Source organism: Halobacillus yeomjeoni (genome assembly GCF_020171525.1).
Classification (GTDB): Bacteria; Bacillota; Bacilli; order Bacillales; family Halobacillaceae; genus Halobacillus; species Halobacillus yeomjeoni.
This window is the reverse complement of sequence record NZ_JAIVAI010000001.1, coordinates 230,687-288,357: the sequence shown is the minus strand read 5'-3', so window position 1 is coordinate 288,357 and position 57,671 is coordinate 230,687. Positions and strand designations below refer to the sequence as shown.

At 41.7% G+C, this 57,671-nt stretch carries 61 protein-coding genes, 1 other RNA gene and 1 other annotated feature (2 of these 63 running past the window's edge); of the genes, 14 read left to right on the top strand and 48 right to left on the bottom strand.

Annotated features, from left to right (window positions below):
* From LCL89_RS01420 to gpr, 11 genes are all read right to left on the bottom strand, one after another.
* Positions 1-312, bottom strand: partial view of a 16S rRNA (uracil(1498)-N(3))-methyltransferase gene (locus LCL89_RS01420; RefSeq protein ID WP_224807301.1) — the beginning only. 444 nt of this gene lie to the left of the window's left edge; only the first 312 of its 756 coding nucleotides appear in the window; its start codon is at positions 310-312; its stop codon lies off the left edge, out of view.
* 13 nt (positions 313-325) lie between these two features.
* Positions 326-1,264, bottom strand: coding sequence for a 50S ribosomal protein L11 methyltransferase (gene prmA / locus LCL89_RS01415; RefSeq protein WP_224807300.1), 939 nt, complete (start codon positions 1,262-1,264; stop codon positions 326-328).
* A 412-nt stretch (positions 1,265-1,676) separates the two neighbouring features.
* A complete protein-coding gene (dnaJ, locus tag LCL89_RS01410; protein WP_224807299.1) occupies positions 1,677-2,804 on the bottom strand; it encodes a molecular chaperone DnaJ in 1,128 nt (375 codons plus the stop codon).
* Between the two features lie 131 nt (positions 2,805-2,935).
* The gene (gene dnaK, locus LCL89_RS01405) at positions 2,936-4,765 is read right to left on the bottom strand and encodes a molecular chaperone DnaK (protein ID WP_224807298.1); all 1,830 of its coding nucleotides are present in this window, start codon (positions 4,763-4,765) and stop codon (positions 2,936-2,938) included.
* Positions 4,766-4,804: 39 nt separating this feature from the next.
* Positions 4,805-5,335, bottom strand: coding sequence for a nucleotide exchange factor GrpE (gene grpE, locus LCL89_RS01400; RefSeq protein ID WP_224807297.1), 531 nt, complete (start codon positions 5,333-5,335; stop codon positions 4,805-4,807).
* Positions 5,336-5,457: 122 nt separating this feature from the next.
* Entirely contained in the window at positions 5,458-6,480 is a 1,023-nt protein-coding gene (gene hrcA / locus LCL89_RS01395) for a heat-inducible transcriptional repressor HrcA (protein WP_197316508.1), read from the bottom strand.
* A gap of 99 nt (positions 6,481-6,579) precedes the next feature.
* Positions 6,580-7,719, bottom strand: coding sequence for a radical SAM family heme chaperone HemW (hemW, locus tag LCL89_RS01390; RefSeq protein ID WP_224809524.1), 1,140 nt, complete (start codon positions 7,717-7,719; stop codon positions 6,580-6,582).
* Between the two features lie 74 nt (positions 7,720-7,793).
* Complete coding sequence (gene lepA / locus LCL89_RS01385) at positions 7,794-9,608, bottom strand: translation elongation factor 4 (RefSeq protein WP_224807296.1); 1,815 nt, start codon at positions 9,606-9,608, stop codon at positions 7,794-7,796.
* Positions 9,609-9,713: 105 nt separating this feature from the next.
* A complete protein-coding gene (locus tag LCL89_RS01380) occupies positions 9,714-9,983 on the bottom strand; it encodes a hypothetical protein (RefSeq protein ID WP_197316510.1) in 270 nt (89 codons plus the stop codon).
* Between the two features lie 10 nt (positions 9,984-9,993).
* The gene (gene spoIIP / locus LCL89_RS01375; protein WP_224807292.1) at positions 9,994-11,133 is read right to left on the bottom strand and encodes a stage II sporulation protein P; all 1,140 of its coding nucleotides are present in this window, start codon (positions 11,131-11,133) and stop codon (positions 9,994-9,996) included.
* A 260-nt stretch (positions 11,134-11,393) separates the two neighbouring features.
* A complete protein-coding gene (gpr, locus tag LCL89_RS01370) occupies positions 11,394-12,485 on the bottom strand; it encodes a GPR endopeptidase (RefSeq protein WP_197316512.1) in 1,092 nt (363 codons plus the stop codon).
* A 159-nt stretch (positions 12,486-12,644) separates the two neighbouring features.
* Here gpr and rpsT point away from each other — a divergent pair, with 159 nt between their 5' ends.
* Positions 12,645-12,911, top strand: coding sequence for a 30S ribosomal protein S20 (gene rpsT / locus LCL89_RS01365; RefSeq protein ID WP_197316513.1), 267 nt, complete (start codon positions 12,645-12,647; stop codon positions 12,909-12,911).
* Positions 12,912-13,092: 181 nt separating this feature from the next.
* Here rpsT and holA read toward each other — a convergent pair whose 3' ends face one another.
* Entirely contained in the window at positions 13,093-14,112 is a 1,020-nt protein-coding gene (gene holA / locus LCL89_RS01360) for a DNA polymerase III subunit delta (protein WP_224807290.1), read from the bottom strand.
* A gap of 345 nt (positions 14,113-14,457) precedes the next feature.
* On the opposite strand from holA, the gene LCL89_RS01355 reads away from it, so the two are divergent.
* Positions 14,458-14,592: a YqzM family protein gene (locus tag LCL89_RS01355; RefSeq protein WP_079479604.1), complete on the top strand. Its 135-nt coding sequence runs from the start codon at positions 14,458-14,460 to the stop codon at positions 14,590-14,592.
* A gap of 47 nt (positions 14,593-14,639) precedes the next feature.
* Here the strand turns inward: LCL89_RS01355 and LCL89_RS01350 are convergent, their stop codons facing one another.
* From LCL89_RS01350 to LCL89_RS01340, 3 genes are all read right to left on the bottom strand, one after another.
* The gene (locus LCL89_RS01350; RefSeq protein ID WP_224807288.1) at positions 14,640-16,901 is read right to left on the bottom strand and encodes a DNA internalization-related competence protein ComEC/Rec2; all 2,262 of its coding nucleotides are present in this window, start codon (positions 16,899-16,901) and stop codon (positions 14,640-14,642) included.
* Complete coding sequence (locus tag LCL89_RS01345) at positions 16,901-17,461, bottom strand: ComE operon protein 2 (RefSeq protein WP_197316516.1); 561 nt, start codon at positions 17,459-17,461, stop codon at positions 16,901-16,903. Before LCL89_RS01345 ends, LCL89_RS01350 begins: the two co-directional genes overlap by 1 nt.
* A 61-nt stretch (positions 17,462-17,522) precedes the next feature.
* Positions 17,523-18,083 (bottom strand): helix-hairpin-helix domain-containing protein, encoded by a 561-nt coding sequence (locus tag LCL89_RS01340; RefSeq protein ID WP_224807286.1) that lies wholly within the window; start codon positions 18,081-18,083, stop codon positions 17,523-17,525.
* 82 nt (positions 18,084-18,165) lie between these two features.
* Here LCL89_RS01340 and comER point away from each other — a divergent pair, with 82 nt between their 5' ends.
* A complete protein-coding gene (comER, locus tag LCL89_RS01335) occupies positions 18,166-18,975 on the top strand; it encodes a late competence protein ComER (protein ID WP_224807284.1) in 810 nt (269 codons plus the stop codon).
* Positions 18,976-19,056: 81 nt separating this feature from the next.
* Here the strand turns inward: comER and LCL89_RS01330 are convergent, their stop codons facing one another.
* The 8 genes from LCL89_RS01330 to LCL89_RS01295 form a co-directional block, all read right to left on the bottom strand.
* Entirely contained in the window at positions 19,057-19,785 is a 729-nt protein-coding gene (locus LCL89_RS01330) for a class I SAM-dependent DNA methyltransferase (protein WP_224807282.1), read from the bottom strand.
* A complete protein-coding gene (gene rsfS, locus LCL89_RS01325) occupies positions 19,785-20,138 on the bottom strand; it encodes a ribosome silencing factor (protein WP_197316520.1) in 354 nt (117 codons plus the stop codon). The genes LCL89_RS01330 and rsfS overlap by 1 nt, the downstream gene beginning before the upstream one ends.
* Before the next feature lie 127 nt (positions 20,139-20,265).
* A complete protein-coding gene (gene yqeK / locus LCL89_RS01320) occupies positions 20,266-20,820 on the bottom strand; it encodes a bis(5'-nucleosyl)-tetraphosphatase (symmetrical) YqeK (protein ID WP_197316837.1) in 555 nt (184 codons plus the stop codon).
* On the bottom strand, positions 20,810-21,382 hold the full coding sequence (locus LCL89_RS01315; protein WP_224807280.1) for a nicotinate-nucleotide adenylyltransferase: 573 nt from the start codon (positions 21,380-21,382) through the stop codon (positions 20,810-20,812). Before LCL89_RS01315 ends, yqeK begins: the two co-directional genes overlap by 11 nt.
* Positions 21,383-21,394: 12 nt before the next feature.
* Positions 21,395-21,685 (bottom strand): ribosome assembly RNA-binding protein YhbY, encoded by a 291-nt coding sequence (gene yhbY, locus LCL89_RS01310; RefSeq protein ID WP_197316522.1) that lies wholly within the window; start codon positions 21,683-21,685, stop codon positions 21,395-21,397.
* A gap of 1 nt (position 21,686) precedes the next feature.
* Positions 21,687-22,520: a shikimate dehydrogenase gene (gene aroE, locus LCL89_RS01305; protein ID WP_224807278.1), complete on the bottom strand. Its 834-nt coding sequence runs from the start codon at positions 22,518-22,520 to the stop codon at positions 21,687-21,689.
* An 11-nt stretch (positions 22,521-22,531) separates the two neighbouring features.
* Positions 22,532-23,632, bottom strand: a complete 1,101-nt coding sequence (yqeH, locus tag LCL89_RS01300; protein WP_224807276.1) for a ribosome biogenesis GTPase YqeH — start codon at positions 23,630-23,632, stop codon at positions 22,532-22,534.
* On the bottom strand, positions 23,629-24,156 hold the full coding sequence (locus LCL89_RS01295) for a YqeG family HAD IIIA-type phosphatase (protein WP_197316525.1): 528 nt from the start codon (positions 24,154-24,156) through the stop codon (positions 23,629-23,631). The genes yqeH and LCL89_RS01295 overlap by 4 nt, the downstream gene beginning before the upstream one ends.
* Positions 24,157-24,477: 321 nt before the next feature.
* On the opposite strand from LCL89_RS01295, the gene sda reads away from it, so the two are divergent.
* The 8 genes from sda (at position 24,478) to sigK (ending at position 31,166) form a co-directional block, all read left to right on the top strand.
* Positions 24,478-24,645, top strand: coding sequence for a sporulation histidine kinase inhibitor Sda (sda, locus tag LCL89_RS01290; RefSeq protein ID WP_404813381.1), 168 nt, complete (start codon positions 24,478-24,480; stop codon positions 24,643-24,645).
* 270 nt (positions 24,646-24,915) lie between these two features.
* Positions 24,916-27,249 carry a Na+/H+ antiporter subunit A gene (locus LCL89_RS01285; protein ID WP_224807274.1) on the top strand — a complete coding sequence of 778 codons (2,334 nt, stop codon included), beginning with the start codon at positions 24,916-24,918 and terminating at the stop codon, positions 27,247-27,249.
* A gap of 3 nt (positions 27,250-27,252) precedes the next feature.
* Positions 27,253-27,600: a Na(+)/H(+) antiporter subunit C gene (locus tag LCL89_RS01280; protein WP_197316527.1), complete on the top strand. Its 348-nt coding sequence runs from the start codon at positions 27,253-27,255 to the stop codon at positions 27,598-27,600.
* A complete protein-coding gene (locus LCL89_RS01275; protein ID WP_224807273.1) occupies positions 27,593-29,077 on the top strand; it encodes a Na+/H+ antiporter subunit D in 1,485 nt (494 codons plus the stop codon). The genes LCL89_RS01280 and LCL89_RS01275 overlap by 8 nt, the downstream gene beginning before the upstream one ends.
* 6 nt (positions 29,078-29,083) lie before the next feature.
* Entirely contained in the window at positions 29,084-29,560 is a 477-nt protein-coding gene (locus LCL89_RS01270; protein ID WP_197316529.1) for a Na+/H+ antiporter subunit E, read from the top strand.
* 8 nt (positions 29,561-29,568) lie between these two features.
* A complete protein-coding gene (locus LCL89_RS01265; protein WP_404813410.1) occupies positions 29,569-29,871 on the top strand; it encodes a monovalent cation/H+ antiporter complex subunit F in 303 nt (100 codons plus the stop codon).
* Positions 29,852-30,235, top strand: coding sequence for a monovalent cation/H(+) antiporter subunit G (gene mnhG / locus LCL89_RS01260; protein ID WP_197316531.1), 384 nt, complete (start codon positions 29,852-29,854; stop codon positions 30,233-30,235). Before LCL89_RS01265 ends, mnhG begins: the two co-directional genes overlap by 20 nt.
* A gap of 217 nt (positions 30,236-30,452) precedes the next feature.
* Positions 30,453-31,166, top strand: a complete 714-nt coding sequence (sigK, locus tag LCL89_RS01255; RefSeq protein ID WP_197316532.1) for an RNA polymerase sporulation sigma factor SigK — start codon at positions 30,453-30,455, stop codon at positions 31,164-31,166.
* Positions 31,167-31,202: 36 nt separating this feature from the next.
* Here sigK and LCL89_RS01250 read toward each other — a convergent pair whose 3' ends face one another.
* From LCL89_RS01250 to LCL89_RS01155, 20 genes are all read right to left on the bottom strand, one after another.
* Positions 31,203-31,436: a YrhC family protein gene (locus LCL89_RS01250; protein WP_197316533.1), complete on the bottom strand. Its 234-nt coding sequence runs from the start codon at positions 31,434-31,436 to the stop codon at positions 31,203-31,205.
* Positions 31,437-31,501: 65 nt separating this feature from the next.
* The gene (gene mtnN, locus LCL89_RS01245) at positions 31,502-32,194 is read right to left on the bottom strand and encodes a 5'-methylthioadenosine/S-adenosylhomocysteine nucleosidase (RefSeq protein ID WP_224807270.1); all 693 of its coding nucleotides are present in this window, start codon (positions 32,192-32,194) and stop codon (positions 31,502-31,504) included.
* Between the two features lie 15 nt (positions 32,195-32,209).
* On the bottom strand, positions 32,210-32,881 hold the full coding sequence (locus tag LCL89_RS01240) for a YrrS family protein (protein WP_224807268.1): 672 nt from the start codon (positions 32,879-32,881) through the stop codon (positions 32,210-32,212).
* Positions 32,882-33,034: 153 nt separating this feature from the next.
* A complete protein-coding gene (gene greA, locus LCL89_RS01235) occupies positions 33,035-33,511 on the bottom strand; it encodes a transcription elongation factor GreA (protein WP_197316536.1) in 477 nt (158 codons plus the stop codon).
* A 164-nt stretch (positions 33,512-33,675) separates the two neighbouring features.
* Positions 33,676-34,320 carry a uridine kinase gene (gene udk / locus LCL89_RS01230; RefSeq protein ID WP_197316537.1) on the bottom strand — a complete coding sequence of 215 codons (645 nt, stop codon included), beginning with the start codon at positions 34,318-34,320 and terminating at the stop codon, positions 33,676-33,678.
* A 54-nt stretch (positions 34,321-34,374) separates the two neighbouring features.
* The gene (locus tag LCL89_RS01225) at positions 34,375-35,004 is read right to left on the bottom strand and encodes an O-methyltransferase (RefSeq protein WP_224807267.1); all 630 of its coding nucleotides are present in this window, start codon (positions 35,002-35,004) and stop codon (positions 34,375-34,377) included.
* A 111-nt stretch (positions 35,005-35,115) separates the two neighbouring features.
* A complete protein-coding gene (gene mltG, locus LCL89_RS01220) occupies positions 35,116-36,246 on the bottom strand; it encodes an endolytic transglycosylase MltG (RefSeq protein WP_224807264.1) in 1,131 nt (376 codons plus the stop codon).
* 162 nt (positions 36,247-36,408) lie between these two features.
* Complete coding sequence (locus tag LCL89_RS01215; protein ID WP_197316540.1) at positions 36,409-36,693, bottom strand: DUF1292 domain-containing protein; 285 nt, start codon at positions 36,691-36,693, stop codon at positions 36,409-36,411.
* 15 nt (positions 36,694-36,708) lie between these two features.
* The gene (gene ruvX / locus LCL89_RS01210; RefSeq protein WP_224807262.1) at positions 36,709-37,125 is read right to left on the bottom strand and encodes a Holliday junction resolvase RuvX; all 417 of its coding nucleotides are present in this window, start codon (positions 37,123-37,125) and stop codon (positions 36,709-36,711) included.
* On the bottom strand, positions 37,122-37,394 hold the full coding sequence (locus LCL89_RS01205) for an IreB family regulatory phosphoprotein (protein ID WP_197316542.1): 273 nt from the start codon (positions 37,392-37,394) through the stop codon (positions 37,122-37,124). The genes ruvX and LCL89_RS01205 overlap by 4 nt, the downstream gene beginning before the upstream one ends.
* Positions 37,395-37,457: 63 nt before the next feature.
* Positions 37,458-40,094, bottom strand: a complete 2,637-nt coding sequence (gene alaS, locus LCL89_RS01200; protein WP_224807260.1) for an alanine--tRNA ligase — start codon at positions 40,092-40,094, stop codon at positions 37,458-37,460.
* Positions 40,095-40,429: 335 nt separating this feature from the next.
* Positions 40,430-41,497 (bottom strand): AI-2E family transporter, encoded by a 1,068-nt coding sequence (locus tag LCL89_RS01195; RefSeq protein WP_224807258.1) that lies wholly within the window; start codon positions 41,495-41,497, stop codon positions 40,430-40,432.
* A gap of 6 nt (positions 41,498-41,503) precedes the next feature.
* Positions 41,504-41,680 (bottom strand): hypothetical protein, encoded by a 177-nt coding sequence (locus LCL89_RS01190; RefSeq protein WP_197316545.1) that lies wholly within the window; start codon positions 41,678-41,680, stop codon positions 41,504-41,506.
* Positions 41,681-41,737: 57 nt separating this feature from the next.
* Positions 41,738-42,553, bottom strand: a complete 816-nt coding sequence (locus tag LCL89_RS01185; RefSeq protein WP_224807256.1) for a sugar phosphate isomerase/epimerase family protein — start codon at positions 42,551-42,553, stop codon at positions 41,738-41,740.
* Positions 42,554-42,573: 20 nt separating this feature from the next.
* Complete coding sequence (recD2, locus tag LCL89_RS01180) at positions 42,574-44,892, bottom strand: SF1B family DNA helicase RecD2 (RefSeq protein WP_224807254.1); 2,319 nt, start codon at positions 44,890-44,892, stop codon at positions 42,574-42,576.
* Positions 44,893-44,914: 22 nt separating this feature from the next.
* Positions 44,915-45,574, bottom strand: coding sequence for a tetratricopeptide repeat protein (locus LCL89_RS01175; protein WP_224807253.1), 660 nt, complete (start codon positions 45,572-45,574; stop codon positions 44,915-44,917).
* Between the two features lie 94 nt (positions 45,575-45,668).
* Complete coding sequence (mnmA, locus tag LCL89_RS01170; RefSeq protein WP_197316548.1) at positions 45,669-46,781, bottom strand: tRNA 2-thiouridine(34) synthase MnmA; 1,113 nt, start codon at positions 46,779-46,781, stop codon at positions 45,669-45,671.
* A 14-nt stretch (positions 46,782-46,795) separates the two neighbouring features.
* Complete coding sequence (locus tag LCL89_RS01165) at positions 46,796-47,938, bottom strand: cysteine desulfurase family protein (protein WP_224807252.1); 1,143 nt, start codon at positions 47,936-47,938, stop codon at positions 46,796-46,798.
* A 22-nt stretch (positions 47,939-47,960) separates the two neighbouring features.
* The gene (gene cymR / locus LCL89_RS01160; protein ID WP_197316550.1) at positions 47,961-48,380 is read right to left on the bottom strand and encodes a cysteine metabolism transcriptional regulator CymR; all 420 of its coding nucleotides are present in this window, start codon (positions 48,378-48,380) and stop codon (positions 47,961-47,963) included.
* Positions 48,334-49,017, bottom strand: a complete 684-nt coding sequence (locus tag LCL89_RS01155) for a YczE/YyaS/YitT family protein (protein ID WP_224807251.1) — start codon at positions 49,015-49,017, stop codon at positions 48,334-48,336. The genes cymR and LCL89_RS01155 overlap by 47 nt, the downstream gene beginning before the upstream one ends.
* 117 nt (positions 49,018-49,134) lie before the next feature.
* Between LCL89_RS01155 and LCL89_RS01150 the strand changes: the two genes are divergently transcribed.
* Together LCL89_RS01150 and LCL89_RS01145 are read left to right on the top strand one after the other, a co-directional pair.
* Positions 49,135-50,409: a replication-associated recombination protein A gene (locus LCL89_RS01150; protein WP_224807250.1), complete on the top strand. Its 1,275-nt coding sequence runs from the start codon at positions 49,135-49,137 to the stop codon at positions 50,407-50,409.
* Positions 50,410-50,558: 149 nt separating this feature from the next.
* Positions 50,559-51,230 carry an RsfA family transcriptional regulator gene (locus LCL89_RS01145; RefSeq protein ID WP_224807249.1) on the top strand — a complete coding sequence of 224 codons (672 nt, stop codon included), beginning with the start codon at positions 50,559-50,561 and terminating at the stop codon, positions 51,228-51,230.
* A 72-nt stretch (positions 51,231-51,302) separates the two neighbouring features.
* Here the strand turns inward: LCL89_RS01145 and ssrS are convergent.
* The 3 genes from ssrS to hisS form a co-directional block, all read right to left on the bottom strand.
* A non-coding RNA gene (gene ssrS, locus LCL89_RS01140) (6S RNA) lies at positions 51,303-51,495 on the bottom strand.
* A gap of 78 nt (positions 51,496-51,573) precedes the next feature.
* Positions 51,574-53,343 carry an aspartate--tRNA ligase gene (gene aspS, locus LCL89_RS01135; RefSeq protein WP_224807247.1) on the bottom strand — a complete coding sequence of 590 codons (1,770 nt, stop codon included), beginning with the start codon at positions 53,341-53,343 and terminating at the stop codon, positions 51,574-51,576.
* A gap of 1 nt (position 53,344) precedes the next feature.
* Entirely contained in the window at positions 53,345-54,625 is a 1,281-nt protein-coding gene (hisS, locus tag LCL89_RS01130; RefSeq protein ID WP_224807245.1) for a histidine--tRNA ligase, read from the bottom strand.
* A 71-nt stretch (positions 54,626-54,696) separates the two neighbouring features.
* Positions 54,697-54,914: a binding site (T-box leader), on the bottom strand.
* Positions 54,915-55,069: 155 nt separating this feature from the next.
* Between hisS and LCL89_RS01125 the strand changes: the two genes are divergently transcribed.
* Positions 55,070-56,608, top strand: coding sequence for an N-acetylmuramoyl-L-alanine amidase (locus LCL89_RS01125; RefSeq protein ID WP_224807243.1), 1,539 nt, complete (start codon positions 55,070-55,072; stop codon positions 56,606-56,608).
* 373 nt (positions 56,609-56,981) lie between these two features.
* Here LCL89_RS01125 and dtd read toward each other — a convergent pair whose 3' ends face one another.
* Complete coding sequence (dtd, locus tag LCL89_RS01120; protein WP_224807233.1) at positions 56,982-57,428, bottom strand: D-aminoacyl-tRNA deacylase; 447 nt, start codon at positions 57,426-57,428, stop codon at positions 56,982-56,984.
* A 19-nt stretch (positions 57,429-57,447) separates the two neighbouring features.
* A protein-coding gene (locus LCL89_RS01115) for a RelA/SpoT family protein (RefSeq protein ID WP_224807231.1) crosses the window boundary here: on the bottom strand, positions 57,448-57,671 show its 3' end. The gene runs 1,981 nt beyond the window's last position; 224 of the gene's 2,205 nt are visible here — the last part of the coding sequence; its start codon lies beyond the right edge, outside the window — the gene reads right to left on this strand; the stop codon is at positions 57,448-57,450.

The window sequence follows — 57,671 nt, the reverse complement described above, 5'->3', positions numbered from 1 at the left end:
TTGATTTGCGCCCAATTCTGTTCCTTTTTGGACAACTTGTTCCATTTTATCCCCTTTACCAAGACTTTGCACAATGGTTACTTTAACAGGCATTTCCCGGTCTTCATGTTCCCATTCCACTATTTCACAACGGACTTGGTCACCACGAACCTCTTTTATTTCACATACGGCAGCTCCCATTGATGGATGGACACAGACGAGTTCATCACCTTCCGTCATACGCATGACACGAGCTATATGATGAACATCATCACCAGTGATCAAAATACTATTTTCTTTCCAATTATCTAACTCAATAAAATACCTTTGCATTGGTGTTCACCTTTTATTCCGGCTTTCTTGCAATGATGCTTACCCAATCTTCCATCCGATTTGTTTCGACGATTTCAAAGCCGGAGTCTTTCAAGCGGTCACGAACTTCTTCTTTCTTACCGGATATAATTCCAGAAGTAATGAAATAACCGCCTGGCTTTACAACTCGATAAGCATCACCAGTAAATTGAACGATGATTTCTGCAAGAATATTAGATACGATCAAGTCAGCCTCCATATCTACTCCATCCAGCAAATCATTCAACTTCGAAGTTACCTGGTTTTCAACACCATTCAACTCTGCGTTAATTTGAGAACTTTTCACTGCAATATCATCTAAATCGTAAGCATGGGCATGACGGGCGCCGAGTAATACAGCTGCAACACTCAAGATTCCTGACCCTGTACCCACATCCAAGACGAGATCATCTTTTTCTAAGTATTGTTCCAACGCCTGTATACTCAAAACGGTTGTTGGATGCGTACCTGTCCCGAACGCCATTCCCGGGTCCATTTCTATGATGATTTCATCACTTGAAACAGGAGTATATTCTTCCCAGGTCGGAATAATAGTGATTTTTTCAGAAATCTTGACCGGCTTATAATACTTCTTCCATGCTGTCGCCCAGTCTTCTTCATTGATTTCACTTATGGTTACATCATTTCTGCCAATATCGATATCATAAGTTCTCAAATTGTTTATGGATTGTTTGATTTCATCAATTGTTTCAGCTAAAAAACTGTTTACAGGAAGGTATGCTTTTACATAGACTCCTTCTTCCGGATAATCTTCTGGATTTAATTCATAAATCTCACCAAGAGGAGCTGTTTCTCTTTCCAAGTCTTTCGGGTCCTCTATGACTACTCCACTTGCCCCTGATTCATGTAATACGTTGGAAACCGGTTCTACTGCTTCGTTTGTAGTATGGATACAGATTTCAGACCATTTCATTGTGATCAACTCCATTTTTTCTGTTTTTCATATCAAAAGAAGGCTCTGTTATAGTCTGTTGTTGATATTTTAAACGAATACTAAATAGTCCCCGTCTGGAATTAGGTATTCGATCCTTTATTTACTCCGAGCATGGGATGGCAGGGAAAACAGTCCGCTTTCCGCGGGGAACGCTGAGACCCCGGAAGGCATCAACCTGAGGAGGCTCACGGTACCCCTCGGAAAGGGAGTCATTCTAAAAGGCCGCCTCATACAAAACCCAGGACCGAAAGAGCTGATATAAGCTCACATGTGTAATAACAACACCAAGCAATAACAGAGCCAAAAAGAAAAGAGTGCCTGCACGAATCTATAGGTAATTCCAGTCAGAACCTGCAAAACCTTCGTAACAGACACTCTCCTTTAACTTAAATCAGTCGCCTTTGAACGCTCGCTTCATACGCTCAAAAAAGTTGCCGTGTTGTTCATCTGTTGCTTCATTTCCACTGATGTCGTTAAACTCTCGCAACAACTCTTTTTGTCTTTCAGTCAAATTCTTCGGTGTGATGACTTTCGTCTTCACATGTTGATCACCTTGTCCTCTGCCATGGACGTTCGGTACACCTTTTTCCTTAATTCGGAACGTTTTACCTGTTTGGGTACCTGCTGGTATCTTCAGCTTCACTTTACCGCGGACAGTCGGAACTTCAATTTCATCACCAAGAGCAGCTTGAGCAAAGGTCAATGGGATGTCACAGAAAATGTGGTCGCCTTCTCGCTTAAAGAATTCATGTGGCTGAACTCGGATGACGACGAACAAGTCACCAGCCGGACCACCATTCACACCGTCTTCACCTTTTCCTTGGACACGGATTTGTTGTCCTTCATCAATACCTGCAGGAATATCAAGATGGATTTTCTTGCGTGTTTTTACGCGGCCATCTCCTCCGCAAGTGTTACATTTATCTTTGATGAATTTACCGCTCCCATGACAATGGTGACATACACGACGGTTCACCACTCGGCCAAATGGTGTATTTTGTTCTTGGTTGATTTGACCGCTTCCTTGACAGTGAGAACAAGTCTCAGGCGTGGTTCCAGGTTTAGCCCCTGAACCATCACATGTATCACACTCTTCTTCTTTCGGAATTTCAATATCCGTGCTTTTACCGAAGATGGCTTCTTCAAATTGAAGAGTCATCGTATATTGAAGGTCCGCACCTTTACGAGGAGCGTTCGGATCTCTGCGGCGTCCTCCGCCACCGAAGAACATATCAAAGATATCACCAAAGCCACCGAAGTCTTCAGCGCCTCCGCCGAATCCCCCGAATCCACCTTGGTTAGGACCTGCATGACCAAATTGGTCGTACTGCGCACGTTTTTGTTGATCACTTAATGTTTCATAAGCTTCTTTAGCTTCTTTGAATTTTTCTGAAGCATTTTCTTCCTCACTGACGTCTGGGTGATACTTACGAGCCAGTTTTCGGTATGCTTTTTTGATTTCGTCTTTAGAGGCATCTTTGGAAACTCCAAGAACCTCATAATAATCGCGTTTACTCACTAGTCGATCACTCTCCCGGGCGCTATTACATAACGTTTATATTAACACTACCTATGACTTTTAAGCAACTGACGTGAAAAAAGTCAAAGTCAAGAAGAACCTGACTTTGACTTTTTCATTCAGCCTTATAATTACTGCTTTTTCTCGTCGTTGACCTCTTCATAATCAGCGTCAACAACATCTTCATCTGATCCGCCAGCTTCTTCACCTTGCTGTGCTTCTGCTTGTTGTTGTGCTTGCTCATAAAGCTTCACAGACAGCGCTTGAACCTGCTCTTGAAGAGCTTCTTTCTTCTCTTTGATTGCTTCAAGGTCTTCACCTTCTAGAGCAGTTTGAAGTTCTTCTTTCGCAGATTCAGCTTTCTGCTTCTCTTCTTCACTGACTTGCTCACCAAGATCTTTGATCGTCTTGTCAGTTGTGAAGATCAGCTGATCCGCTTCGTTACGAAGTTCGATCGCTTCACGCTTCTTCTTATCTTCTTCAGCGTTTTCTTCCGCTTGACGTACCATCTCTTCAACTTCTTCTTCAGAAAGACCGGACGAAGATTTGATTGTGATGGATTGTTCTTTGTTTGTACCCATGTCTTTCGCACGTACGTTCACGATACCGTTCGCATCAATATCGAAGGATACTTCGATTTGAGGTACGCCACGAGGTGCCGGTGGGATATCCGTCAATTGGAAACGGCCAAGCGTTTTGTTGTCTTGAGCCATTTCACGCTCACCTTGTAGTACGTGGATGTCTACAGCTGTCTGATTGTCAGCAGCAGTAGAGAATACTTGGGAATGGCTTGTCGGAATTGTCGTGTTACGCTCGATCAATTTCGTAGTTACGCCACCCATTGTTTCGATACCAAGAGAAAGTGGAGTTACGTCAAGAAGTACGACGTCTTTTACATCACCTTGTAGTACTCCACCTTGAATGGAAGCACCCAGGGCTACTACTTCATCCGGGTTGACACCTTTAGAAGGATCTTTACCAATCTCTTTCTTGATTGCTTCTTGTACTGCTGGAATACGTGTAGAACCACCTACAAGAAGGACTTTATGAATGTCACTTGCACTCATGCCAGCATCTTTAAGTGCTTGGCGAGTCGGTTTCATAGAACGCTCGATTAGATCTGAAGCAAGCTCTTCAAACTTCGCACGAGTCAAGTTCATTTCCAGGTGAAGTGGTCCAGCTTCTCCAGCTGTGATGAATGGTAGAGAAATCTGCGTTTGAGCTACGCCGGATAAGTCTTTCTTAGCTTTTTCAGCGGCATCTTTAAGACGCTGTTTAGCCATTTTATCTTGAGAAAGATCAATTCCGTTCTCTTTTTTGAATTCAGCAACCATGTGGTCGATAATGACTTGGTCGAAGTCATCTCCGCCAAGACGGTTATCACCAGCAGTAGATACAACTTCAAATGTACCTTCACCGATATCCAGGATGGATACGTCAAACGTACCTCCACCTAGGTCATATACAAGAATTGTTTGATCTTGATCTTCTTTATCGATGCCGTAAGCTAGTGCAGCAGCTGTAGGCTCGTTGATGATACGCTCTACTTCAAGACCTGCGATTTTACCAGCATCTTTTGTAGCTTGACGCTCAGCATCGTTGAAATAAGCTGGGACAGTTACAACTGCCTTATCTACAGTATCACCAAGATAGTCTTCTGCGTAGTTCTTGATGTACTGAAGAATGATCGCAGAAATCTCTTGTGGAGTATACTCTTTACCTTCTACTTCCACTTTGTAATCTGTACCCATATGACGTTTGATGGAAAGGATCGTATTCGGGTTGGTAATAGCTTGACGCTTCGCTACCTCACCTACTTGACGCTCACCATTTTTAAACGCAACAGCTGATGGAGTTGTACGGTTCCCTTCAGGGTTAGGGATGACTTTCGCTTCTCCACCTTCCATTACAGCTACACAAGAGTTTGTTGTACCTAAATCAATACCAATGATCTTACCCATGGTTAAATGTCCTCCTTTACAATCTCTTCATTCATCTATTTATTGGTTTACTTTTACCATAGACGGGCGAATGACCCGGTCTTTCAAGCGGTATCCTTTTTGTAGTTCTTCCACTACAATATTGGATTCGTAATTTTCATCTTCCACCTGCATGATGGCTTGGTGTAAATGAGGGTCGAATTCTTCTCCTACAGCAGGAATTTCCTCGACACCTTCTTTTTCAAGTGCTGACTTGAATTGTTGATATACCATTTCCATTCCATCAGCAAAGTTTTTGAAAGAATCTCCATCCACTTCGACCTGCAGAGCTCTATCGAAATTATCCAGTACAGGAATCAGTTCTTCGACTAAGCTTTGGGATCTATATTTCCTATCCGCTTCCTTCTCTTTCTGAGTTCGGCGGCGGAAATTATCATAATCTGCTTGTAGACGAAGGAGACGGTTGTTGATCTCTTCTTTTTCCTGACGAAGAGTTTCAAGCTCTTCATTGTTTTCTTCATTTCCTTCTTCTACAACATCTTGCTCTTCTTGAGCGTCGATGACTTCTTGCTCTTGTTTGTTCTCTTCCATGACTTCCACCTCCTACTTTCCCTTTCACCGTTACTGACTATAACATGAATAAATATCCTGAAAAAGCAATAGACAAAAAGAAGCGATGGGAAAAGTTCCCCATCTTCATTTTTAGCTGATCATTAGTACCAGCCTCGGAAAGTGTTCGTCATGTGCTTAGACAAGACATTCATAAGAGAAAACATTCGATTGTACTCCATGCGTGTGGGACCTAACAATGCAATAGTCCCTACTTGATCGTCACCAAGCGTGTAACTTGCTGTAATCAAGCTGCAGTTCTGCATGGCGTCAAACGAATTTTCCTGTCCGATCTTGACGTGAATCCCTTCCTCTTCTGAACGGAGTAAATCAGCCATTTCATTTTCCTTTTCAATCGTAGCATACAATGAACGGACTTTTTCTAAGTCTCTGAACTCCGGCTGTCTGAGTATATTGGTTTTTCCACCAATATAAAGTTTAGTCGAATGTTCATCCATCAGTGCTGCTTTCAAATAGGAAAAAGCTTTTTCATGATGCTGGGTGTGTTTCTCCAACAAATCGCTGATTTCTGTATGAAGCTTTTCATGAAGCTTCACCAGAGGTACTCCTTGAAGACGGCTGTTAAGAATGTTCACCATCTTCTCCAAGTCTTCAGAAAGGATTTCAACAGGGATGTTAAAGGCACGGTGTTCTACATGCCCTGTGTTCGTAACGAGAATCGCTATTGCAGATTGTGCACTTAAAGGAACAATTTGCAGCTGTTTCAACCTTGTCTCGAATACTTCAGGGCCAAGAATGATAGAAGTATAGTTTGTCAAATCAGACAATATACCCGCAGACTTTTGAACTACACGCTCAAACTCTAACATCTTGTCATCAAATGCGTCACGTATCGTACGGATTTCATCATTAGACAGACTCAGTGGAGAAAGTAAATGATCTACATAAAAACGGTATCCTTTCTCAGAAGGAACCCTTCCAGAAGATGAATGGGTCTTTTCAATAAAGCCCATTTCCTCAAGGTCTGCCATTTCATTTCTGATCGTTGCTGAACTGAATGTCACAACATCCTTTTTTGATATAGAGCGCGAACCCACCGGCTGCGCCGTCAGGATGAAATCATCAATAATGACTTGCAATATGAGCAGTTGTCTTTCAGTTAACATCGATGATCACCTCTGTTAGCACTCGCTTTAACTGAGTGCTAAATCTAATAATAAATTATCAAAAGGGGGTGCAGATGTCAACGGTAAAACCATTCATTTTTACTCATCAATTAAAAATTCTCTGAATACCTCATTTCCTAAGATCCGCCCACGGTCAGTCAATCGCATAAACCCGCTTTTTTCTTCAATCAAATCCCTTTCCATCAGTTCAGGAACCGACGTTCCGAAAACATCTCGAATGGTCCTGCCATACTTAGCATTAAAGCGGTCCAATGAAACACCTTCCGTTTTTCTCAAACCTAAGAACATCTCTTCTTCCATTCGTTCTTTCAATCCAACAGGTTCTTCATGAAGAATCGGTTTTCCGTCAGACATCGCTTGTTTTACATAGGCAGGTAAGGGCCTTATGTTGATCGTCCGTTTCCCTGGAAGGTATCCATGTGCGCCAGCACCAATTCCATAGTAAAATTCATTGTTCCAATAAGTCAGATTGTGTCTGCTTTCAAATCCAGGCTTTGCAAAGTTACTGATTTCATATTGTTCTACTCCGTCTTCGGCTAACTTTCTCTTTAGCATCTCATACATTTCTGCTTCGTCTTCTTCAGGAGGTTTGACTAATTTCCCTTTTTTATACCTTTGATAGAAGACCGTCTTCGGTTCAATCTGCAAAGAGTAAGAAGAATAATGGGGAAGCCCGAACTGCATGGCTTCATCAATCGTCTTTTCAAAATGTTCAACACTCTGACCTGGAAGCCCGTACATCAAGTCGATACTCACATTCGATAAACCTACCTGCAATAGACGATCTACATTGGTATACACATCTTTGACGCGATGCACACGACCTATCTTTTCCAGCATTGCATCATCGAATACTTGTACACCTAAGGAAATTCGGTTGACTCCATATTCTTTCAGCATTTTCACTTTTTCCATATCCAAATCGCCAGGGTTAGCCTCAAATGTGTATTCTTCACAATTTTGTATATCGAAATGATCATCAATCATCTCTAAAAGCTTTTTCAACTGACTATGATTGACGGCTGTCGGTGTTCCACCGCCTACGAAAATCGTTTCTACCTCCGCTTTACCCTCCGGGATATACGTATGGATCTCTTTTTCCAGAGCGACTAAATATTCATCTGCAAGTCTTTCGTTATAAAAGAACTTTGTGAAATCACAATAGTGGCAGATTTGTTGACAGAAGGGGATGTGTATATATGCGGATGGGATGTTCATAGATGTTCCACCTTTCATAAGGAAAACCGCAAGAGTTTCAACTCCTGCGGCTTTATGTGATCTGTTCATTTATATTACTCTTCACTTAAGTCCAGCACAGACATGAACGCTTCCTGCGGTACTTCAACAGAACCGACCATCTTCATACGCTTTTTACCTTCTTTTTGTTTTTCAAGAAGTTTACGCTTACGGGAAATGTCACCGCCGTAACATTTGGATAGTACGTTTTTACGCATGGCTTTGATTGTACTTCTTGCTACGACTTTATTTCCGATGGCAGCCTGGACAGGGACTTCGAACTGTTGCCTTGGAATCAGCTTTTTAAGCTTTTCAGCAATCAGTTTACCACGTTCGTATGCAAAATCTCGGTGAACGATGAACGACAAGGCATCGATCGTATCTCCATTCAGCAGAATATCCATCTTCACAAGGTTCGACGTACGGTAACCGATCAATTCATAGTCGAATGAAGCATACCCTTTTGTCTGTGACTTCAATGAATCGAAGAAGTCATAAACGATTTCAGAAAGTGGAATTTCATATACGACATTGACCCGGTTGTCATCCATATACTGCATATCCATGAAGTTACCGCGCTTTCTTTGACAAATTTCCATGACAGGGCCGACGTACTCATTCGGAACCATAATTGTCGCTTTTACGAACGGCTCTTGTACTTCTTCAAGTTTTTGGTTTTCCGGCATCATGGATGGGTTGTCGACATTCATCTCTTTACCGTCAGTTGTTTTGACTTTGTAAATAACACTTGGTGCAGTGGTAATCAAATCGATTTTGAACTCACGTTCGATTCTTTCTTGAATGATCTCCATATGGAGCATCCCCAAGAAACCACAGCGGAAGCCGAACCCAAGTGCCTGTGAAGTTTCCGCTTCATATTGAAGGGACGAGTCGTTCAACTCTAAACGCTCCAAAGCGTCTCTTAAATCATTATAATTATTTGCATCTACAGGGTACATCCCGCAGAAAACCATTGGATTCATTTTCTTATAACCAGGCAGAGGTTCTGCTGCCGGATTATTCGCGAGTGTAATCGTATCACCTACACGGGAGTCTCCAATATTTTTTATGGAAGCAGTCAAATAGCCTACATCCCCGACAGTCAATTCCTTAAGCTTTGTCGGAGTCGGGCGGAATACACCGACTTCATTGACTTCAAACTCTTTCCCTGTAGCCATCATACGAATTTTGTCGCCGACTTTGATCGAGCCTTCTCTCACGCATGTATAAGCAACTACACCACGGTATGAATCATATAAGGAATCAAAAATCAATGCTTTCGTCGGATCGTTCACATTTCCGGCTGGAGCAGGAATATCTGTAACAATTCGTTCTAAAATCTCGTCAATACCGACTCCTTCTTTTGCGGAGGCTAGTATCGCATCAGACGCATCAATTCCGATTACATCTTCAATTTCCTGTTTGATACGTTCAGGGTCAGCACCAGGTAAATCAATCTTATTGATGACAGGGATGATTTCCAAATCGTTCTCAAGTGCCAAATATACATTGGCAAGTGTTTGAGCTTCAATTCCCTGTGCAGCATCGACGACCAGAATCGCCCCTTCACAAGCCGCTAAGCTCCGGGACACCTCATATGTAAAATCGACGTGTCCAGGGGTGTCGATCAAGTGAAACGTATAATCTTGTTCATTTTTTGCCTGATAATTCAATTGAACAGCGTTCAGCTTGATTGTAATACCACGTTCCCGCTCTAAATCCATAGCATCCAGGAATTGTTCTTTCATTTCTCTTTGTGTTAAAGCTTTTGTTTTTTCAAGGATACGGTCCGCCAACGTCGATTTCCCATGATCGATATGGGCTATAATCGAGAAGTTACGAACTCTCTCTTGTCTATTTTGACTAGTCAACTTAAATCACTCCTACTGATTTCGACACAATAAGCTAGCCTGATTATAGCAATAGGAGCACTATTATTCAATGTTTAAACCGATAACTGCCTTTGAATTTAACATTCATCCAGCCTGGATCATTTCAGATAGAACCAGAACCACTCCATTGAATGTAAATGCAACTCCTTCTCCCAACCCTCCAGCCAATTCAACGATCCAAGGAAAATCTTCAGAAGCAGGAGGAGGGCTGCAATTCGTTGCTGCCACTCCCTCAGACTTCTCAACAATGTGAACAGGCGTTTCACCCTGTTTTAAATTGTTCTTTTCAATCCCATAAAGAGCTCCGAAGATAAATAAGCTTGCACATACCAAAATGGCCGCTATCCACTTCATAGTTCCCCTCCTAATCTCCTGAGACTTTTTCGGATTGGAAGTAGTATTCACTAAAGACATCGGCGACTACATCCGTCGAACGATACAACTCATCCAGATGATTATAGACACCACCGAATTCTATTAAGATGGAGTTGGGATTCAAATCTTGATTATAAACACCGTCTACTCCGGCGCCTTTTTTCGTAATAACCCCGCGGCTGATCCCCGGATACTTCTCTTCTAAACGCTTATGCATATCTGATGCGAATTTCAAATTCTTTTCATATTGACTGTTTTCAGCACCGATGACGAAAATGATTCTCCCATATTCTTTTCCATTGATCGTAACGGTTGTTTTTTCTTTTGGCAGACTATCCCTGTGCAAATCGAAGAAATAAGATAAGCTGTCATTGCTGCTCATAGCTTCTTTAACCACAGGTCTTATGGCCTCATAGGATTGATAGTGCTTTAATCCCCTCTCTCTTAATAATTCACTGATATTTGTAAAATCCACTGTAGCTCCAATACCCCTCCGCTCTAAATTTTCAGCCAGCCGTTTACCCACTAAAGTGATATTGACCTTACCATCATAGGCTGTACTCTTATCCGGCAGGTGCGGGTAAAAAGATTCTGTGTTATGTGTGTGGTAAATAAATACCTTTTCTTGTCCAGTAGGAGTCTTTGACTCGTCCATTTCCTTCTCTTCTCCCGACTCTGTCTTCCCTTTACTAGCAACTTCAAGCGGAGGTTCGGATTCAATCGGCAAGTTTGTAAAATCCGTGCCTTCACCTGCGATGATGATCTGAGAGTTATATGATGATAAGCCGGGAATTTCACGTCCTAGTAAGCTTCTCGGGTCATTAGGGGTCAAACTCGTAAGCATTTGAAATGATAAATTAGAAAAGGAAGGGAGCCTCTGACCTTCTGGATGAGCAGCTCCGTAAGCTCTATTCTCCATTTCAAAAAGATAAATGAATGAACTCCCTTTCAGCTGGGTGGTCCATTCTTGTATCGTGTTTGAATATAGACGGTAAGTCGTCTTGGCTCCAGTCAAAAGACCGATTCCTATGAACAGAAGTAATAAAAGAACGGCAGCAATTCCTAACCATTGCGTCCAGAGTTTCACTTTATTCTTCGGTTTTCTTTTCCACTTCTGGTTGATGGCCATAAAAAAATCCTCTCCTCATACTGACTCTATCTAGTAAATCGTATGAGAGAGAGAATTTTAATAGAACCACTCTATTCATTCTTCTTTTATATTATAGGTTGGTGCTTATTGGTTATATACGGACGCTTCTGATACATGTATAAAGAGAGTTTTGTAATAGTATAGCTCAAGGTTTTAAGTTCAAGGAGAGCATGTGCTATAGAAAGCGGACGTTCAACTATTTTCTCCTCTACCTTTGGATCGCATCATTTTCCTTTTATTCATCTGGAATAGGATTGAGCTTCTCCGTCTTCCACCCCTGGATGTAACGCCCCATTGATACCTGTCGCAATGACATGCGCCATATCCTTGATAAAATCATCTACTTCTTTCGGCGTGACCATCAAATTATGTCCTAAAGGTGTCAAAACTTCTTTGATCAATTGTTTCTTCTCTGCTTCTTCCAACTGACCGAACATCCCTAATACGGCTTTGCTTTGTTCTTCGTTCGGATGATCTTCTTCTGTCAGCGTTTTTCTCTCAAAAGGATTCATCGCAGGTGACAAGGCATTTGAGGGACGGTCTTTCTCCTTCCATTCTCTGCCGAAATGCTTCAATACATAATCAATTGTATCACTTGTAATCGTTACAGCGTCCACGACTGTAGGTACCCCGATGGAGATGACCGGAATTCCATATGTCTCGCGACTGATTTCTTTTCTTTTGTTTCCTACTCCAGACCCTGGATGAATTCCTGTATCTGATAACTGGATAGTAGCGTTGATACGGTTAATAGACCTGGATGCTAAAGCATCGATGACGATGACGAAATCAGGTTTCGTTTCTTCTATCACTCCATGAACCATGTCGCTCGTCTCGATTCCTGTAACTCCCATAACGCCTGGAGTGAAAGCAGAAACAGGCCGATACCCATCCGCAACTGTCTCTGGATGAAGTTCAAAAAGGTGACTTGTCACCATCACTTTTTCTGTGACCAATGGACCGAGGGCATCCGGAGTGACTCTATGGTTCCCAAGCCCGACAATCAATCCACGTTGTTCATCTTTTACACCTGTATCTTTCAATAGTTCTCTTAATTGGCCGGATATTGTTTTAGCTAAGTTCGCTTGAAGTTTTGTGTCTTGTTTCCGGATAGCTTGTGACTCGATTGTGACGTAGTGTCCCGCTTTTTTACCGATTCGTTCAGCACCGGCTTCGTCTACCGTTACATAAGTGATTTTCATGTCATCTTTTTTATTTTCTACAACCTTTACTCCATCATGATCGGAAGAAGAAGGGTTGTCTCTCACATTCATTTCCTGCGCTTCAAGGGCCAAGTCTGTTCGTGTAGTTATGAAATTTTGCTCGTCCATCAACGTCGACCTCCTTTACCACATTTTTTCCTATGCATCATGAAACTATGCAAAATCAGGGTTTGCTACATATAACTATTGAAAACACCTACGTGCTCTGGTAAAATGTCTCTTGTTCGATATGAATGAGTCTTTTGTTTTTACCTAGGAGGTGAAACTATGCCTAACATTAAATCAGCGAAAAAACGTGTACAAGTTAACGCGGATGCTCGTGCTTTGAATGCAGCTTTCAAATCAGATATGCGTTCAGCAGTAAAGCGTGTTGAAAAGCTTGTATCTCAAAAAGATACTGACAAAGAGAGCGCTCAACAAGCTCTAAAAACAGCTGTCAAGAAAATTGATAAAGCTGTACAACGCGGTGCCCTACACAAAAACAATGGTAACCGTACTAAATCACGCCTAACTAAAAAAGTAAACGCATTATAATTTCTTTTTCGTTATTTATGACCAACAGACGATCCGTTACATAAATGGATCGTTTTTCATGTAAAAAAACCTTCCATCTTTGATGGAAGGTTTTTTTTGAAGGCTGTGTTAATTTTACTGTTCCAAGACTTTTGAGAAAGTGGCAGCTGTTATAACTATTGAAAAAAATCACCAACAATTTTTATGAAAGGTTCGTTTGTGATTGTTTAATGTTTATCAATCGGTATAACAGCATTTCAAATGCTAAAGACTTCTCCATCTTTCCCTGCTTCAACGTATGATCTGTCTCCGCAAGCTGTTCCATAATTTCATTCAGTTCAAGATCTGTAAAATACCGCTCCCTCTTCATCGCCATCTTGATGACATACGGGTGTGCTTTAATGTAGCTCCGCATTTGATTTTGTCCATATCCTTTTTGCTTTAGAACTTTTGCCTGACTGATGATTCTGAACTGGGAAGCTAACAGGGCAGTCAGAGCGATCGGCTCTTCATTCAACTTTTCCAAATCCTTGAACAATCGCACAGCCCTTCCTAAGTCCTTTTCCATGACAGCATCTACCAACTTAAGCCCGGAAGCTTCCGCACTATGAGACAAAAGCTGTTCCGCAAGCTCTTTTGAAACTACGCCTCCTTCTCCAACATTCAAGGCCAGCTTCTCCATTTCTTTTCTTAGAGCCATAAGGTTCGTACCGATTTCATTTGCGAATAATTCATGTATACTTTCGGGAACCGTGATATGTAGTTCGCGGGCTAAAGTTTGAATCCATTTATCGATATCCCATTCTTTCACAGGCTGGCAGGAGATCACTTCTCCTTGTTTCTTTAAACTCTTGAATATTTTCTTGCGCTCGTCCACTTTCTCATAAGGCGCAATCAATACAAGAACAGTGTAATCAGCCGGTTGTTTCACATATTCCAATAATGCATCTACATCGTGTTCAAAAGGAAGTTTATCCGGTTTCCCTTTAAGGAACACTGGATGATAAGCGATCACCACTTTTTTATCACCTAAAAAAGGATATGTTTCTGCATCGGTCACCACGTCTTCGATCGGAACTTCTTCCAGATCGTATTGGGATATATTGAATTCCTGATCTTCTTTATGAAGGTTTTGTTCGATGATTTTATTTTTATTTTCCTGGATTAAGTAGGATTCTTCTCCATATAATAAATATACGTTTGCTTGATTTAGTTTCCCCATTTTTACGTCCCTTTCCAAAATAAAAAAAGAATACAGCGGCCACATCAAATGATATGGTCAGTGTCACTATTTTAGAGTGCTTTTGAATGGATGTCAAAAGCAGTAACACCTCCGCTGTATCAACCATCTATATAAACGCCATTCCAGAAGTCCCGGGTACTTCTGAAGGGGACGATGTTGTTCCCTTGTGTATAGTTTGACCCCTTGTGTGAGAATTATCTGTGACAAGTCTTGCTAGCTGTGGCAATGGTATGAATTAAAAGGAAATTTAATTCCTTGTGCTGTGAATGTAGATTTTTGTATGATAATCGCTTATACTTAGAAATGGATATAGGAGGGGTAACAATGAACGAATTCAAGAAGGATATTCAGTCCAAAACTAATGACGTTATCGACTCTGGTTTAGGGTTTGTATTTTCGTTTGTCTTCTTCTTCGTTATTTTCTTTATCGGAGTTGTATTTTCAGTAATTGGACAATAATTAAAAAATTGCAAGCATGAGAAGACTGCATCTGCAGTCTTTTTTTATTATCTGCTTGCATTATACGGAAGATAACTTGAAAACGTTCCTCCCCTTTCTGAGAATTTATATTGGACAGCTCCGTCTTTTTCGGTTTGGTAAATAAGGACATCCTTTTGTTCCAGCCTGCCGATAACCTCAGGGTGAGGGTGTCCATATCTGTTATTCTTTCCTGCAGAAATCCATGCGTACACAGGGTGGATTTTCTGCATCCATTTTTCAGATGTTGATGTCCTGCTTCCATGATGAGCGACCTTCAAAACATCCACCTGCATCTCCGGATACGCCGTCATAAGATGTTCCTCCACTTGCTTAGAAATATCTCCTGTAAACAACCATCTCAATCCTCCAAACTCAGTATATAACACGACGGAATTGTCATTGGCATCCGAATAATCCATTTCAGGGCTTATGACATCGAAAACTTGACCTCCTATAGACAAACGATCGCCATCCCCTACTCGAAGCACCTTAATTTTTTGGTCAATCACTGGATAGAACTTTCCCACGACGAGTTGGTCAGTTTGAATATTTCTTATGATTGCAGGCACACTTCCGCTGTGATCGGAATCTTGATGGGAAAGAATAATGGCATGCAAGTGCCCAATTCCCCGTGATTTCAAGAAGGGTATGATTACTTTTTCAGCCGTCAGGTCAGCGTTAAAGATGAATGCAGGCGGCCCTGCTGCATCAATCATCACTACACCTTTTCTGAAAGGGAGTTCAATAACAAATGCGTCCCCCTGCCCTACATCGAGCATGGTTATTGTTCCATAAGGAGATAGGTAAGGCTTTAAACTGAAGGCGATAAGTATTGAGACCATATACACCCCCATAAAAAATGCTTTATTCAAATGACACAGTTGCCAAAAACGCATCATGATACAAAACAAACAAAAATAACCGAGGATGTAAGGGGTGCTTAACTCCCCTACAACCCATTGAATATTAATATAGTTACTACAACTTTGCCAAAACTTTAAAACACCTTCATGTAAATCATTTAAATATCCCGACAATACCATGGTGAACGAAGGTACAAATAAGCTTAAACTGAACGTAAATAAGAGGACAGGCATGTAGAAAAACGAGAAATATGGAACCATTATCAGATTTGCAATAAGTGAAGCAGGATTGAATTGAAAAAAGTGATGAAGCTGAATAGGGAGGATAGACAATTGGCTGATTGCACTGATCAGTGCAGACTGGAGCCAGAAATTCTTTTGATTCTTCAATATAGGGAGAGACAATAGAAGGCTGAATGTAACGATAAAAGAGAATTGAAAGCCTATGTGAGTGAATAAAGTTGGGGAATAAAAAAGTAAGCCAAAGGCAATTATTGAAAGAAGGTCTATCGAAGAAATTGTAAGGCGGAGTCGTTTAAGCAAAATAAAACCAAAGACCATTATGCTTGCACGAATAACTGGAGGAGCCGCTCCTGCAAGAAAACAAAATAACGGTATGATGACTAATAGGACTGTCATAGCTTGTTCTTTTGTACCCAGCCCTGAGCGATAGATGAACAAATATATAACACTAACCATCAACCCCACATGAAGGCCCGAGATAGCAAGTAAATGCGACAAATTGAATTCTCTGAACCAGTGGAGGGTCTCTTCATCCAACCATTCCGTCTCACCAAAAATTAAAGCCGCCATCCATGCAAATGCAGCCGGGTCGACATGGGCTTGTGTTTGCTGCATTAGTTTTTCTCTAAAATCATAAGCATGACTAAAGATCGAACTTCCTTGACATTCCAGGGACCTTTCGTTTTTTAAGCGGAGTTGAAAAAAGACTCCACGGTTATTCATATAAGTTTTGAAATTGAACTCCCCTGGATTCCGGGCGTTTTGAAACCGCTCTTTTTCCCCTTCCCACTGACAAGTGGCTCCATGTTTCCAAGTGGCAGGCACGTGATCTTCACTGCTCTTCTTAAAAAAAGTTACATTCATCTTCTCTTTTGTGTTCAGATCCTCGACAACCATATGAACAGACATGGGCGTTTTTTTAAGGGTGGAAATAATTCTTACTGGAGAAGAAGGGATGAGGCTGTCTTCAGAAACAGATTGAAGAGAAGGTGGAGACAGGTGCACATAACCAAATAGGAAAGAGCTGATTATGAAGATCATGAAAATGAAATTCCTGCGAAACATATAGAGCCATATCAGAACAATCAACAAAATGAACGTTAACGAAGTGTTGCTTAAATAAGAGATTACCCCGCCCAACACAAATGAGATGACGGGGATATGTAAGGTTCCTTTAAACATCACCTTTTTTCAGTTAATTGAAAAAGGTGGTCGACTTCTTGCTTCAACTCTTCCAAATCTGGGTCTTCATAACTTTCAAGCTTACTCATGAGCTTGTTCATCAATTGCTGATGCTCAAAATAAATGGGGTCTGATTCAATCGGCACTTTTTTCGTTCTTACTCCTGCTTGTTGCAGCAGCTCGATTGCATAAGGATCATTTTTGTAATCTTCGCTGTAATAAATCGCTTTGATTCCCGCTTGAATGATGGATTTGGTGCAGTGCACACATGGAAAATGTGTGACATAAATTTCTGCTCCATCTGTAGCCACCCCGAACTTCGCACATTGCAGTAATGCATTCATCTCAGCATGTATAGTCCGGACACAATGGCCTCCAACGACATAACATCCTTCGTCTATACAGTGGACACCGCCTGAAACACTTCCATTGTATCCTCCAGCAATCATTCTTTTATCTCTGACGACAACTGCGCCTACGGCTAATCGTTGACATGTACTGCGTGATTTCAAAAGATAACTTTGTGCCATGAAGTATTGATTCCAAGTAATTCGCTCCATTATGTACCCCCTGTATGATTTTTCATTCAGTTTACCCGTAGGTGTGACATCCGTCAAACAGTTACGGAACTCTCACTTTCTCCTTGAACCTTTCCAGCGTCTTTGCACCTATCCCTGTTACTTTCAACAAATCATCAACTTGGATAAAAGGTCCATGTTCCTCTCGATATTGAATAATTGCGTTGGCTTTAGATAACCCAATCCCATCTAAAGACTGAAGTTCTTCTAACGTCGCTTGATTCAACGAAAGTTTTTTATCCGCTTGATGAACTTCCGTTCCATTTTCAGGCAGCTTACTAAGTATGATGATAACCATTTCATCCTGTACTTTTTGAGCTAAATTGACACTAGTCATATCAGCATTTGGTGTCATTCCGCCGGCCATTTCTACGACATCGTGCACGCGCATGGCTTTATTGACGGTATATACACCCGGCTTAACAACCTCCCCTTTCACATCTACTTTCATATCAATTTTAGTCTCCTCTTTTACAGACTCTTCCTGTTGTGGGTAAGAAGTGATTTGGACCGCTGCTTCTTGGTCTTGTGCCTTCACAACATATAGACCTATGCCAACAATGATAAGAAGAAAAATCCAGCCATACCTTCTAATAAATTTCATTTCCCTTGTCCTTCTTTCATATTTACTTTTATTAAGAATACTTATATATAGGTGTTGATACTTTTTGTAGGAGGGATGCAGAATGAAATGGGGGATAATTGGAACGGGGAATATGGGGAGTATGCTTACATCCGCTTTGATCAATAGTGGAGCCATTCATTCCAATCAATTGACGATATTTAACCGAACTGCTGAAAAAGCCGAGAAGCTTGCTGAAACGTTCACAGACCTGAGAACCGCTTCCAGCCTCAAAGAAATACAACAAAAGTCTGACATACTGTTCATTTGTGTCAAACCTCATCATTACTCAGATATCCTGAATGAATTAAAGGACAATTTCACCGAAGGTCAATGCATCGTTTCTATTACCAGTCCTATTTCTGTAGAAGAATTGGAAAAAGCTACGCCGTGTCAAGTTGCAAGAATTGTTCCTTCAATTACAAATCATGCCTTTGCAGGGGTCAGTTTATTTACATTTGGCAGTCGTATATCTGAGCAGTACAAACAAACCCTGAAAAATACTTTCTCATATTTTTCTGAGCCGGTTGAGGTTGAAGAAGCACACATACGTGTGGCATCAGATATTGTATCCTGCGGTCCTGCATTCATCAGTTTCTTATTAAGGAGTTGGATTCAAGCTGCAGAAGATGTGGCTGGAATAAACGAAGACCAGGCGACGAAGCTTACGGAGAACATGATGATTGGTTTAGGCAAACTTTTTGCAAAGAAAATATTCACTTTGGAGGAGTTAATGGCAAAAGTAACAGTAAAAGGAGGAGTGACTGGAGAGGGTTTACAGGCGCTGGAAGACCATACTGGAGAATTATTCCATGAGATGTTCAAAGCTACCCAGCGTAAACATAAAGAAGATAAAGAAAGTATTGACCTGTGAATATGTAATTCGACATTTTAACTCAAATTCCTGCTGATAAAAAACAAAAGGAGTCCCGTCTTACGAGACTCCTCTCCCATATTATTTTTGACAGACAAAAAAGATACGATCTCCAGTACTGGATGACTCCAACGAGAAGTCAGAGCTGATCAGGTTAATATTGAACCCTGCTTCAGAAAGCCATTTCTTCAAAGCATCAATTGTATAGCCTCGTTGAAAATGCTGTTCATCGAAACGCTGGTACTTTTCTCCCTCTTGTACAAAGAAAGTCAAGTCATGAGTGACACTATTTTCTGATTCACCTGGGTCACAAAACCATATATAGGATACATCATCGTAAACTTCTGCAAATGTCTGACCATAGAGATCATGTTGAATGTGTTCTATTGAGTGTACGTCAAATATAAACAAACCCGCATCATTCAAAGTGTTGTAAGCACGACTGAATGCATTCTTTACACTTTCTTCATCTGTCACGTAATTCATGACATCACAATAGCTGATGATACAATCCAGACCCGCAAATCCATCTAAGCGAGTAATGTCCTGATGAATCCACTGTATATCAGCAGCAGGATTTTTTTGCTGAGCAATGGTAAGCATTTCTTCTGACAAGTCTACACCTGTCATTGAAAACCCTTTGCCATCTAACCGATGAGTGATTTCACCGGTACCGCAGCCTGCATCTAATATTGATTTGACATCAGGATTGAAGCGGGAAATCATTTGTCGAGTAAAGGCTACCCATAAATCATAGGGGGCATCAGCCATGAGCTGGTCATAGACCTGAGCCATCAAGCGGTAGCTCATTACCCTTCTAACCCCTCAAGTGCTACAGTGGATGCATCTCCCCACAGTCTTTCGAGGTTATAGTAGTGACGTTCATCTTTATGGAAGATATGACATACAACATCATTCAAGTCGACAAGAATCCATCTTGCCTTCTCGAATCCTTCCATGCGCTTCACTTCCACGCCATTCTCTTCCGCTTGTTGTTTCAACTCTCTTGCAATTGCTTGGACTTGACGTTCATTGGACCCTTCACAAATCAAGAAGTAATCTGCAATCAACGAGACGTCTGCCATATCAAGTACGACTATATCTGAAGCTCGCTTCTCATCACAAGCTTGCGCTGCCAATGTAACTAAATCTTTACTTTCCATAGTGTTCCTCCCTTTTATATCTTTTTCTCTTTTGTATTAGCTTTTGTTAACTCATACGGATAATACAAGTTGTTACACTTACCCTTTTACCACCATAATCATCAACAAAAGCCTTTTGTGGAAAAAGTTATATCATATCATTATATGCATGAAACGTGTCTGGATAAACAGTTCGCTCTTTACTAATTAAAAAAGTGATCGTGTTTTTTAATGCCATGGCACAGGCACGGTCTAAATCGGCTTCTGCTGTTGACCTTACTTCATCCACGCCTGGAAAACTCCGGCCAGGCTCAATGTAATCAGCTAAAAAAACAACTTTATCTAATACACCCATGTGAACTTTTCCAGTTGTATGGAATGCGATAGCGGACAAGACCTCCTGATCCGTCAGACCCAGCTCTCTTTCGAGCATGAGTGCACCCACTGGACCATGCCAAAGTTCATGGTGATAATCCAACAGGTCTTTTGGCAGACGACGGTCATTATGGATCCACCTTTTCATTTCTTCTAAAGGCTTATATTTTGCATAGTCATGGAGGGCTGCAGCTATCTCCGCCTTCTTAACATCCGCTCCGAACCGTTCAGCTAATTCAACCGCAGTATCCACGACACGAACTGTATGTTCATACCTTTGTTCCTTTAAGTAAGGTCGTACATACTCAAGAGCGGTTTCACGATTCAAATCCATAAAGACCACGCTCCTTAATGAAATCATTCACGAGATCTGGCACGAGATAGCGGACGCTCTCATTTCGACCTACCTTCGATCGGATATAAGTCGAAGATATATCCAGCAGAGGGATTTCAACACTTTCCACTGGTATTTCAGGCTTCCATTCATACCCCGGTCTTTTTACCCCAACGAATTTAACGATCCTCTTCAACTCTTCAATTCGATGCCATTTAGGAAGGTGTTCTACCATATCTCCTCCAATAATGAAATAAAATTCATCATCCGCGTAGAGATTATTCAATTCCTTAATCGTATCGATTGTGTAGGAAGTCCCCTTCCGCTTCAACTCGATATCACAAACTTTTAAAAAAGGGTTATTGGCTACAGCTTTTTCCACCATTTCCAACCGGGCTTCCGACGGTACTACAGCCCCTTCTTTGTGAGGAGGATCGTGAGAAGGGATGAACCACACTTCATCTAGTCTCATTTGGTCACGGACAAACTCTGCCATGACTAGGTGACCCTGATGCGGGGGATCGAACGTCCCGCCAAGAATTCCTATTCGTTTCATTTCAGGTCTCCTTTATGGTAATTCGATATTTTTATTCTCCATTGATTCTTTATAAAGGATGATCGTGTTTCCAATGACCTGAACGATATGGGCATCTGTGGCTTCTTGAATTTCCCGGGCCACTACATTGTTGTCTTCAAAACAATTTTGAAGGACACTTACTTTAATCAGCTCTCTCTTTTCCAGAGCTTCATTGATCTGCTTAGTCATATTTTCATTCACACCAGCTTTACCAACCTGGAAAATTGGCTGAATATGGTGTGATTCAGCACGTAAATGCTTTTTTTGTTTACTTGTTAACATTCTATACCCCTTTCAATTTCTCTTCGAACTTACTTAATAACGGCTCTGCCTCCGGTTTGGTCTGTGTCCATATTTTAAAAGCGTATACGGCCTGTTGCAATAACATTTCATGACCAAAGTGAAGGGAAGCTCCATGTTTTTGAGCCGTTTTTAGAAATTTAGTTTTAATCGGTCGGTAGACGATGTCGCACACGACCGCTCCCTCTTTCAAATCTTTTATCGGCACGACTACATTCGTGTCGGGACTCATTCCTACTGTTGTAGTTTGAATGATGAGGTCATAATCGACCATCCGTTCTGACGCTTGATGAAGATCGAGAGCATTGGACTGGATGGTCACCGGCCTGTCTTGAATGATTTCTTCTGCTCTCTCGATCGTACGGTTCGCCAAGTCAACCCTCTGTAAAGAAGTATCAGCTAGTGCATGATAGATGCCTCTAGCTGCTCCTCCGCTTCCTAATATCAGTGCTTTGTTTCCATACTTTGTGCTCTCTGGATATCTATGGATCAAAGAATCCACAAATCCTAATCCATCCGTGTTGTAACCAATCCACTGATCTCCCTTACATTTCACCGTATTTACTGCTCCCAACGCTCGGGCACTTTCATCGATTTCATCCAGGTAGGGAATGATTTTTTCCTTATATGGAACTGTGACGTTAAAACCGTCCAACCGGCTGTTTTTTAAGGACTTTATTTCCTGATTGAAGTTCTCAGGTTGAATCTCGAACAATTCATAGGATCCTTTGACATTTTGCTGTGCCATCAATTGTTCATGAATCCATGGAGATAATGAGTGCTGGATAGGATAGCCTATCAAACCGAGTTTTAACAAAGTGCTCCCTCCTAAATCAATGATTCACGTAAAGAAACCTTTACTCCTTCAGGCACATAGGCCGTAACAGTGATGTCTCCTTCTGGTACAGTCACCCAGCCCAAGCCGGAAAAGACAATATCCGTTTTATCATCCTTGATCTTAAAGGTCTGCGCTTTTAATGGAGGCAGTTTTTCAAGTGTTTCCTCATTAGGAGGTGTAAGCAGTTCACCTAAATGGTTTTCATATAAATCGTCTGCTTTTTCAAGTTTCGTACGGTGGATATTCATTTCATTTGAAAAATGACAGATGAATGAGCTTCGCTCTCCACTATCGAAATCAAGGCGTGCCAAACCTCCAAAGAATAATGTTTGTTGATCATTCAATTGATAGACTTTCGGCTTGATTTCTTTTCTAGGGGTAATAACCTTCAGGTCCTGATCAGACACATAGTGTGCCATCTGGTGACGCTGGATCACCCCGGGAGTATCGTATAGGGAAGTGTTCTCATCCAGAGGAATATCAATGAAACCTAAAGTCGTTCCTGGGAAGTAGGAAGTAGTAATCGCATCTTTCACTCCAGAAGTGTTATTGATCAATGTATTGATAAATGTCGACTTCCCGACATTCGTCGTTCCTACAACATAGACATCCCGGCCTTTACGCTGTTGGTCGATAGCTTTTGAGAGCTCTTCAATTCCCTGGTTTTTCTCAGCAGAAATTAAGTAAACATCCTCTACTTTCAACCCTTGTTCTTTAGCAGCTTTTTTCAACCATAACTTCACTTTACCAGGATTTACAGACTTCGGAAGAACATCCATTTTGTTTCCTACGAGGATGACGGGGTTATTTCCTGTCAATCGGCGTACTCCTGATATGAAGCTCCCATTAAAATCAAAAATATCCACCAGCTGAACAATTAACCCTTCATTACTGCTGATTTGATTCAACATTTCCAGAAAGTCATCGTCGTGAAAGGGAACATCCTGCACTTCGTTATAATGCTTCAGCCTGAAGCATCTTTTACAAATGACTTCCTCTCTCTCCAAAGCGGACTCAGGTGCATACCCGGGTTGTTTCGGGTCCTTCGTTTGAATATCTGCTCCACACCCTTGGCATTGGATATCAATCATGACTGGTCTCTCCTCTCCCACGTAATTTTCCCTTTACGTCTCATCCAATTTAATATTCTCCGTTCAATTTTACGGTTGATTCTCGTGAAAAAGCCATCCGTCTCAACGATAGGGACGACTAAAATGGTGTGAAAGCCGGCAAGGTTTCCTCCTAACACATCTGTCAGAAGCTGATCCCCTATGACGACCATTTCATCCTTTTTCAAGTCCATCTGTCTTTGTGCTTTTTTAAACGCGTGTGACAAAGGTTTTCTTGCGCTATATATAAAGTCTGCGTTCAATGGATCTGAAAAAAGTTTTACACGGTCTTCATTATTATTAGAAGTAATCGTCACTTGGATACCATGATCATTCATAGCTTTAAACCAATCTTTGATTTCATCTGTGGCATCTGGAACATCCCAGGCAACGAGAGTATTATCTAAATCCGTTATGATCCCTTTGACGCCTTTCTCTTTTAAATGGTTCGGATCTATTTCAAGAACGCTTGAAAAATGTTCATTCGGTAAAAAATTATTCAACATCGCAATCACTCCATCTCCTACACAACGGCAAAATCTCCTTACTCATCATAAACAAAATCCTTTCATGTTTCAAAATGAATTTACAAAGAACAAAAATCGTTCGACAATTACTGACACACGCAGCCTGTGGATAAGTTTATACACAATTTCCACACGACAACTCCTTTGTTATCACTCAAATGAATGGAAGTTATTAAAACTTATCTACATTTTGCTGTAGATAACTGGTATATTGTGGGTATTCGAACCTCGTGGTAAGGTAAATATAGCTTAAAAACGTCATATACCTGCAATAAAGATCTAACGGGAGGTGGCTGTCACATGAGTGACAGAGGTATGAAACAACTTTCTGATTCCCTGTTAATACAATCTTACCACAAAGCTCTTGAACTCAATCTTTCTGATGAATTCATCAACCAAATCACACAAGAAATAAGAAACCGTTCGATTCAGCATTTATTAGACAAGTATGTCACTCACGTGGGGTGAACAATTCCTCACCCAACAAAATCAGACAATACTATACATAAAAAGACTCGCTGCCTTAGAACAGCGAGTTTTTTTATGGTACTCTTATTTAGGCTGATTTTGTGTCTCTACTTATATAGTGGGGAATACTTAATAGAAGTTCAATCCATTACATTCAGTATTCGACAGTTGAATATTCATCGTATTTTTGATTACAATTGAGTGAATGGACTGGTTTGTGTACTATCATATAGATATTTGAAACTTTTTGTCGAGGGAGGAAAATACCACATGTTGGTGGCTGTATTATTGCCTTTTATTCTTGCACTATTCATTCCACTCCTTAGCAAGTGGAAAAATAAACTGCATACGGGGTATTTCGTTACGATCGTCCCTGTTATCATTTTCATTTATTTCATCCGTTTTATCGGGGCAGGTTTCGAACCTGTGACGAGAGAGTATTCGTGGATTCCTTCATTGGACATGAATATCGTCTTCTATTTGGATGGTCTCAGCTTATTATTCGTACTATTGATAAGCGGGATCGGTGCCCTGGTTGCATTTTATTCGATTTTCTATCTACATAAATCGGAGCAACTGGGAAATTTTTATGTATACTTCCTACTGTTCATGGGTTCTATGCTTGGAGTTGTTTTATCGGACAACGTATTCGTCCTTTATAGTTTTTGGGAGTTTACATCCCTATCCTCTTTCTTACTGATCGGTTTCTGGAACCATAAGAAAGCGTCCAGGTATGGGGCATTAAAGTCCATGTTGATTACGGTCTTTGGTGGATTGAGCCTCCTTGGAGCTCTAGTATTCATGAGTAATTTGACCAATACGGCAAGTATTCAAGGAATGATAGATCAGCAGCAGCTGATTTTAAATCATGAATACTTCCCATTGATTTTATGTCTGCTCTTATTAGGTGCCTTTACTAAATCAGCACAATTCCCATTCCATATTTGGCTGCCGGATGCAATGGAAGCACCTACACCTGTAAGTGCCTATCTGCACTCTGCAACAATGGTAAAAGCGGGAATTTATTTAGTGGCCAGATATTCCCCTATGTTATCCTCAAATGATTGGTTCTTTATTATCGTATCAACATTCGGGATTATCACTTTATGCTGGGGCTCGTATATGGCTGTCCGTCAAACGGACTTGAAAGGTATTTTAGCCTTTTCTACCATCAGTCAACTTGGAATGATTATGTCCATGTTAGGATTCGGTACGAAAATGGCTGTATTTGCAGCTGTATTCCACATCTTGAACCACGCAACCTTCAAAGGAAGCTTGTTCATGGTGGCAGGTATTGTCGATCATGAAACCGGAAGCCGTGATATACGAAAACTGGGCGGTTTAATGACTTACCTGCCGATTACGGCTACATTAGCAGTCCTGGCGTCGTTCTCCATGGCAGGAGTACCACTTCCATTCTTGAATGGGTTTTACAGTAAGGAGCTGTTCTTCGATGCTTCCTTACATTTGAAAGTTACACCTGAAGGATTCAAAGAGCTGTTACAGATGGCAATGCCTTATTTAGCGGTCTTCGGAAGTATATTCACTTTTGTATATTCCATGTATTTCTTCTTTGGAACATTCCGTGGGAAAGCCAATATTGAAGAACTACCTAAGAAGCCGCACGAAGCACCATTCGGTATGCTCGTATCTCCTATCATCTTAGTTTTAGGAGTTATCGTGATCGGTTTGTTCCCTCATTTGATAAATGAACCGTTCATCGCTCATGCCGCGCATGCCGTCAAAGGTGTAGAGTTTGAAAAGCACATCAAGTTCTGGCATGGAATTACACCGCCGTTAATTATGTCACTCACGGTCGTTGTTTTCGGTACCATCCTGGTTCTTACGCGAAAAATCTGGCAGCCTGTTTACCGCTTCATCCCTGGAGTGCTGAGTATGAACAAGTTTTATGATGGAACTGTCGATCGTGTAGAACGATATTCTGGTAAGATTACCAACGGTTATATGAATGGTTCGCTGGGTCGCTATGTACGATTGATCCTGGCCGCTATTCTCGTAACTACCTTTGCCTTCATGGCGGTTACAGGTGGATTCACCATTGACACTAGTAATTTAGCGGACCTTTCACTTCCTGGAATTTCGGTTGCTGTCATGATGGTCATCGCAGCTGTCGGAACCATCATTACAAATAACCGTATAACAGCGATATTGATTCTTGGTGTCGTAGGTTACGGCCTGTCTATGTTGTTCGTCTTGTTCAGAGCACCTGACTTGGCTTTGACACAATTGATCATAGAAACCGTTACTGTCGCCTTATTCCTTTTGGTGTTCTACCACCTGCCAAAGTTAAGGAAGAAAGAAGAATCGGCCAGCACCCGCGTACTGAATATAGTCATTTCAGTAGGCTTCGGTGCCATGATGACGATGATCGCCATCTCTGCTCACAGTAGTAAGTGGTTTGATTCAATCGCTGGTTACTTTATTGAGAAATCCCACTCCTTGGGCGGTGGTGACAACGTCGTCAACGTCATTTTAGTAGACTTCCGTGGACTGGATACATTGTTCGAAATCGTCGTATTAGGAATTGCAGCAATGGCGATCTTCGGTATGATCCGTCTGCGTGGAAATAAGGAGGAGGATTAAATAATGGAATTTATCATGGCCATTCTTGCTGGTATTTTATTTACTACAGGAATCTATAACCTCCTTCAAAAACAGATGCTTCGCATCATTATCGGTACAGGGCTCATCTCTCACGGGGCACACCTTTTCATCCTTACAATGGGTGAATTGAAGACGGGAGAAAGAGGAGCCCCTCCGATCTTGACTGAAGGGGTTGAAAGTTACACTGACCCGCTTCCACAAGCATTGATTCTGACATCTATTGTTATCAGTTTCGGTGTCACAAGTTTACTGCTTGTATTAGCGTACCGTGCATCAAAAATCAACGGGACAGATAATATGGAGCAATTGAGAGGTAACGATTATGAGTAATTTAGCAGTACTACCCATCATATTACCGCTACTTGCTGGAATACTGGTAGCTTTCATCCACAAGAAAAAAACAATGGTGAGAATCACATCTCAAATCATTGCGGTCGTCAATTTGATCGTAATCGGCTGGATATTTATCCAAGTACGTCAAAATGGGAGCTTGGTATTGGAGACCGGTGACTGGGCAGCTCCATACGGTATCATCATTGTCGGAGATCTGCTGGCGATGACACTGGTCCTTACTACGAATATCGTAGCAGTCGCGAGTGTGTTTTTCGCTCCGAAATCACTGAGTGAACAACAGGAGACTTACTATTTCTACAGCTTTTTCTTCATGTTGATTGCAGGAGTAAGTGGAGCTTTCCTGACTGGTGACATGTTTAACTTATTCGTATTTTTTGAAGTACTATTGATGGCTTCCTATGGACTGATTGTGCTCGGTAATGGTAAAGCTCAGCTAAGAGAATCGTTGAAGTACGTTTTGATCAACTTATTCTCTTCCATGCTTTTTGTAACCACGATTGCATTTCTTTACTCGATTGTCGGTACAGTAAACATGGCACAAATCGCTGAGAGGGTAAAAGAAGTCGAGCAGCAGGGGATACTGACGACCATCGGCATCCTGTTCTTTTTCGTTTTTGCAACGAAAGCGGCTGTTTTTCCGCTTTACTATTGGCTTCCACGCCCTTATATTTCTCCAAACCCGGTCGTATCGGCTTTGTTTGGGGCTTTACTGACGAAAGTAGGAATCTATTCGATTCTTCGCACATTCACTTTGATTTTCAATCAAGAAGTAGAAATGACGCATACCCTTTTCATTTACCTGGCAGCATTCACGATGTTATTCGGTGTGATTGGGGCTTTATCAACAAACAACGTCAAGCTGGTGATTGCATATAACATCATTCCAGCTGTCGGATTCATGCTTATGGGGATAGGAATATTCACTGAGGTCTCCATCAGTGGTACGATTTACTACCTTGTTCACGATATGATCATAAAAGGTGTACTTTTCTTACTGATCGGAGCTATCGTCTATGCAGCAGGTACATCTGATTTAAGAAAAATGGGAGGACTCATCCACCATTACCCTGTATTGGGATGGCTGTTTTTCTTAGCCACATTGGTTCTTGCCGGTATACCACCGTTCAGTGGTTTCATCGGGAAGCTGCAACTATTACGTGGCGGTCTGGCTGAAGAAGAGATCATGATTGTCATCGTAGCCCTGATATCAAGCCTGTTGATTTTGTTCTCAATGATACGAATCTTCATCAGAGGATTCTGGGGTGAGGAAAGAGAACTTGAACATCCTGAACGAAAGTCGAAAGCAGCCAGAATGGTTTGGCCGGCAGCAGGATTACTGGCACTTTCCATCCTGCTGGGTGTAGGAGCCGAATGGTTTTATCCTTCCATCGAATCCATAGCAGAATATTTGATGGACCCGGAAATCTACATCGATTCTGTATTAAAGGAGTAGAAGCTGATGCCATTTCAAATTGTAATTAACATTTTTATCGCCATCATGTGGATGTTCCTTAGTGAAAGCTATGAATTCTCAACATTCTTTGTAGGTTACCTGCTGGGTATCGGATTACTTTTCGTTCTTCAAAGATTCATCCCTGATTCCTTCTACATGAGGCGTGTATTTAAATTTATCAAACTGATTCTTTTATTCATCAGAGAATTGATCTTATCGAACATTGATATCGTTAAGCTTGTGTACAAGCCTAAATTGGATATCGAACCTGGTATATTTACTTTGCCGACTGAGTTGAAAAGCAACTTTGAGATTACCTTACTTGCAAATCTCATTACATTGACCCCTGGGACGTTATCCATCGCTGTCAGCGAAGATCACACGAAGATCTATATACATGCCATGGATATCCCTGATGTTGAACAGTCGATCAATGACATTAAAGAAACGTTTGAGAAAGCGATTATGGAGGTGACGAGATAATGGAGCAGATGTTGAACTTCACTCAATCATTAATCGAATGGACGACTCTGATTTCCATTTTAGGAATCTCCATCTCTATTATCATTCTTCTCTATCGAGCGATCAAAGGTCCTTCAAACCCTGACCGTGCTGTATCGCTTGATATTATCGGTATCAATGTCATGGCATTAGCAGGATTAATCGCCATCATGCTAGTGACGACAAAATTCAACGATGTCATCTTGCTTATCGGTATCTTGTTATTCATCGGTACCGTAGCCTTGGCGAAATTCTTAGAAAAGGGTGTTATTATTGACCGGGACATGGATTAATCTAGTACTGGACATCATCATATGCCTATCCTTGCTGGTAGGAACCTTTTTCATCGTTTCAGGGTCTCTCGGTATTTTACGCTTTCCTGATGTTTATACGAGATTACATGCTGCCACAAAGAGTTCTACGCTTGGAGTAGCAGGTATCATGATCGGTGCTTTCCTTTTTCTCTATATCGAGCATGATATTGTCAGCGGCAAGTTGTTATTGAGCATATTGTTTGTGCTTTTGACAGCTCCTGTCTCTGGTCATATGATTGCACGAGCAGCATATCGCAGCGGTGTTCCTCTATGGGGCGAAAGCGTAAAAGATGATTATGCCACCGCCTTGAAAGCTGAGGAAAAAAATCAAAAAATGAAGTAAAGAGTAAGCGTGACTTCCTATTCAGGAAGCCACGCTTTTTTTACGGTCGTTTGTTCATATTTAGTAATGTTATGTACAAATTTAGACGATCAACACAAAAACTCCCGCTCAATAAAATTTCGACAAGCCTTATTAGCTGCAGACAAGCACAAACTGCACAACTTTCACATAAGTATGATGTAGGCAATCGCCTAATATAAGTGGAGGTGTGCGTCTTATGAGCAGTCTGATCGCCTCGATCCTATACTTTTTCAAAGAATCTCTTTGGTTCATGTCTTATGTAAAGAACCAGGCATTTCCAAACCCCCTTTCTCCAGAAGAAGAAGCTAAACAACTCCAACTGATGCAGGAAGGTAGTCAAGACGCGCGGAACACATTGATTGAACATAATTTGAGACTGGTGGCTCACATCGTTAAAAAGTTTGAAAACACGAAAGAAGACTTTGAAGACTTGATCTCCATCGGAACAATCGGTTTGATTAAAGGTATAGAGAGTTACTCAACAGGGAAAGGAACAAAACTCGCCACGTACGCTGCACGCTGCATAGAAAATGAAATATTGATGCACCTGCGCTCCACAAAAAAAATGAACAAAGATGTATCGTTGCAGGATCCCATAGGTCACGACAAAGAAGGGAACGAGCTTAACTTATTAGATATTCTCCAGGCGGATGGCGTGGACATCGTTGAAGAAATCCAACTTAACATGGAATTGGAAAAAATCAAGGATTTTATTACCATTTTGGACGGACGGGAACGGGAAGTGATCATATACAGATATGGTTTGAATGGAACCGATGAAAAAACACAAAGAGAGATTGCCAAAGAACTTGGTATATCCAGAAGTTATGTATCCCGCATAGAAAAAAGAGCACTCATGAAAATCTTCCATGAGTTTTACAAGCAAAGTAAGAATGGTAAAAACGGATAAAAAAAAGCCACTACGTATCAATCGTAGTGGCTTATCTTAATGATCATCAGCTGCTATTTGTCGCTGCCATTTATTAATCTTGACCATGAATATCGTGACTGCCAACAACGATGACACAGTCAATGGCAGTAAGTAATAGTAGTCATTGCTTTTGTATTCAAAAATGCTGATCAATGTTCCCATATATAAATAACTGGAAAGAATCAATAATGTCGCAATGAATCTCTTGTAATCTTCAATCTTTTTTTGTAACCATTCGGTAGACTGCATGATTCCACCTCCTGCACGACTATTATTTTAACATAACTTTCGTGTGATGGAGATGGTAATTGTTATCAATTCAGGGAACTTACCATAGACATGATCATTGTCGCAGCATTCTCAGCTGCTTTTGGCAGGAACTGTTCAAAAGAAACCGAAGATTCCTTGCCTGCTATATCAGATAATGCGCGAATGACGACAAAAGGAGTGCCATATTTGTAGCACACTTGGGCAATAGCCGCAGCTTCCATTTCTGCAGCTATCATCTCAGGAAACTTACCTCGTACAAAATCTACTTTTTTCTCCTCTTGCATAAAAGAATCTCCTGTAGCGATGATTCCTCTTTTGGCTTTCGCATTCGTCTTTTTGACAGATTCCAGCGCTTGTTCAATGAGCTTTTCATCTGCTGCATACATTGCCGGCAGTCCAGGTACCTGTCCATATTCATATTTGAACGCAGTGACATCTACGTCATGGTGTGTAACCAGACTTGAGATGACGACATCTCCAACCTCTAAATCCTTTGCAAAGCCTCCTGCAGACCCTGTGTTGATGACCGCTTCTATATCATATCTTTCATGCAGGATCGTAGTAGACATCGCGGCATTTACTTTTCCAATACCTGATTTCAGTAGAACAACCGGTTTTCCGTGAAGCTCTCCTTCAATAAACTCACTGCCTGCAACTTCATTTCTTTCAGTAATGTTCATTTCGCTCTGTAATAATTCTATCTCTTCATCCATAGCTCCAATGATTCCAATGGTCATATACGTCTTCCTCTCTTATTCATCTTCTTCCCAATAACGATCGACTTCTTTCATTTCCTCTACTTGAACTGGGCGATAACCTTCTCCATCGACCCATTCCAAAGTGACGCGATAATGATTCGTTTTGTCGCTGTCAGATACCGTAGCTAATGCTTGTTGAGGTTGATTCCCTCTGCCGATTCGCCAAATGTACATCTCTTCTTTACTTAAATCAGTAGCTTTTGTGACTGCCTGAAGCATCTCTTCCCAGTCTTGTGTTTCATCATCATACTTGATTTGGTGCTGCCCTTGAATTTCTTGTTCTGTAGGGACAGGCTCCCAGTCTTTTTTGATGATACGGATCACGTTTTCATCACTGCTTTCTTCTACAGTCATGGTTTCTTCATCATTATTACTTTTATCTGTTGATTCGTTACCTGATTTATTCTCATCATTCGTTGTTTGGTCTACGTCTTCCTGAGCTGATTCGTCTTCTGAATCATCTACAGTAGTATTTTCTTCTACCTTTGATTCACCGTCGGGTTCTACAGCTTTTCCTGGTTGGTCCTCTCCCCCGAAAACCATTAAAGAAATGAACACAATGAGCATGATACTTCCGACTCCTATCAGCCAACTCATCAACTTCGTCCCTCTTCTTTTCTTTTCAAAGCGAGAGGAACGTGAATACCGTTCATTTTCATTAGACATTGCTTCTCCTCCTTTTATTCGTACTATATTATACAGCATTCAATAGGGAGGATAAATCCCCTTTTGAACGGGGGTTTAAAAGGCAATGGAAATGTCATCAATCTATGTACAAAAAGGCAGGGGGCTCACCCCTGCCTTTTCTAATCAACCGTGTTATTCAACTGTAATGATTTTAACTTCAATTTCTCCACCCGGGGTAGCAACTGTTACTTCTTCCCCGACTTCATGTCCAATCAGACTTTGAGCCATTGGTGAATCGTTTGAAATTTTCCCTTCGAACGGATCTGCTTCCGCACTCCCGACGATTTTGTACGTTTCTTCATCTCCATCAGGGAGTTCTTGGAAAGTGACAGATTTACCCATGGATACCATGTTCGGGTTGTCATTGTCATTTTCGATGATCACAGCATTACGAATCATGTTTTCGACCTGTGTGATTCGGGCTTCAACAAAAGCTTGCTCATCTTTCGCTGCATCGTATTCAGAGTTCTCGGATAGATCTCCGAATCCGCGAGCGATCTTGATGCGTTCAACAACTTCCTTACGACGCTCTGTTTTCAATTGATGCAGTTCTTCCTCGAGCTTCTGTTTCCCTTCTTCGGTCATATAATAGCTTTTTTCTTCTGCCATAATCCTTACACTCCTTTAATCCAACAAGTATAATGTCATTAATTATAAAAATGAGCGGTCGTCTGCACGGTCACTAAATACAAACCGATAAATTCACCCGTGAACAAACGGTTTTGGAACTACTATTGAAAACTATGCCAGATTTTTGACAGCTTTTCAACTATTTATTTACTGAAAGTATGCCCTTTTTCGTGCAGAACAGTTTGGATTTTGGACGCCATTAAATCAATAGCCACATGGTTTTGACCACCTTCTGGGATAATGATGTCCGAATAACGCTTTGTGGGCTCAACGAATTGCAGATGCATAGGTCTCACGACGTTGATATATTGATCGATGACTGAATCAAGCGTACGTCCTCTTTCATTGATATCTCTCATCATACGACGAATGATCCGGACATCAGCATCTGTATCTACAAATACTTTAATATCCATCATATCCCGCAGACGCTCATCTTCAAGAACCAGAATCCCTTCTACAATGATGACTTCTTTCGGCTCTACGTGTACAGTTTCTTCAGAACGTGTATGCATCTTATAATCATATGTTGGTTTTTCAACGGATTTCTGTTCGATTAATTGATTCAAGTGATCAATGAGAAGATCATTATCAAATGCTAAAGGATGATCGTAATTGGTTTGAAGTCTTTCTTCAAAAGGAAGATGGCTCTGATCTTTATAATAATAATCCTGTTCCAACATTAAAATTGTTTTATCAGAGAAGCGCTGCATGATTGAGCGTGTGACACTCGTCTTACCTGATCCTGTTCCTCCGGCTACGCCGATTACTACTGGTTTATCTTTCATTTTTGTGGGTACTCCTTTCATCCCATACATGTTCTATTTTCGTAAGCACAACTTTTATTTTTTCACAGTGATGGCTATACCATCTCCTATTGGCACGATGGTTGTGTGATAATCCGGGTGGTTCGCAAGCCATTCATTGAACGTGCGGATTTTCCCGGCGATTTTAGCCATGCGCTTTGTAGCATGCTCATCGTCTGCTACATAGCCCTTAAATAATACGTTGTCTGATATGATTGCGCCTTTTTCCGTAAGTAAAGGAGCATAAAGGTTGAAAAACTCCTCGTACTTGCCTTTGGCAGCATCAATAAAGAGCATATCGTACGGTCCATCTTCAGCAATCTTTTCACGAAGTTCAAGAGCATCTCCATGAAGAATTTTCACACGTTGCTCGAGCTGAAACTCTCCGATGTTCTTGCAAGCTTCCTCATAACGGGCTGAGTCTCTTTCAACTGTTACGATTTGACTGTCTGAATCAGCTTCCGCCATCCGTATGGCCGAGTATCCGATGGCTGCTCCTATTTCTAGAATTTTTTTTGGACTGTGCATCCGGACAAGCTGCATTAAAAAATCTATTCCCAGCGGTTCCATGATCGGAACATTATATTCTTTTGCATAGACTTCCATTTCCTTCACTTTTTCGGATGTCTCTGGTCGCAATGAATCTAAGTAGTGCTCTTGCTTCATCACGCTTCATCCCTTCACACATAATTTACATAGTCTTTACAACCCTAATATTTTAACATAAAAAAAAGAAGGAATGCGAGCTTTCTCATTCATTCCTTCAAAAAAATCATTTTATTCGATATGCTTTTCTTTCAATTTATTATGTTCCTTCAACGTCTCAGCATAATAAATGTTTCCTTCACTATCAGCGAGGAAATAGAGGTTGTTTTCATCTTCTTCTGGATTAGCTGCGGCAACGAGCGCATTTTTATTAAAGTTCGATATTGGACCGACGGGCAGCCCCTCTACATAATAGGTGTTGTATGGAGACTCAATTTCCAGGTCTTTATATAACACCTTTTCTTTATGTTTGCCCAGCGCATAAAGGACAGTTGGATCTGTCTGCAATGGCATTCCCTCTTCGAATCGGTTATAGAAGACACGGGCAATTTTCTTTCGGTCTTCCTTCGTACGTGCTTCATTTTCCAGCAGCGAAGCCATAGTAACTGCATCATGAACCGTTTCGATGTTTTTCTGTTTCAATAAATCGTCTTTGTATGGACGGACAACTTCATCAGTTTTCTTAACCATCATGTCAACGATTTGTTCAATAGACGGATTATCAATATAAAATGAATAGGTTGCAGCGAACAAGTAGCCTTCTAACGGATACCTTACATCCTCTGCTAAAATTTCTTCCTCGTTCAGCAGTTCAGGATATTTTTCAATCAGTTTCTTCACATATTTTTTGTCATTCACTTTTTCCATGAATTCTTCTTTTGTAAATTCGGTTTCTTCAGCATAGATTTCTGCGATCTGCTCCAGAGTTTTTCCTTCCGGCACAGTCACTTTGAACGCAGGTGCTTTTACTAACTTACCTGACTTCAAACTTTCAATGATTTCATCTAATGTCATCGATTGGGTAAATTGGTAATTTCCTGCCTGGAAACCTGATTCATTATTGAACTTGGTATAGAACCTGAATACAAGATCGTTTTTAATGATTTCATTCTGTTCCAAAATCGATGCAATCTGCGATGTAGAAGAGCCTAGAGGAATTTCGATGTTCTTCGCAGAATCATCCCCTGGATCGACGGGTTCAAGCGCTGACTTGATATAAAAGTACCCAGAAAGTCCACCGATGATAAGGACTAGGATTAGGGCTGTAAGTATAATAGCTACTATTTTTCGAACCGTACCTGCTTCTTCTGTACGTTTTTTCAAACGTTCACGATAATTGTTTTTGAAATTTGATTCGGACAACGGACTTCCTCCTTTCATCCGGTACATTATACTATAAAAACCGTTCGTCTATCTACAAATCCATCTATATTTCTACATATTAAGGGAGCTTTTTCCATTAGGTGATATTATCCCTGCCAAATAGAAAAGCCTATGGCACATTGCCACAGGCTTTCATTCCTTTTAAGTCAAATCCTCATCTGTAAGAGTATTCAGCATTTCTTCAACCATTTCCCACTCATCATCAGATTCAATTTGGAACAGGGCTAGGTCGTCTTCCTCGTTGCCTTTTTCTTCGTAACGGAAAGCGAATACTTCCACTTCATCCCCTTCTTTTTGTTCCGCTGGGATGACAGCTATATACGAATGACCCGTTTGTTCAACGTCAAAGGTGAACAATACTTCAAATAAATGCTCTTCCCCGTTTTCATCAGGGATAATAATCCGTTCTTCTTTTTCTAGTGCCATGAGAGACTTCCTCCTTTATTGATTTGCATCAAGATAACTTTGTAAAATCATGACGGCAGCCATCTTATCAATGACTTTTTTCCTTTTCTTCCGGCTGACATCCGCATCCAGTAAAACACGTTCAGCAGCCATAGTCGTCAAACGCTCATCCCACAGATGAGCTTTTACATTCATTTCTTCTTCCATCCAGTTGGCGAAAACCTGGCTGGCTTCTCCTCTTGGTCCGACAGTTCCGTTCATGTTTTTTGGAAATCCGACCACAGCTTCGGTTATGCTGTGTTCTTCTATGATTTCTTTCAACCGCTCTCTGGCTGACTCATAGTCATTTTCATCCCAGCATAACGTTGTCAAACCTTGCGCAGTCCAGCCAAGGGCATCGGATATTGCGATGCCTATCGTTTTTTCGCCCACATCCAAACCTATTTTTTTCATTCAACATCCTCTTTATTCTTTTCAATATAGAATTTGACTAACTCCTCGATCAATTCATCTCTTTCAATTTTTCTGATCAAATTTCTAGCATCTTGGTGACGAGGGACATAGGCCGGGTCACCGGATAATAAATAGCCTACAATTTGATTGATTGGGTTATACCCTTTTTCTTGAAGAGCTCCGTGTACAGAAAGCAATACAGAGCGGACATCTTGATCAAACGGTTCTTCTGAGAAATTGAATCTCATTGTTTTATCCATTGAACTCATTTCAGTCACCTCGCGGAATTTAGTCTTTACTCCATTATATACCTATTTTTCCTTCAGGAAAAACTAAGCGTTTTGACTTGCATATTGTTTTGCATACTCTAGAGCTTCAGGAATTTTCGAAGCATCTTTTCCTCCAGCTTGCGCCATGTCGGGACGGCCGCCGCCACCGCCGCCACAACGGGTAGCTGCTTCTTTAATCAAATGACCTGCATGGTAGCCTTGTTCGACTAAGTCTTTGGAGACACCTGCGATGAGTTGAACTTTATCGCCATTTGGTGCGGCCAGTAAAATAATTCCGGATTCGATTTTTTGTTTCAGATCATCAATCATGGAACGGAGGGCATTCATATCTTTAACATCCACTTGCTTAGCTAAAACATTCACGCCATCCACTTCTTCCACTTCATCTAAGATGCTGGAAGCTTCCATATTGGATATTTTCGCACTAAGCGATTCGTTTTCCTTCTGCAGTTCTTTCATTTCTTTATGAAGGACTTCAATACGCTCAGGAACTTGATCTGCTTTCGTTTTCAAAAGCTCGCCTGCTTGTTTCAAGATTAATTCTTTGTTGTTCATATAGAGGTAAGCATCTTTGGCGGTGACAGCTTCAATTCTTCTTGTGCCTGCGCCGATTCCAGACTCGGAAACAATTTTGAACAAACCGATTTCAGCCGTGTTTTGGACGTGACATCCTCCACAAAGTTCTAAACTGTAGTCTCCTACTTGAACAACGCGGACTGTGTCTCCGTATTTTTCCCCAAAGAGTGCCATTGCACCTTTTTCTTTCGCTTCTTGTATAGAGTTGTATTCAACAGCTACAGGAATCGACTGCCACACTTTTTCGTTGACGAGTGATTCGATTTTTTCTATTTCTTCATTCGATACTGAACCGAAATGAGAGAAATCGAAGCGTAAGCGGTCAGGTGTCACTAATGACCCAGCCTGATTGACATGGTCACCCAATACATCTTTTAATGCCTGGTGCAGCAGGTGAGTAGCCGTGTGATTTTTCACAATGAATGAACGAGTGTGCTGATCGACTTCTGCCGTTACAGAATCTCCTTTGTTTACGGATCCACTTTGAACAACCGCTTCATGCATATGCTGGCCGTTCGGCGCTTTTTGGACGTTCGTCACTTCAAGAGTTACGTGATTGTTTTTCAACGTCCCTTTATCAGCGATCTGGCCGCCGCTTTCAGCGTAGAAAGGAGTTTCTTTCAGAAATACGTAAACCGTATCTCCCGCTTCAGCATGCTCACTGAAATCTTTCCCCTTGATCATCTCGACAATTTCAGATTCGTGTGACATCTTATCGTAGCCGATGAAATCACTTTCGACGTGTACATCCCCGAGCACACCTTCCTGAATTTGCATAGAATCTGTTTTCTGACGAGCATTACGGGCACGTTCTCTTTGTTTCTCCATTTCGAATTTGAAGCCGTCTTCATCAATTGTGAAACCTGCTTCTGCCACATACTCTTCTGTTAATTCTTTAGGGAAGCCATAAGTGTCATAAAGTCGGAACACCTCGGTGCCCGGGAAAATGTTGCTTCCTTTCTCCGTTTCCTCTTTCATAATCGCAGAAAGAATCTGCAAGCCTTCATTCAATGTTTGATGGAAACGTTCTTCTTCTGTCTTGATGACATTTTGAATGAATGCTTCTTTTTCTTTCACTTCTGGATAGAAGTCGACCATGATATTGGATACTTCAGGAACCAACTGATACATGAATGGCTTTTCGATACCAATTTGTTTAGCAAATCGGACTGCACGACGAAGTAAACGGCGAAGTACATATCCACGACCTTCATTGGAAGGCAGGGCACCGTCACTGACTGCGAAAGTCACCGTTCTCATGTGATCAGCAATGACTTTGAAGGAAGCATCCTGGTTTTGTTTTTCACCATATTTGCAGTCCGCCATTTTTTCTGTAGCTTCTATGATCGGCTTGAATAAATCAGTTTCGAAGTTTGTTTCTGTCCCTTGAATGACACAAACGATTCGCTCAAGACCCATTCCTGTATCGATGTTTTTCTTAGGTAAAGGAGTGTAAGTATCATCTGGATTGTGGTTGAACTGGGAGAATACAAGGTTCCAGATTTCTAAGTAACGCTCATTTTCCCCACCTGGGTAGAGTTCCGGATCTTGTGGATCATTCCCGTATTTCTCTCCACGGTCATAGAAAATTTCTGTGTTAGGACCACTTGGGCCTTCTCCAATATCCCAGAAGTTTTCTTCAATACGGATGATCCGCTCCTCATCCAGTCCTACTATGTCTCTCCAGATTGCATAGGCTTCATCATCTTCTGGATGGACGGTCACCGCTAATTTCTCCGGATCGAACCCGATCCATTTATCACTCGTTAAAAATTCCCACGCCCATTCCATCGCTTCCTCTTTGAAATAATCACCGATAGAGAAATTCCCCAGCATTTCAAAGAATGTATGGTGCCTTGCAGTGAATCCTACATTTTCAATGTCATTGGTACGAATTGATTTTTGAGCATTGACGATTCTTGGGTTTTCAGGTGTCACCCGGCCATCAAAATATTTCTTTAATGTAGCGACTCCGCTGTTGATCCACAATAATGTAGGGTCCTCATGAGGGACTAATGATGCACTAGGTTCGACGCTATGCCCTTTCTCCTTGAAAAAATCTAAAAACATTTGTCGAACATCCGCTGAAGTTAATGTTTTCATCCCATATGCCTCCTTTATTTTTTAAAAGAATGGTTTTGTCTATACAAACGAAAAAAGCTCCCATCTCTGCCCAATGGCAGGGACGGGAGCTTAATAATCCGCGGTACCACCCTGATTATAGACGTCGTAACATCTATCACCTCAAACGCTGATAACGAAGCGTGACACCGGCGGGGATTAGCCGCACTCTGGAATAGCTTTCAACAACAGTGTCTATAGCGCCTCTTTCAGCCGTAGGAGGTGCCTCTCTAATATAGAATGTCGTCTACTCAGTTCCTTCAACGTTTTCTATCGTTCATATAGTCTCGATATGCGCTATTATAGATAACTGGAGGTTATCTGTCAATGTTGAGACGTCCGTTTCTAATTTCAGAAACAACGACTTTCAAGCATGTAAGGACCGGGACCGCTAAGATAAGTCCTACAACCCCGGCTAATTCCCCTCCAGCGAGTAAAGCCAGAATAATAAAAATGGGGTGGATATGAATACTTCTTCCCATGATATAAGGAGACAGCAAGTTCCCCTCAATCAGCTGGATGATGATGACGACCAGCAAGCTATAAATGAGCAATTTCACAGAAATTGTCAAAGCGACGATCACAGCAGGTACTGCCCCGAGCAATGGCCCGAAATAAGGGATGATATTCGTGGCACCAGCCACCAACCCTAATACTAAGGGATAGGGTAGGTCTATGAGCCAAAATCCTGCACTTGCAAGTATTCCTACGAATACACTGACTAACAATTGTCCTCTGATGTACCCTCCAAGCGAATGATTCAACTTGGTGACCAACCGTCTGGACTCCTCATGCCATGAACGTGGAAGGACGCTCAAAATACTTCTTCCCAGAACTTTATAATCCTTTAAAAAATAAAAAGTCATGACTGGAATAACAGCTGCAAGGACCACGATATTAAATAACCCGCTGATGCCTGTTAATAAGGACATGATTCTCTCACTTGCACCTTCTTCCAAGTTAGAGAAAGTATCGTTAAGTTTTTTGTGTATGCCATCGGGTAAGCGCTCGGTCTGAGCATGAAATTCTTTTGTCCAATCTTGGTAGGATTGAACGAGTTCAGGCAGATGTTCATTCAATAGCTTAAGTTGTGCCAGCAGTCTTGGATAACCTTTATAGATCGCAAAGGTAGCCGATGTGAAGAAAATGGTAAAGATGATGAGAATCGCAAGCAGTCTTGGAATGCCCACCCTTTCCAGGTAACGGACCAGTGGGTGCAGAATCAAAGACAAGACCAATGCAATGACGAAGGGGAGGCACACTCTTCCGATAATCAATAAGACATGATCGTAATAGGGGTACAACCACGCTAAAATTAACATCGAAAGCAATGTGATGAAGAAGATGATGAACCTTCGGACCCATTTCCCCGTCTTTTCGTTCATTATTTTCTAGGACCCCTGTTGATAAAAGATATCATTCAAGGAACTCAAGCTTCCATCTTCTTCAATTTGATTGATATTCATTTTTCCATCCTCAAACGAGAGTTCAAGGAAGCAATTCCAGCAGTAATATTGTTCTGTTCCTATTTTACCTAGGTTTTTGCTATTGCAATTCGGGCATCTCATAGCTGACATACTCCTTTTTTTACCAAACAGTATGTCCATGAGCGTTTTTTTCATACATTACTTCAAAAGTTGGTTCACCCAGTGTATTCCTTCTGAAACCACTTCCGGAGTCGGTCTTGTATGCGGAGTGTGTTCGAAGATGAAATATTTGCTCTCCCCTTGATTCAATAAATCAATACAAGGTTTCATATCGTAATGCTGATCATTTTGTTCAAATTGTGGATGAAGGGGTACCCAGAAATACCCATCCTCTCTGTATTCTACGTTATGTAAATGGACCACTTTGATGTGTGGAAGCAGCCGGGTTATATATTTCTCCCATTGATCTCCTGCTGCCATCCTGTAATCGCCAATATCCAAACAGATGGAGAGATCGAAGTCATGCCAGAAGCTTGCGTAACAGTCATGTAAATATTGAATATTATGAGGAGATTGGGCAGGGCCGAGCTTCGGCTCACAAACGATCCTTATCCCGTATTTATTTTGAAGATGGTTCAAGAAGCGCAGTCCGTCATAAATATCGCCTTCAAAAAATGAAACCTTGTTTTTGAAATAGGGAAAGTGAACTAAGACATAGGCTGCTCCTTTTTTGGCCATTTTAAATACTTCCCTTTCAAAAAGAACACGAGCTTTTTGAGGGGGCATCTTTATTTCGTCAATCAAATCGTATTTGCTCCCCTCCCGGGTTAAAGGGGAGTGTATACCGAAACTCTTTCCATATTCCCTCGCTAGTGTGAAAAATCTTTCAGCTTCCATTTCATTTGGAAATTCACCGATTTCGATATGAGATAGATCATGATTGAATAGCTCTTCCAATTGATTCGGATCCGACATGATTGTACTTCCAGAGATCCCTATCATATGTTTCGACATCGATCCACTCCCCTTCCGCCTTACATAAAGTCATAAGGTGACAATTCCTCTTCATCGACCGGTTCTTCTTTAGACTCAGATTGCAGCTTTTCTTTTAACCTTGTATATCGCGTATTAGTATCAGTCGTTCGAACCCCTTCCAGAAATGCTTGACGATCGCCACATATGATCAAGGATTGTTTAGAACGAGTGATTGCCGTATATAATAAGTTTTTCCTGAGCATTCTCCGGTAACTTCGGACAACAGGAAGAATCACTATGGAAAACTCACTTCCCTGTGATTTATGAATGGATGTGCAATACGCATGCATGATATTGTTCAAGTCTTTTTTCGGATAAACGACTTCTTTCCCATCATAATCGACGACGACCTGTTCGACACCATCCACGTTCTCCTCCGCACGGAAAATGGCCACGATTTCACCGATATCCCCGTTATAAACACCATCTTCAGGCTGGTTGACTAACTGAATGACTTTGTCCCCTTTTCTGAATGTAAGCTCCTTGAACTTCAGGTCCCGCTTTTGTTTACTCTTCGGATTCACGATGCGCTGGATTTCCTCATTCAATTTATGAATACCTACATCTGTACGATACATCGGCGCCAATACTTGCAATTCCTTCAGTTCAATCCCTTTTTCTACCGCTTTATTCACAATATTGGTCACCAATTCTTTTAATTGTGATTCTTGAGCAGGTATGAAATTAAAGTCATGTTCCTTCACTAATGAATGTTCTGAACACGTATCATTTTTGATATCGTGTGCCAACTGTATAATTTTAGACCCTTCTTTCTGACGATACACCTCTGTCAATTTGACTGAAGGTAACTGCCGAGACGCCAGCAAATCAGCCAGCACCTGCCCCGGTCCAACAGAAGGCAGCTGGTCTTCATCACCTACAAGAAGAACTTGCATATCGGATGGGATGGCTCTGAATAATTGATTGGCCAGCCATATATCTACCATGGAAAATTCGTCAACAATCAATACTTTTCCTTCAAGAGGGTTGTTCTGATTACGCTCGAACGAATCATGTCCGTCCCACCCTAATAAGCGGTGGATTGTACTTGAGGGCAGTCCGGTTGACTCCGTCATTCTCTTAGCCGCTCGACCTGTCGGAGCGGCTAAAATAAATGGAAATGTTTCATCCGAATCATACTCAGAAGGATCGATAGAAACGTCATTCAACCGGGCGTATGATTCGATAATCCCTTTGATTACAGTCGTTTTACCAGTGCCGGGACCTCCTGTCAATATCATAAGCTTTGAGTGCAGCGCTTTTTCAATCGCATTGAACTGGTCTTCTCCATAACTCATCGCCTCATCTTCTTCAATTTCTCCGATGACTTTCATTAAATCAGCCTGGGTATGTTCAATGTCAACTTCCTCTTCAAGGAGGCGGTGTAGGTGGTGACAGAATCCGTTCTCTGCAAAGAATAACGAGGGTAGGTAGACTCGGTCTTCTTCAACATACACATGTCGCTCTTCACCTAAATGGATGACCTGCTCAGACAGCTGCTCAAATGCAATGGATGGTTCCTCCCCCTGGTTCAACAATTGATCGACCTGGACAAGGCATTCTTCTGTCGGTAAATAAACGTGCCCATCCGACATACTTTTCTGTAAAATATATAAACAAGCCGCTCGAATACGAGTCGGATGATCATGAGGTAAATTTTGTATCTTTGCAATTTCATCAGCACGATGGAATCCGAAACCTTCCACATTGAAAACAAGCTGGTATGGATCTTCTTCAATGATCGTAAGCGCTTGGTCTTTAAAAGCCTCATAGATTTTTTGGGAAAGTTTAAGACCGAACCCGTATTGAGAGAGATGGATCATAACATGCTCTAGACCTTGGTGTTCTTTTAACGCGTCATACAATTGATCTGCTTTCTCTTTAGGCAGGCGTGGGACAGATCTCAATGCCTCTTTATCTTCTAAAATGACAGAAATCGCCTGTTCTCCTAAATGATCCACAATCCGCTCCGCTGTTTTCTTTCCGATTCCATGAAACAAGTCGCTCGATAAATACATCACCAGACCATCTTTTGTTTCAGGTAAGACCCGGTTATACATCTCTACTTCATACTGCATCCCGAATTTCTTATGGTTTTGAAATTCGCCATAAAAAATGTAGGCCTCCCCTTCTTCCAATGGAGAGAAGTGACCTTTAATTACAAGACTCTTTTCATCGAAATCTTCATTGGTTTCGTGGACTTTGATCGATGCAATGGAGAAATGTTCTGAGTCATTATGAAAAATCATCCGGGCCAATTCACCTTTTACGTATGGACGTTCTTCATTCGAATCAGAAAAGAGCGTTTGTTGTTTCATGTCCATCCTTCTCCTTCAGTCTTTACTCGTTCAATGCCTGCTCAACTTGACCTTTAGCATGAGCAGCCAGCATGTGCTCTGAATTGATTTCTAAAGCCTTGTTGAAATGTTCAAGAGCCGTATGCGGATCTTCTTTATGGAGTGCGCAGACTCCTAGATTATAATAAGCATCGCTGTGTTCATTTTCCAATTGTAGCACATGTTTCATCGTCTGTTCAGCTTGGTCAATCTGACCATTCTGGGCTAGACACAACCCGTACTGGAATTGTATATCCACATCATCATGAGCTAACTCAGCAGCACGAAGCAGATACGGAAGGGCAAGCTTTGTATATTCCTGATGAATGAAAGTCATCCCAAGCATGAAGTGTACATCCGCTTCATCCAATCCATTTTGAATTGCATGGATGAACTGCTCTTGAGCTTTCGTATATTTTTCTTGTTCATAATAGACATTTCCCAGGCCATAATATGCCGTTGCCGCTTGGTTATCCAACTCGATCGCACGATTAAAAAATCGCTCAGCGCGGACAAAATCGCTCATATGTGTCAGCAAATTACCAAAGTTGATATACCCGACCGGCTCTTTAGGATTTTCATCGATAGCCTCTGTAAATAAGCGGGCAGCTTCCTCATAATTATGTTCCTGCATTTCTTTAATTCCTTTTTGTAGCTTATCCATTTTCATTCCCCCGACAATCTTTTTTTGTAATGCACTCACTAAAACCACTCATGAAAAAGGTCATGCCCTTGACCCGGACATGACCTCCTTCCATTTAACCGACATAAGTGATCGCGGTGTCTTCTTTCAATACTGTATCAATCGTTGCGCCTCCAAGGCAAACTTCTTCGTTATAGAATACGACAGCTTGACCTGGAGTGATTGCTCTTTCAGGTTCATCGAACATGACCTTTAAGCGTCCATCTTCTAATGGGTAGACCGTCACTCCGCTATCGTTTTGACGGTAACGGAATTTTGCTGTACAGCTGAATGGTTCCTCAGGTGTTTCTCCTGATGTCCAATTCACTTTTGTTGCGATTAAACCATCTGAGTATAGAGCGTCATGATGGAAGCCTTGTCCTACGTAAAGGATATTTTCCTCAACATTTTTGCCGACGACGAACCAAGGATCTCCAGCGCCTCCGATCCCTAAGCCTTGACGTTGACCCAAAGTATAATACATTAAGCCATCATGTTTCCCTTTGACTTCTCCGTCAAGAGTTTCCATATTGCCGGGTTGAGCCGGCAGATACTCGCTTAAGAATTCTTTGAAGTTACGCTCTCCGATGAAGCAGATGCCTGTAGAATCTTTTTTCTTAGCTGTAGCTAACCCATGTTCTTCAGCAATTGCACGGACTTGTTTCTTTTCAATATGCCCGAGCGGGAACATGACTTTTTTCAATACATCTTGGGATAACTGGTTCAAGAAGTAGGTTTGATCTTTATTGTTATCTACACCACGGAGCATTTCATACTTGCCATTGTTTTCTCGTACTTGCGCATAGTGACCTGTCGCTAAATAATCGGCTCCCAAGGACATGGCATGGTCAAGGAATGCCTTGAATTTGATTTCTTTATTACACATCACATCGGGGTTCGGTGTTCTTCCCGCTTTATATTCTTCCAGGAAATAAGTGAATACCTTTTCCCAATACTGCTTTTCAAAATTGACCGCATAGTATGGAATGTCAAGTTGATTACAGACTCGGATGACATCTTCATAATCTTCGGTGGCTGTACAGACTCCATTCTCATCTGTATCATCCCAGTTCTTCATGAAGATACCTACAACGTCATATCCCTGCTGCTTGAGCAATAGAGCAGCGACTGAAGAATCAACTCCACCACTCATTCCTACAACTACACGGGTATCTTTAGGGTCTTTCATTTTTTTCACCTTCCTTAATCACTCAGCCTGTGTATAATTTGACTGACTTTCTCCGCCGCATCTTTCACATTGTCTTCATTGTTCGCCAAACCGAAACTGAAGCGGATGGAATTCGTTGTTCGAGGGTCACCTTTACCAAACATAGCTGTCAACACATGGGATGGCTCCACGGACCCTGCTGTACACGCACTTCCGCTGGAAGCGGCAATTCCAGACAGGTCGAAATTCGTAAGCAAAGCTTCGACATTCATACCTGGAAAACTGATATTTACGATGGATTCTACACATTTCTCTTTGGATCCATTCACTGAGTAATCGACTTTGTTTTCATCCAAAACCTGTAGAAAAGCCTGCTTGTAACGAAGATAATTTTCCTTATATTGCTCCCGTTCATCTTCGATCAACTCAATCGCTGTTTGCAGGCCTTTGATTGCAGGTACGTTCTCTGTACCAGCTCTTCTTTTTCTTTCTTGTTCTCCCCCATATTGGAGAGATTCAATCGTACTTCCTTCACGAATATATAAAAACCCGATTCCTTTCGGGCCGTTTATTTTATGACCGGAAACAGCAAGGAAATCCACCGGCACTTGTTGAACATCCCATTTCATCAATCCATAGGCCTGGACGATATCAGAATGAAAGTGTGCTTGGTGATTTTTCAAAAGATCGGCAATTTCATCGATCGGTTGGATGACCCCTGTTTCGTTATTGACCATCATGATCGATACAAGTATGGTATCATCCCTTAAAGATGACTCCACATCTTCGATGCGTACCGCCCCTGATTCATCCACAGGCAGATAAGTTACTTCAAAGCCTTCACTTTCCAAATTTTCGACTGCATGCAATGTAGCATGATGTTCAATAGAAGTGGTAATGATATGCTTGCCTTTTTCTTGATTTGCTCGTGCCGTGCCTATAATCGCCAAGTTGTCCGCTTCTGTACCTCCGCTTGTAAAAACGATCTCTTTTTCTGACGCATTGATACTCTTTGCGACCGTACGTCTAGCCTCATCCAGTATTCTCCTCGCTTTTCTTCCGAAGTTGTGTACACTGGAAGGATTTCCGAATACCTCATGATAGACAGGCAGCATCGCTTCTACAACCTGGGGATGTACTGGCGATGTCGCAGCATGGTCTAAATATACAGCTTCCATGTCCGGTTAACCTCCATCTTCATTAAATATAGAACATATAAGCATCTTGGGTCTGATCATCTACATGATCCTTCAAATCTTCCAATGTCGTCGTATCTAAGACGTCTTTCACCGCATCCCTTACACGTTTCCAAAGCGCCTGCTTGGCTGGCTCTTCATTTTCGATTCCCTCTACAGGAGTAATCGGACCTTCAAGAATACGGATGACATCACCAGCCGTAATTTCATGAGGAGGCTTGGTCAGCATATAACCTCCATAAGCACCTCGCACGCTTTTAACTAAACTCGCATTACGAAGAGGCGCAATCAACTGCTCTAAATAATGCTCAGATAACTCGTTATCACGCGCGATCTGTTTCAAAGATATAGGGCCTTCGCCATATTTTCTTGCCAACTCAATCATTATGGTTAGACCGTAACGGCCTTTGGTAGATATTTTCATACATTTCACCTCTTGTAATTAAAAACTGGAGCGATTCTTTAGCATAAGGAAGTGTGTATCCTACGAATGTTCCTAAAAATAAAGCAATAAAAACGGTCCCGATTCCTACTGGACCACCTAGTAAAAAACCTAAAACGGCTACTGTAATTTCAATTCCATTTCGGACTGTTGAAACTTTCCAGCCTGTCGCCTCTGTAATTATGAGCATCAAGCCATCTCTTGGTCCAGCTCCAATGTCCGGGGCAACATAGACCCCTATACCGATGGCGATAACAAAAGTACCACCGATAAACATAGCCGCTTCCATAAGAAAAAGCTCAGGTTCGGGCAATAGCCAATTGAAGAAATCTATAAAAACACCGATAAACACCATATTCAGCACTGTACCGATTTGAGGTAATTTTTTTCGAATCAGGGAATGGATGACCACAATGACCAAACCTGCAATGATGGCCCAAGTCCCTACGGTTAAACCTAACTGTAAATATAAACCGTAATGAAGAACATCCCATGGTCCTATGCCGAATTCCTTTACTTGCATCGTCATGGCAATTCCCAGACCAAGGATAACAATTCCAATGAGGAAATAGCTCCAGCGAATGACTTCTGTCCGTGTATTCAGGTCATTTGATTTCATCGCTGACCTCCTCTCTCTATTATACCAAACGCTATTATAGCATGAATGGCAAGACCCTTGCATTTTATTAAAATACAATCTACGCTTACATTCATAACCTGTAAAGGAGCATGATGTATGAATCAAAAACCTCTTGCATTCAGGATGCGTCCTTCAAATATAGAAGAAATTATCGGACAAGCTCATTTAGTCCAGGAAGGCAAAACCATTCATCGGATGATTACTGCACATCGGTTGGCATCCATGATCCTGTTCGGCCCTCCCGGTACAGGTAAAACCTCTATGGCTACGGCGTTAGCCAAAAGTTTAAAACTGCCTCACAAAACACTGAATGCTGTGACCGATAAGAAAAAAGATATGGAAATCGCCGTAGAAGAAGCCAAAATGCACGGTCAACTTGTCCTGATTCTGGACGAAGTCCACCGTTTAGATAAAGCCAAACAAGACTTTCTTCTCCCTCATTTGGAAAGCAATCGTATAACGTTGATCGGATGTACGACAAGTAACCCTTACCATTCTATCAATCCTGCTATTCGCAGCCGTTGTCACCTGTTTGAATTGTACCGTTTGACACCACCTGAAATCACACAAGCTTTGAATAGAGCCCTGAATGATACGGTCGAAGGGTTGGGAGAGATCAATATAGACATCTCAGATGAGGCGATGAACCATTTCTCCCAGGCAGCCAACGGAGATTTAAGAGCAGCCTTGAACGGCCTGGAACTTGCTGCCTTTTCAACTCCAGAAGATGAAGAAGGGGTTGTGAGAATCACCTTGGAAATTGCTGAGGAATGTATGCAGAAAAAAAGCTTCTCGCATGATAAGGACGGGGATGCACACTATGATGTCCTCTCTGCTTTCCAAAAGTCGATCCGCGGAAGCGATGTGGACGCATCCCTTCATTACTTAGGGCGCCTCATCGAAGCAGGTGACCTTGATAGCATAGGCAGAAGGTTAGTGGTCATCGCTTATGAAGATATCGGACTTGCCAACCCTCAAGCTGGTCCAAGAGCTATGGCTGCAGTAGAAGCTGCTGAAAGACTCGGTTTCCCGGAAGCAAGGATCCCTTTATCCGTAGCTGTGACAGAGCTTGCCCTATCTCCCAAGTCAAATAGTGCATACAAGGCTCTCGATGAAGCATTGTATGATATCAGAAACGGAAAAAGCGGCGAAGTACCCGCTCATTTGAAAGATTCACACTACAAAGGTGCAGCAAAGCTTGGAAGAGGACTAGAATACAAGTATCCGCACAATTATGAAAGTGGATGGGTGGAACAGCAATATTTACCTGATACGATCAAAGACCGTTCTTACTATAAACCAAAAACGACAGGAAAATTCGAGCAAGCCCTATCCCAAGTCTTTCAAAAAATCAAAAAGAGGAAATTGTAAAGAGTATATTTCCCACTCCTGTTGGCTAAACTATTTTTAAATCTGAAAAACTACTTTTCTAGGTAAGAGGCAAAAGGGTCGTTCATGCTCACAAAATGAGATTCAACGAGGCCCCCATCTAACCTAGGTTAAAAACAGGAGTGGTCATTATGCCAAAAGTAAGACAAGATGCATGGTCTCATGAAGATGATTTATTGTTGGCGGAAACTGTTCTACGACATATTAGAGAAGGCAGTACTCAATTGAAGGCATTCGATGAAGTCGGAGATGTACTGAACCGTACTTCCGCTGCATGCGGGTTCCGGTGGAATGCTGAAGTCAGACAAAAGTATGAACAAGCTGTGGAACTGGCGAAAAAACAACGTAAAGAAAAGAAACGCAACGAAGCGAAGCAGGCCCCTGTTTATCAAAGCGTTCCATCTTCTTTGCATTTCGCACCTGAGAAAAGTGAAACCTTGGAACCTTCCTATTTTGAAGAAATCAAGCAGCCAGAAGTGACCAAGAAAGCTGAAAAACCTTCACGTTCTTACGACATCAATCTTTCCCAGGTCATTGAATATCTCACGAACCTTCAAAAAGAATCGACCTCAAACCATGCAGTCAAAAACCAGATTGAGAAATTAGAGGAAGAGAATCGAGATCTTTTGGAACAAAACCAGCAATTGAACAAGCAGCTTCAATCCATGTCAGAGGATTATCAAGCATTAATCCAAATCATGGATCGTGCAAGGAAAATGGTCATGTTTGATGAACAAGACTATTCGTATAAACCTCAGTTCAGAATGGAAAAGAACGGAAACCTTGAAAATGTAGCAAGGTAATGCTGCAACCCATATAAAAATGAAAAAGGATCACCTGAATCCAGGTGATCCTTTTTCTTATGTAATAAATAAACCAATCCCAATTGTGCCGTTGTATCATGAGTTTTGAACCCGCTCTAGGCAGGTGGGTGCCCTGTTTCGCGCTTCTTGCGTCCTCCCATCAATGATGGTTAAGAGGCGTGCATTCCACTCGAAAACGTCGAGCTCCCTTCTCAAAAATGTTCGGTCAAAACGTACATTGTAACAACGTACACATCAGGATTGGTCTATTTATTTTGTAAGGTAATCATAGCATATTTACATACCCTTATCAAGATGAATGACTGTTTTCACCCATGGTACTTTAGTCTTCTTTTTTGGTATTCAACTGTAAATGCAATTCTTCTAATTGACTTTCGCTTACCTTGTTTGGAGCATTGGTCATCAAGTCGGAAGCTGATGCCGTTTTAGGGAATAAAATAGTGTCCCTTAAGTTTGTACGGCCGGCAAGAAGCATGATGAACCTGTCGAAACCAAGAGCGATTCCTCCGTGTGGTGGAGCACCATATTCAAGGGCTTCCAACAAGAAGCCGAATTGTTCCTGTGCTTCTTCTTTCGTAAATCCTAGCACTTCAAACATTTGATCCTGCATTTCTTTTTGATAGATACGGAGGGATCCGCCTCCTAATTCGTAACCGTTCAGAACGATGTCATAAGCTTCTGCATGAACATCAGCTGGGTTGGACTGTAAGTTCTCAAGGTCTTCTTCAACAGGCATTGTAAACGGATGGTGGGCTGCAAAGTATCGACCTTCTTCTTCGTCGTATTCAAACAACGGCCAGTCCGTCACCCATAGGAAATTGAATTTGGATTCGTCAATCAATCCAAGCTGGCGACCCAATTTCAAGCGAAGGGCCCCAAGACTATCATGCACGACAGAAGTCTTGTCAGCTACGAAAAGCAGCAGATCTCCATCTTCTGCAGATAATTTTTGTTTCAAGGATTCAGCTTCTTCTTCAGAGAAGAATTTGGCGATCGGACCGTTCACTGTACCGTCATTCACTTTCAACCAAGCCAAACCTTTAGCTCCATACACTTTCACATCTTCAGTCAGTTTATCAATGTCTTTGCGTGAAAACTTCTCAGCTCCGCCTTCTACATTAATTGCGCTGACTTGTCCACCTGATGCAACTGCACCCGCAAATACCTTGAAACCAGAGTCCTTGACTTCCTCAGACAAGTTTACGAGTTCAAGCCCGAAACGAGTGTCCGGCTTATCGGAACCGTAACGCTCCATTGCTTCTTCATATGGCATACGCGGGAAAGGAGTAGTAACTTCGATTCCTTTCACTTCTTTCATGACACGTGCCATCATGCGCTCTGTCATCGCCATGATGTCTTCTTTGGACATGAACGATGTTTCAATATCCACTTGAGTGAATTCGGGCTGACGATCTGCCCGCAGGTCCTCATCACGGAAACAACGTGCGATTTGATAATATTTTTCAAAACCGGACATCATAAGCAACTGTTTGAATAGTTGGGGAGACTGAGGCAGAGCATAAAACTCACCGTCGTGTACACGGCTTGGTACCAGGTAGTCACGTGCACCTTCCGGGGTGCTTTTCGTCAACATCGGCGTCTCCATCTCCATGTACTCTTCTTCATTTAAGAAGTTGCGGATGACTTGAGTCGTTTGGTGACGCAATTTGAAGGTTTCCTGCATCTCTTTTCTTCTCAAGTCCAAATAACGGTATTTTAAGCGCAGATCCTCCCCGACTTCAGACTGTTCTTCAATCATGAATGGTGGTGTCTTCGCTTTATTCAAAATCGTAACTCCATTAGCAACGACTTCGATTTCACCAGTACCCAAGTTATTGTTCACTGTTTGAGCATCCCGTTTAACCACCTGTCCTTGAATCTCAAGAACATATTCGCTTCTTACATTTTCTGCTGTTTTCAGTGCTTCTTCAGAGATTTCAGGATTGAAAACGACTTGAACTATTCCAGAGCGGTCTCTCAAATCGATGAAGATCAATCCACCGAGGTCACGGCGCTTCTGCACCCAGCCTTTCAATGTTACATCCTGTTCCAAGTGTTCTTTTCGTAAAGATCCACATTTAATCCGTTCCATCTTATTTTCCCCCTGTCAGTATGCTGCTCATATGTTGAATGACATCTTCAAGTTGAATTTCTTGTTGTTCTCCACTGTCCATGTCTTTAACGTTGATCACGTTATTTTCCAACTCTTGTTCTCCCAATACCAATACGTATTTTGCCCCTAGACGATCGGCCGCTTTGAATTGGGCTTTCATCTTTTTCCCGAGATAATCTTTATCTACTTGGACTCCTGCTTTTCTCAGTTGATAAGTCAGCCTGACAGCTGCTTTTTCAGCCTCGTCACCAAGAGCGACTATATAACAATCCAGTTTTTCATCAACCGGCAGGTCTACACCTTCAGCTTCTAACGCCATTAATAAACGCTCGATGCTCATCGCAAAACCGATACCAGATGTTTCAGGTCCCCCGACTTCTTGAACCAATCCTGTGTAACGTCCACCACCACTCAATGTTGTAATGGCTCCGAAACCTTCTGCTTCACTCATGATTTCAAAAGCCGTGTGGTTATAATAATCGAGGCCACGGACAAGGTTTGGATCGATTTCATATTCGATTCCCATGACATCCAAATATTCTTTGACCTTTTCGAAATAGTCTTTGGAATAATCATTCAAGTATTCCAGAATCGATGGAGCTGTTTCCATCGCTGGATGCTCTCTGTCTTTTTTACAATCCAACACTCGTAAAGGGTTTTGATCCAGGCGGACTTGGCAATCCTCACAAAGCTCTTCACGATGTGGATCGAAGTGTTTGACTAACGCTTCTCTATGAGCCTCTCTGCTCTCTAGGTCACCCAGACTGTTTAATACCAATTTCAGTGACTTCAAGCCAAGTTCTTGGTAAGAACTCATAGCCAGTGCCAGAACCTCTGCATCAACAGCTGGGTCATCACTACCCAAAGCCTCGATACCAAATTGTACAAACTGTCTCTGACGCCCCTGTTGAGGACGCTCATATCTGAACATTGGTCCAATATAAAAATATTTTGTCGGTTGATTAGGTAATCCGTACACTTTGTTCTGGACATAAGAACGGACTACAGATGCAGTCCCCTCCGGACGGAGCGTAATACTCCGGCCCCCTCGGTCCTCAAAGGTGTACATTTCTTTTTGTACGATATCCGTGCTGTCTCCAACACCTCTTTGAAACAACTCAGTGTGTTCAAAAATCGGTGTGCGAATTTCTTTATAATGGTAACGACGACACAAATCTGTCAATTGCTGCTCGACAAATTGCCATTTTTCAGTTGTGCCGGGAAGTAAATCCTGTGTGCCGCGTGGAGCGTTAATACTCATCTATTTTCCTCCTTCAGACTTAACATACATATCTTTCCATAAAAAATCCCCGTCCCTTTTTCCATTACAGAAAAAGGGACGGGGATTACCCGCGTTGCCACCCTGATTGAAGCCTATAGGCTTCCACTCAAAACAGTTAACGCCTGTATACGTCTCCACCTACTTCGTTTCGGTGTAGAACCTAAGAAATGTCTTTCACCGGTCCATCATGTAGAAGTGGTTTCAGCCTTGTGCCGCTTCTTCTCTGTCCATTTGGGTTCCAGTTACTTTTTTTCCTCATCGGTTTTATCGTTCATATAGAATTGACTTCTATAATATAGCTTCACCATTTCACCTGTCAAGTTATTGATGGAAAAATATTTTTAAAATCTTTTTTCCCCTAGGAAGGAACATATTCCCTTTTTGTCGAATAGTGAAACTTAGCAATGTAAAGGAGGTGGACAAATGAGAATAAAAAGCCTTTTCTTTTTCATCATACTATTTCTTACACTTTTATGTGGACATACTTCATCAGTACAAGCAGATGAAGCGATCATTAAAGTTGATTACTTGAATGTCCGGACCGGACCAGGAATCAATTATGAACGCATCGGTCAAGTCCATTCAAAGCAATCTTATACAATTATCGAAGAAAAGAACAATTGGCTGAAAATCAATTGGAAAGGGCAGGATGCCTGGGTAGCTAAATGGTTGACGACCGTAAAAAAAGAGCCTGTCATACAAGTTAAAAACTTTTCATCAAAAGTGGATTACTTAAGAATCCGATCTGATGCCGGCTTACACGGATCGATCAAAGGATACCTCATGAAAAACGATACAGTCGAAGTACAGAAACGCAAAGGGAAATGGGTCCGGATTGAACATAACCAAGTCGAAGGCTGGGTACATAGCGGTTATCTTGTAGAAACAAAGCAGGAAACAACACCTGTTTCGAAAGATAAAAAGGATGAAACTGAATCAAAACCAGCTCCTTCTCCTGAACCCTCAAGCGTCAAAGGTAAAGTAAAAGTAGGGACGACGATTTTAAATGTCCGATCGAAGGGTTCAATACAAGGCGATATCCTTACTCAAATTAAAAAGGGTGAAGTTTATGACTACATAGACGAAAAAAACAAATGGATCCACATCACCCTCAAAAACGGCAAAACCGGATGGGTAGCTGGATGGCTTGTAAACAAGGTTGAAAATGATACGGTCCCTTCAGAAACCAGTACTAAAACTTCTTTTGTCACTTTGCAGTACAATGGAACGAACATCCGTAAAGGGCCTTCTACCGGCTATGAAATTGTCGGAAGAGCAGGCAAGGGGCAGGATTTTCAAGTCATTGAAAAACAAGGACGTTGGTATAAGATCAGCTTCAACGGTGGGGAAGCTTTCGTCGCTGGATGGATTGTAACCGAACATACGAAGAAAACGAATCAGCCGTCTTCTTCTATAAAAGGAAACTTAAAGGGAAAAACGATCATGATTGATGCAGGTCATGGAGGTCGCGACCCTGGAGCAGTCGGACGAGCAGGAACGTACGAAAAGACGTTAACATTAAAAACCGCTCAGAAGCTGAAGCAAATGTTGGAAAGTAAAGGTGCCGAAGTCCTGATGACACGTGATAAAGATACCTACTTTTCACTGGCGCTTAGAACTTATTATTCTAAAACAGCATCCATAGATGCTTTTATCAGTATTCATTACAACAGTGCACCTTGGCACGTTATTGCAAGCGGATTGAATAGTTATTATTATCATTCAAGGGATAAGAGCTTGGCAGCATCCATCCAAGATGGCATGGTCTCCTCTACAGGATTCCGTGACCGGGGCGTGCATTTTGGAAACTTCCACGTTTTAAGAGAGAACCGCAACCCTTCCGTTCTTTTGGAACTCGGTTTTGTTTCCAACGCGGAAGAAGAACAAACCATTCGTACAGAAACCTATCAAAATCAAGTTGTGAATGGAATAGCTCAAGGTTTAATCAACTACTACAAATAACGACTTTCTATTACTTAATTAAGAGGAATGCATTTGCTAGTAAATAAAAGGTGGAGGAAATCCAACAGGACTTCCTCCACCTTTTTGTGTTCGCGATTTGCGGTTTTAGTCCGTTTTATAACCAGAAATGGGATGGCAGGGAAAAAAAGGTCGCTTTCCGCGGGGAATGGCGGGACTCCTGTGGGATGAAGGTACATCGTGAGACCCCGGAGGCGCAGCCTGAGTAGGCTCATGTTACCCCACGCAACTAAAAGGCCGCCTCACACAAGTTCTAAGACAAAAAGAGCTGATATGAGCTCACGTGTGAAATAACAACACTAAGCAATAACAGAGCCATTAAAAAAATCCACGAATCAATTCGTGGATTTTTCACTTACCGTTCCTTACTGTCTAAAACTAAAGTTACTGGGCCCGCGTTGGTAAGCTGTACGTTCATCATAGCTCCAAACTGACCGGTTTGAACTTCCACTCCTGCTTCTCTGACCATGTCATTGAAAGCTTCGTATAACTCTTCAGCTTGTTCAGGTTTCGCTGCTTCCATAAAGTTAGGACGACGACCTTTTCGACAGTCCCCATAAAGTGTGAATTGTGAAATGGAAAGCATGCGGCCGCCTATATCGATAAGAGACAGATTCATTTTTTCATCATCGTCTTCAAAGATTCTTAAAAATGGAATCTTCTTAGCCAGGTAACGGGCATCCTCTTTCGTATCTTCATGAGTGACACCCAGCAAAATGACTAATCCCTCTTGGATTGAACCTACTTCTTCAGCATCGACTTTCACTGAGGCGTCTACAGCCCTTTGTACCACTGCTTTCATAACAAAACTCCTTTATAAGTTACTGCATTACTCGTCGTACGGTATATACTTCCTGTATTTGTTTGATCCGTTCTACTATTTTTCTCAGATGGCTTGTATTCTGAATCAATATCGTGATATGAATCGTCGCCATTTTATTACGGTCTGATTTCCCTGATACTGCTGTAATGTTTGTTTTGGTTTCGTTTACTGCCTGCAAGACTTCGTTCAAGAGACCACGACGATCATATCCCCAGATTTCGA

Bases quoted from the DNA above. Each gene is read 5' to 3' on its own strand.
- prmA (WP_224807300.1), bottom strand. From the start codon at position 1,264: ATGAAATGGTCTGAAATCTGTATCCATACTACAAACGAAGCAGTAGAA.
- dnaK (WP_224807298.1), bottom strand. From the start codon at position 4,765: ATGGGTAAGATCATTGGTATTGATTTAGGTACAACAAACTCTTGTGTA.
- grpE (WP_224807297.1), bottom strand. From the start codon at position 5,335: ATGGAAGAGAACAAACAAGAGCAAGAAGTCATCGACGCTCAAGAAGAG.
- hrcA (WP_197316508.1), bottom strand. From the start codon at position 6,480: ATGTTAACTGAAAGACAACTGCTCATATTGCAAGTCATTATTGATGAT.
- hemW (WP_224809524.1), bottom strand. From the start codon at position 7,719: ATGAACATCCCATCCGCATATATACACATCCCCTTCTGTCAACAAATC.
- LCL89_RS01380 (WP_197316510.1), bottom strand. From the start codon at position 9,983: ATGAAGTGGATAGCGGCCATTTTGGTATGTGCAAGCTTATTTATCTTC.
- spoIIP (WP_224807292.1), bottom strand. From the start codon at position 11,133: ATGGCCATCAACCAGAAGTGGAAAAGAAAACCGAAGAATAAAGTGAAA.
- gpr (WP_197316512.1), bottom strand. From the start codon at position 12,485: ATGGACGAGCAAAATTTCATAACTACACGAACAGACTTGGCCCTTGAA.
- rpsT (WP_197316513.1), top strand. From the start codon at position 12,645: ATGCCTAACATTAAATCAGCGAAAAAACGTGTACAAGTTAACGCGGAT.
- holA (WP_224807290.1), bottom strand. From the start codon at position 14,112: ATGGGGAAACTAAATCAAGCAAACGTATATTTATTATATGGAGAAGAA.
- LCL89_RS01355 (WP_079479604.1), top strand. From the start codon at position 14,458: ATGAACGAATTCAAGAAGGATATTCAGTCCAAAACTAATGACGTTATC.
- LCL89_RS01350 (WP_224807288.1), bottom strand. From the start codon at position 16,901: ATGTTTAAAGGAACCTTACATATCCCCGTCATCTCATTTGTGTTGGGC.
- LCL89_RS01345 (WP_197316516.1), bottom strand. From the start codon at position 17,461: ATGGAGCGAATTACTTGGAATCAATACTTCATGGCACAAAGTTATCTT.
- LCL89_RS01340 (WP_224807286.1), bottom strand. From the start codon at position 18,083: ATGAAATTTATTAGAAGGTATGGCTGGATTTTTCTTCTTATCATTGTT.
- comER (WP_224807284.1), top strand. From the start codon at position 18,166: ATGAAATGGGGGATAATTGGAACGGGGAATATGGGGAGTATGCTTACA.
- LCL89_RS01330 (WP_224807282.1), bottom strand. From the start codon at position 19,785: ATGAGCTACCGCTTGATGGCTCAGGTCTATGACCAGCTCATGGCTGAT.
- rsfS (WP_197316520.1), bottom strand. From the start codon at position 20,138: ATGGAAAGTAAAGATTTAGTTACATTGGCAGCGCAAGCTTGTGATGAG.
- LCL89_RS01315 (WP_224807280.1), bottom strand. From the start codon at position 21,382: ATGAAACGAATAGGAATTCTTGGCGGGACGTTCGATCCCCCGCATCAG.
- yhbY (WP_197316522.1), bottom strand. From the start codon at position 21,685: ATGTTAACAAGTAAACAAAAAAAGCATTTACGTGCTGAATCACACCAT.
- yqeH (WP_224807276.1), bottom strand. From the start codon at position 23,632: ATGATTGATATCCAATGCCAAGGGTGTGGAGCAGATATTCAAACGAAG.
- LCL89_RS01295 (WP_197316525.1), bottom strand. From the start codon at position 24,156: ATGTTGAATAATTTTTTACCGAATGAACATTTTTCAAGCGTTCTTGAA.
- sda (WP_404813381.1), top strand. From the start codon at position 24,478: ATGAGTGACAGAGGTATGAAACAACTTTCTGATTCCCTGTTAATACAA.
- LCL89_RS01285 (WP_224807274.1), top strand. From the start codon at position 24,916: ATGTTGGTGGCTGTATTATTGCCTTTTATTCTTGCACTATTCATTCCA.
- LCL89_RS01280 (WP_197316527.1), top strand. From the start codon at position 27,253: ATGGAATTTATCATGGCCATTCTTGCTGGTATTTTATTTACTACAGGA.
- LCL89_RS01275 (WP_224807273.1), top strand. From the start codon at position 27,593: ATGAGTAATTTAGCAGTACTACCCATCATATTACCGCTACTTGCTGGA.
- LCL89_RS01270 (WP_197316529.1), top strand. From the start codon at position 29,084: ATGCCATTTCAAATTGTAATTAACATTTTTATCGCCATCATGTGGATG.
- LCL89_RS01265 (WP_404813410.1), top strand. From the start codon at position 29,569: ATGTTGAACTTCACTCAATCATTAATCGAATGGACGACTCTGATTTCC.
- sigK (WP_197316532.1), top strand. From the start codon at position 30,453: ATGAGCAGTCTGATCGCCTCGATCCTATACTTTTTCAAAGAATCTCTT.
- LCL89_RS01250 (WP_197316533.1), bottom strand. From the start codon at position 31,436: ATGCAGTCTACCGAATGGTTACAAAAAAAGATTGAAGATTACAAGAGA.
- mtnN (WP_224807270.1), bottom strand. From the start codon at position 32,194: ATGACCATTGGAATCATTGGAGCTATGGATGAAGAGATAGAATTATTA.
- LCL89_RS01240 (WP_224807268.1), bottom strand. From the start codon at position 32,881: ATGTCTAATGAAAATGAACGGTATTCACGTTCCTCTCGCTTTGAAAAG.
- greA (WP_197316536.1), bottom strand. From the start codon at position 33,511: ATGGCAGAAGAAAAAAGCTATTATATGACCGAAGAAGGGAAACAGAAG.
- udk (WP_197316537.1), bottom strand. From the start codon at position 34,320: ATGAAAGATAAACCAGTAGTAATCGGCGTAGCCGGAGGAACAGGATCA.
- LCL89_RS01225 (WP_224807267.1), bottom strand. From the start codon at position 35,004: ATGAAGCAAGAGCACTACTTAGATTCATTGCGACCAGAGACATCCGAA.
- LCL89_RS01215 (WP_197316540.1), bottom strand. From the start codon at position 36,693: ATGGCACTAGAAAAAGAAGAACGGATTATTATCCCTGATGAAAACGGG.
- ruvX (WP_224807262.1), bottom strand. From the start codon at position 37,125: ATGAAAAAAATAGGTTTGGATGTGGGCGAAAAAACGATAGGCATCGCA.
- LCL89_RS01205 (WP_197316542.1), bottom strand. From the start codon at position 37,394: ATGAGTTCAATGGATAAAACAATGAGATTCAATTTCTCAGAAGAACCG.
- alaS (WP_224807260.1), bottom strand. From the start codon at position 40,094: ATGAAAACATTAACTTCAGCGGATGTTCGACAAATGTTTTTAGATTTT.
- LCL89_RS01195 (WP_224807258.1), bottom strand. From the start codon at position 41,497: ATGAACGAAAAGACGGGGAAATGGGTCCGAAGGTTCATCATCTTCTTC.
- LCL89_RS01190 (WP_197316545.1), bottom strand. From the start codon at position 41,680: ATGAGATGCCCGAATTGCAATAGCAAAAACCTAGGTAAAATAGGAACA.
- LCL89_RS01185 (WP_224807256.1), bottom strand. From the start codon at position 42,553: ATGTCGAAACATATGATAGGGATCTCTGGAAGTACAATCATGTCGGAT.
- recD2 (WP_224807254.1), bottom strand. From the start codon at position 44,892: ATGAAACAACAAACGCTCTTTTCTGATTCGAATGAAGAACGTCCATAC.
- LCL89_RS01175 (WP_224807253.1), bottom strand. From the start codon at position 45,574: ATGGATAAGCTACAAAAAGGAATTAAAGAAATGCAGGAACATAATTAT.
- mnmA (WP_197316548.1), bottom strand. From the start codon at position 46,781: ATGAAAGACCCTAAAGATACCCGTGTAGTTGTAGGAATGAGTGGTGGA.
- LCL89_RS01165 (WP_224807252.1), bottom strand. From the start codon at position 47,938: ATGGAAGCTGTATATTTAGACCATGCTGCGACATCGCCAGTACATCCC.
- cymR (WP_197316550.1), bottom strand. From the start codon at position 48,380: ATGAAAATATCTACCAAAGGCCGTTACGGTCTAACCATAATGATTGAG.
- LCL89_RS01155 (WP_224807251.1), bottom strand. From the start codon at position 49,017: ATGAAATCAAATGACCTGAATACACGGACAGAAGTCATTCGCTGGAGC.
- LCL89_RS01150 (WP_224807250.1), top strand. From the start codon at position 49,135: ATGAATCAAAAACCTCTTGCATTCAGGATGCGTCCTTCAAATATAGAA.
- LCL89_RS01145 (WP_224807249.1), top strand. From the start codon at position 50,559: ATGCCAAAAGTAAGACAAGATGCATGGTCTCATGAAGATGATTTATTG.
- aspS (WP_224807247.1), bottom strand. From the start codon at position 53,343: ATGGAACGGATTAAATGTGGATCTTTACGAAAAGAACACTTGGAACAG.
- hisS (WP_224807245.1), bottom strand. From the start codon at position 54,625: ATGAGTATTAACGCTCCACGCGGCACACAGGATTTACTTCCCGGCACA.
- LCL89_RS01125 (WP_224807243.1), top strand. From the start codon at position 55,070: ATGAGAATAAAAAGCCTTTTCTTTTTCATCATACTATTTCTTACACTT.
- dtd (WP_224807233.1), bottom strand. From the start codon at position 57,428: ATGAAAGCAGTGGTACAAAGGGCTGTAGACGCCTCAGTGAAAGTCGAT.